The organism is Corynebacterium glaucum, from assembly GCF_002287505.1.
Classification (GTDB): domain Bacteria; phylum Actinomycetota; class Actinomycetes; order Mycobacteriales; family Mycobacteriaceae; genus Corynebacterium; species Corynebacterium glaucum.
The window spans coordinates 1,243,825-1,299,453 of sequence record NZ_CP019688.1; the positions used below are offsets into that span (position 1 = coordinate 1,243,825).

The 55,629-nt window shown below is 63.2% G+C and carries 55 protein-coding genes, 1 tRNA gene and 2 pseudogenes (2 of these 58 cut by a window edge); 27 read left to right on the forward strand and 31 right to left on the reverse strand.

Annotation, left to right across the window (positions count from 1 at the left end; genetic code table 11):
* The 15 genes from CGLAU_RS06055 to CGLAU_RS06125 form a co-directional block, all read left to right on the forward strand.
* Positions 1-77 carry the final stretch of a TlyA family RNA methyltransferase gene (locus CGLAU_RS06055; RefSeq protein ID WP_095659911.1) on the forward strand. It extends 748 nt beyond the left edge of the window, so 77 of the gene's 825 nt are visible here — the last part of the coding sequence; its start codon lies beyond the left edge, outside the window; its stop codon occupies positions 75-77.
* Positions 78-1,010, forward strand: a complete 933-nt coding sequence (locus CGLAU_RS06060; protein WP_232507226.1) for an NAD kinase — start codon at positions 78-80, stop codon at positions 1,008-1,010.
* Entirely contained in the window at positions 1,011-2,741 is a 1,731-nt protein-coding gene (recN, locus tag CGLAU_RS06065) for a DNA repair protein RecN (RefSeq protein WP_095659912.1), read from the forward strand. It begins immediately after the preceding gene.
* Positions 2,742-2,806: 65 nt separating this feature from the next.
* Complete coding sequence (gene steA, locus CGLAU_RS06070) at positions 2,807-4,000, forward strand: putative cytokinetic ring protein SteA (protein WP_095659913.1); 1,194 nt, start codon at positions 2,807-2,809, stop codon at positions 3,998-4,000.
* Positions 4,001-4,031: 31 nt separating this feature from the next.
* Positions 4,032-4,937: a copper transporter gene (locus CGLAU_RS06075; RefSeq protein WP_095659914.1), complete on the forward strand. Its 906-nt coding sequence runs from the start codon at positions 4,032-4,034 to the stop codon at positions 4,935-4,937.
* A 10-nt stretch (positions 4,938-4,947) separates the two neighbouring features.
* Positions 4,948-5,595 carry an NUDIX domain-containing protein gene (locus CGLAU_RS06080; RefSeq protein ID WP_095661077.1) on the forward strand — a complete coding sequence of 216 codons (648 nt, stop codon included), beginning with the start codon at positions 4,948-4,950 and terminating at the stop codon, positions 5,593-5,595.
* Between the two features lie 8 nt (positions 5,596-5,603).
* Positions 5,604-6,518: a site-specific tyrosine recombinase XerD gene (gene xerD, locus CGLAU_RS06085; protein ID WP_095659915.1), complete on the forward strand. Its 915-nt coding sequence runs from the start codon at positions 5,604-5,606 to the stop codon at positions 6,516-6,518.
* Between the two features lie 26 nt (positions 6,519-6,544).
* Positions 6,545-7,546, forward strand: coding sequence for a hypothetical protein (locus CGLAU_RS06090; RefSeq protein WP_198305047.1), 1,002 nt, complete (start codon positions 6,545-6,547; stop codon positions 7,544-7,546).
* Between the two features lie 144 nt (positions 7,547-7,690).
* On the forward strand, positions 7,691-8,584 hold the full coding sequence (locus tag CGLAU_RS06095) for a ParA family protein (protein WP_095661078.1): 894 nt from the start codon (positions 7,691-7,693) through the stop codon (positions 8,582-8,584).
* 1 nt (position 8,585) lies between these two features.
* Entirely contained in the window at positions 8,586-9,383 is a 798-nt protein-coding gene (locus CGLAU_RS06100; RefSeq protein ID WP_095659916.1) for a segregation and condensation protein A, read from the forward strand.
* A gap of 21 nt (positions 9,384-9,404) precedes the next feature.
* A complete protein-coding gene (gene scpB / locus CGLAU_RS06105) occupies positions 9,405-9,971 on the forward strand; it encodes an SMC-Scp complex subunit ScpB (protein ID WP_232507227.1) in 567 nt (188 codons plus the stop codon).
* A gap of 80 nt (positions 9,972-10,051) precedes the next feature.
* Positions 10,052-10,981 carry a pseudouridine synthase gene (locus CGLAU_RS06110; RefSeq protein ID WP_095659917.1) on the forward strand — a complete coding sequence of 310 codons (930 nt, stop codon included), beginning with the start codon at positions 10,052-10,054 and terminating at the stop codon, positions 10,979-10,981.
* Positions 10,982-11,689 (forward strand): (d)CMP kinase, encoded by a 708-nt coding sequence (gene cmk / locus CGLAU_RS06115; protein WP_095659918.1) that lies wholly within the window; start codon positions 10,982-10,984, stop codon positions 11,687-11,689.
* 53 nt (positions 11,690-11,742) lie between these two features.
* A complete protein-coding gene (gene der / locus CGLAU_RS06120; protein ID WP_232507252.1) occupies positions 11,743-13,230 on the forward strand; it encodes a ribosome biogenesis GTPase Der in 1,488 nt (495 codons plus the stop codon).
* A 15-nt stretch (positions 13,231-13,245) separates the two neighbouring features.
* Positions 13,246-13,920, forward strand: coding sequence for a CE1 family esterase (locus CGLAU_RS06125; RefSeq protein WP_095659920.1), 675 nt, complete (start codon positions 13,246-13,248; stop codon positions 13,918-13,920).
* Here CGLAU_RS06125 and CGLAU_RS06130 read toward each other — a convergent pair.
* Entirely contained in the window at positions 13,908-14,708 is an 801-nt protein-coding gene (locus tag CGLAU_RS06130; RefSeq protein ID WP_095659921.1) for a class I SAM-dependent methyltransferase, read from the reverse strand. The genes CGLAU_RS06125 and CGLAU_RS06130 overlap by 13 nt on opposite strands.
* 73 nt (positions 14,709-14,781) lie before the next feature.
* On the opposite strand from CGLAU_RS06130, the gene CGLAU_RS06135 reads away from it, so the two are divergent.
* From CGLAU_RS06135 to CGLAU_RS12265, 3 genes and pseudogenes are all read left to right on the forward strand, one after another.
* Positions 14,782-15,738, forward strand: a complete 957-nt coding sequence (locus CGLAU_RS06135; RefSeq protein WP_157731282.1) for a CE1 family esterase — start codon at positions 14,782-14,784, stop codon at positions 15,736-15,738.
* Between the two features lie 53 nt (positions 15,739-15,791).
* Positions 15,792-15,866: pseudogene (locus CGLAU_RS12615) on the forward strand (alcohol dehydrogenase catalytic domain-containing protein); the annotation flags it as partial.
* Positions 15,865-15,978 (forward strand): annotated as a pseudogene (locus CGLAU_RS12265) (glutathione-dependent formaldehyde dehydrogenase); the annotation flags it as partial. The pseudogenes CGLAU_RS12615 and CGLAU_RS12265, both read left to right, overlap by 2 nt.
* Positions 15,979-16,003: 25 nt before the next feature.
* Here CGLAU_RS12265 and CGLAU_RS06145 read toward each other — a convergent pair.
* From CGLAU_RS06145 to CGLAU_RS06155, 3 genes are all read right to left on the reverse strand, one after another.
* A tRNA-Pro gene (locus tag CGLAU_RS06145) sits at positions 16,004-16,080 on the reverse strand.
* Between the two features lie 83 nt (positions 16,081-16,163).
* The gene (locus CGLAU_RS06150; protein ID WP_095659924.1) at positions 16,164-16,523 is read right to left on the reverse strand and encodes a YchJ family protein; all 360 of its coding nucleotides are present in this window, start codon (positions 16,521-16,523) and stop codon (positions 16,164-16,166) included.
* Positions 16,523-17,761 carry a bifunctional alpha/beta hydrolase/OsmC family protein gene (locus CGLAU_RS06155; RefSeq protein WP_198304841.1) on the reverse strand — a complete coding sequence of 413 codons (1,239 nt, stop codon included), beginning with the start codon at positions 17,759-17,761 and terminating at the stop codon, positions 16,523-16,525. The genes CGLAU_RS06150 and CGLAU_RS06155 overlap by 1 nt, the downstream gene beginning before the upstream one ends.
* Positions 17,762-17,954: 193 nt before the next feature.
* On the opposite strand from CGLAU_RS06155, the gene secA2 reads away from it, so the two are divergent.
* The 5 genes from secA2 to CGLAU_RS06180 all read left to right on the forward strand — a co-directional run bounded on the left by secA2 (position 17,955) and on the right by CGLAU_RS06180 (position 22,890).
* Positions 17,955-20,246: an accessory Sec system translocase SecA2 gene (gene secA2, locus CGLAU_RS06160; RefSeq protein WP_095659925.1), complete on the forward strand. Its 2,292-nt coding sequence runs from the start codon at positions 17,955-17,957 to the stop codon at positions 20,244-20,246.
* A 98-nt stretch (positions 20,247-20,344) separates the two neighbouring features.
* Complete coding sequence (gene odhI / locus CGLAU_RS06165; RefSeq protein WP_095659926.1) at positions 20,345-20,776, forward strand: oxoglutarate dehydrogenase inhibitor Odhl; 432 nt, start codon at positions 20,345-20,347, stop codon at positions 20,774-20,776.
* 76 nt (positions 20,777-20,852) lie between these two features.
* Positions 20,853-21,599: a transcriptional regulator FtsR gene (gene ftsR / locus CGLAU_RS06170; RefSeq protein WP_415877154.1), complete on the forward strand. Its 747-nt coding sequence runs from the start codon at positions 20,853-20,855 to the stop codon at positions 21,597-21,599.
* A gap of 21 nt (positions 21,600-21,620) precedes the next feature.
* Positions 21,621-22,211, forward strand: a complete 591-nt coding sequence (locus CGLAU_RS06175) for a bifunctional nuclease family protein (RefSeq protein ID WP_095659927.1) — start codon at positions 21,621-21,623, stop codon at positions 22,209-22,211.
* A 103-nt stretch (positions 22,212-22,314) separates the two neighbouring features.
* Positions 22,315-22,890 (forward strand): MerR family transcriptional regulator, encoded by a 576-nt coding sequence (locus CGLAU_RS06180; RefSeq protein WP_095659928.1) that lies wholly within the window; start codon positions 22,315-22,317, stop codon positions 22,888-22,890.
* Between the two features lie 57 nt (positions 22,891-22,947).
* Here the strand turns inward: CGLAU_RS06180 and CGLAU_RS06185 are convergent, their stop codons facing one another.
* Genes CGLAU_RS06185 through gndA form a run of 6 tightly spaced genes read right to left on the reverse strand, consistent with a single transcriptional unit; the run spans position 22,948 to position 30,570 of the window.
* Complete coding sequence (locus tag CGLAU_RS06185) at positions 22,948-24,423, reverse strand: vWA domain-containing protein (RefSeq protein WP_095659929.1); 1,476 nt, start codon at positions 24,421-24,423, stop codon at positions 22,948-22,950.
* An 11-nt stretch (positions 24,424-24,434) separates the two neighbouring features.
* Positions 24,435-25,310 (reverse strand): 3-methyladenine DNA glycosylase, encoded by an 876-nt coding sequence (locus CGLAU_RS06190; RefSeq protein WP_095659930.1) that lies wholly within the window; start codon positions 25,308-25,310, stop codon positions 24,435-24,437.
* Positions 25,297-26,349 carry a hemolysin family protein gene (locus tag CGLAU_RS06195; protein WP_095659931.1) on the reverse strand — a complete coding sequence of 351 codons (1,053 nt, stop codon included), beginning with the start codon at positions 26,347-26,349 and terminating at the stop codon, positions 25,297-25,299. Before CGLAU_RS06195 ends, CGLAU_RS06190 begins: the two co-directional genes overlap by 14 nt.
* Positions 26,346-27,770 carry a hemolysin family protein gene (locus tag CGLAU_RS06200; protein WP_095659932.1) on the reverse strand — a complete coding sequence of 475 codons (1,425 nt, stop codon included), beginning with the start codon at positions 27,768-27,770 and terminating at the stop codon, positions 26,346-26,348. Before CGLAU_RS06200 ends, CGLAU_RS06195 begins: the two co-directional genes overlap by 4 nt.
* A gap of 12 nt (positions 27,771-27,782) precedes the next feature.
* On the reverse strand, positions 27,783-29,063 hold the full coding sequence (locus CGLAU_RS06205; RefSeq protein WP_095659933.1) for a DEAD/DEAH box helicase: 1,281 nt from the start codon (positions 29,061-29,063) through the stop codon (positions 27,783-27,785).
* A 10-nt stretch (positions 29,064-29,073) separates the two neighbouring features.
* Positions 29,074-30,570: an NADP-dependent phosphogluconate dehydrogenase gene (gndA, locus tag CGLAU_RS06210; protein WP_095659934.1), complete on the reverse strand. Its 1,497-nt coding sequence runs from the start codon at positions 30,568-30,570 to the stop codon at positions 29,074-29,076.
* A 52-nt stretch (positions 30,571-30,622) separates the two neighbouring features.
* On the opposite strand from gndA, the gene CGLAU_RS06215 reads away from it, so the two are divergent.
* Positions 30,623-31,057: a PaaI family thioesterase gene (locus CGLAU_RS06215; RefSeq protein ID WP_095659935.1), complete on the forward strand. Its 435-nt coding sequence runs from the start codon at positions 30,623-30,625 to the stop codon at positions 31,055-31,057.
* Between the two features lie 9 nt (positions 31,058-31,066).
* Here the strand turns inward: CGLAU_RS06215 and CGLAU_RS06220 are convergent, their stop codons facing one another.
* The 5 genes from CGLAU_RS06220 to CGLAU_RS06240 form a co-directional block, all read right to left on the reverse strand.
* Complete coding sequence (locus CGLAU_RS06220; RefSeq protein ID WP_095659936.1) at positions 31,067-32,140, reverse strand: magnesium and cobalt transport protein CorA; 1,074 nt, start codon at positions 32,138-32,140, stop codon at positions 31,067-31,069.
* Positions 32,141-32,267: 127 nt separating this feature from the next.
* Positions 32,268-33,143: a pyruvate formate-lyase-activating protein gene (gene pflA / locus CGLAU_RS06225; RefSeq protein ID WP_095659937.1), complete on the reverse strand. Its 876-nt coding sequence runs from the start codon at positions 33,141-33,143 to the stop codon at positions 32,268-32,270.
* A gap of 4 nt (positions 33,144-33,147) precedes the next feature.
* Positions 33,148-33,399, reverse strand: a complete 252-nt coding sequence (grcA2, locus tag CGLAU_RS06230; RefSeq protein WP_095659938.1) for an autonomous glycyl radical cofactor GrcA2 — start codon at positions 33,397-33,399, stop codon at positions 33,148-33,150.
* Between the two features lie 48 nt (positions 33,400-33,447).
* Positions 33,448-35,565 carry a pyruvate formate lyase family protein gene (locus tag CGLAU_RS06235; protein WP_095659939.1) on the reverse strand — a complete coding sequence of 706 codons (2,118 nt, stop codon included), beginning with the start codon at positions 35,563-35,565 and terminating at the stop codon, positions 33,448-33,450.
* Between the two features lie 213 nt (positions 35,566-35,778).
* Positions 35,779-37,131, reverse strand: a complete 1,353-nt coding sequence (locus tag CGLAU_RS06240) for an NAD(P)/FAD-dependent oxidoreductase (RefSeq protein ID WP_095659940.1) — start codon at positions 37,129-37,131, stop codon at positions 35,779-35,781.
* 131 nt (positions 37,132-37,262) lie between these two features.
* Here CGLAU_RS06240 and CGLAU_RS06245 point away from each other — a divergent pair, with 131 nt between their 5' ends.
* Positions 37,263-38,567 carry a class I SAM-dependent methyltransferase gene (locus tag CGLAU_RS06245; protein WP_232507060.1) on the forward strand — a complete coding sequence of 435 codons (1,305 nt, stop codon included), beginning with the start codon at positions 37,263-37,265 and terminating at the stop codon, positions 38,565-38,567.
* A gap of 193 nt (positions 38,568-38,760) precedes the next feature.
* On the opposite strand, the gene CGLAU_RS06250 is transcribed toward CGLAU_RS06245, so the two are convergent.
* Together CGLAU_RS06250 and CGLAU_RS06255 are read right to left on the reverse strand one after the other, a co-directional pair.
* Positions 38,761-39,471 (reverse strand): YceI family protein, encoded by a 711-nt coding sequence (locus CGLAU_RS06250; protein ID WP_095659942.1) that lies wholly within the window; start codon positions 39,469-39,471, stop codon positions 38,761-38,763.
* Between the two features lie 7 nt (positions 39,472-39,478).
* Positions 39,479-39,826: a hypothetical protein gene (locus tag CGLAU_RS06255; RefSeq protein ID WP_095659943.1), complete on the reverse strand. Its 348-nt coding sequence runs from the start codon at positions 39,824-39,826 to the stop codon at positions 39,479-39,481.
* Positions 39,827-39,948: 122 nt separating this feature from the next.
* Between CGLAU_RS06255 and CGLAU_RS06260 the strand changes: the two genes are divergently transcribed.
* Positions 39,949-40,341: an RNA polymerase-binding protein RbpA gene (locus CGLAU_RS06260; protein WP_095659944.1), complete on the forward strand. Its 393-nt coding sequence runs from the start codon at positions 39,949-39,951 to the stop codon at positions 40,339-40,341.
* 69 nt (positions 40,342-40,410) lie between these two features.
* On the opposite strand, the gene CGLAU_RS06265 is transcribed toward CGLAU_RS06260, so the two are convergent.
* The 6 genes from CGLAU_RS06265 to CGLAU_RS06290 are packed head-to-tail and all read right to left on the reverse strand — an operon-like array spanning position 40,411 to position 46,574.
* Positions 40,411-41,307 carry a polyprenol monophosphomannose synthase gene (locus CGLAU_RS06265; RefSeq protein ID WP_095659945.1) on the reverse strand — a complete coding sequence of 299 codons (897 nt, stop codon included), beginning with the start codon at positions 41,305-41,307 and terminating at the stop codon, positions 40,411-40,413.
* A 34-nt stretch (positions 41,308-41,341) separates the two neighbouring features.
* Positions 41,342-42,883, reverse strand: coding sequence for an apolipoprotein N-acyltransferase (gene lnt, locus CGLAU_RS06270; protein WP_095659946.1), 1,542 nt, complete (start codon positions 42,881-42,883; stop codon positions 41,342-41,344).
* Positions 42,884-42,886: 3 nt separating this feature from the next.
* On the reverse strand, positions 42,887-43,486 hold the full coding sequence (locus tag CGLAU_RS06275; protein WP_095659947.1) for an FxsA family protein: 600 nt from the start codon (positions 43,484-43,486) through the stop codon (positions 42,887-42,889).
* 10 nt (positions 43,487-43,496) lie between these two features.
* Positions 43,497-44,699, reverse strand: a complete 1,203-nt coding sequence (locus CGLAU_RS06280) for a lipase family protein (protein ID WP_095659948.1) — start codon at positions 44,697-44,699, stop codon at positions 43,497-43,499.
* A gap of 5 nt (positions 44,700-44,704) precedes the next feature.
* Positions 44,705-45,460, reverse strand: a complete 756-nt coding sequence (locus CGLAU_RS06285) for an SDR family NAD(P)-dependent oxidoreductase (RefSeq protein WP_232507061.1) — start codon at positions 45,458-45,460, stop codon at positions 44,705-44,707.
* Positions 45,453-46,574, reverse strand: coding sequence for a M24 family metallopeptidase (locus CGLAU_RS06290; protein ID WP_095659950.1), 1,122 nt, complete (start codon positions 46,572-46,574; stop codon positions 45,453-45,455). Before CGLAU_RS06290 ends, CGLAU_RS06285 begins: the two co-directional genes overlap by 8 nt.
* 31 nt (positions 46,575-46,605) lie before the next feature.
* Between CGLAU_RS06290 and CGLAU_RS06295 the strand changes: the two genes are divergently transcribed.
* Entirely contained in the window at positions 46,606-47,184 is a 579-nt protein-coding gene (locus CGLAU_RS06295; RefSeq protein ID WP_095659951.1) for a trypsin-like serine peptidase, read from the forward strand.
* A gap of 13 nt (positions 47,185-47,197) precedes the next feature.
* On the opposite strand, the gene CGLAU_RS06300 is transcribed toward CGLAU_RS06295, so the two are convergent.
* The 8 genes in view from CGLAU_RS06300 to dop are tightly spaced (at most 36 nt apart) and all read right to left on the reverse strand, a layout consistent with a single transcriptional unit that may run on beyond the window.
* Positions 47,198-49,963 carry a DEAD/DEAH box helicase gene (locus CGLAU_RS06300; RefSeq protein WP_095659952.1) on the reverse strand — a complete coding sequence of 922 codons (2,766 nt, stop codon included), beginning with the start codon at positions 49,961-49,963 and terminating at the stop codon, positions 47,198-47,200.
* A gap of 5 nt (positions 49,964-49,968) precedes the next feature.
* Entirely contained in the window at positions 49,969-51,081 is a 1,113-nt protein-coding gene (gene tatC / locus CGLAU_RS06305; RefSeq protein WP_198304846.1) for a twin-arginine translocase subunit TatC, read from the reverse strand.
* Between the two features lie 3 nt (positions 51,082-51,084).
* Positions 51,085-51,396, reverse strand: a complete 312-nt coding sequence (gene tatA / locus CGLAU_RS06310; protein WP_095659953.1) for a Sec-independent protein translocase subunit TatA — start codon at positions 51,394-51,396, stop codon at positions 51,085-51,087.
* A 36-nt stretch (positions 51,397-51,432) separates the two neighbouring features.
* Entirely contained in the window at positions 51,433-52,383 is a 951-nt protein-coding gene (locus CGLAU_RS06315) for a helix-turn-helix transcriptional regulator (protein ID WP_095659954.1), read from the reverse strand.
* Positions 52,380-53,303 carry a helix-turn-helix transcriptional regulator gene (locus tag CGLAU_RS06320; RefSeq protein WP_232507062.1) on the reverse strand — a complete coding sequence of 308 codons (924 nt, stop codon included), beginning with the start codon at positions 53,301-53,303 and terminating at the stop codon, positions 52,380-52,382. Before CGLAU_RS06320 ends, CGLAU_RS06315 begins: the two co-directional genes overlap by 4 nt.
* Entirely contained in the window at positions 53,296-54,717 is a 1,422-nt protein-coding gene (gene pafA / locus CGLAU_RS06325) for a Pup--protein ligase (RefSeq protein WP_095659956.1), read from the reverse strand. The genes CGLAU_RS06320 and pafA overlap by 8 nt, the downstream gene beginning before the upstream one ends.
* Positions 54,718-54,722: 5 nt before the next feature.
* Positions 54,723-54,914 carry a ubiquitin-like protein Pup gene (locus CGLAU_RS06330; protein ID WP_095659957.1) on the reverse strand — a complete coding sequence of 64 codons (192 nt, stop codon included), beginning with the start codon at positions 54,912-54,914 and terminating at the stop codon, positions 54,723-54,725.
* Positions 54,907-55,629: the final stretch of a depupylase/deamidase Dop gene (gene dop, locus CGLAU_RS06335; protein WP_095659958.1), read on the reverse strand. It continues 789 nt past the right edge of the window; only the last 723 of its 1,512 coding nucleotides appear in the window; its start codon lies off the right edge, out of view — the gene reads right to left on this strand; the stop codon is at positions 54,907-54,909. Before dop ends, CGLAU_RS06330 begins: the two co-directional genes overlap by 8 nt.

Genomic DNA, 55,629 nt, shown 5'->3' on the forward strand with positions numbered 1-55,629 from the left:
ATGCGGGTGTGACCGCGCTTTCGCCGGAAGCGGTGGCCGAGATGGTTGCTGCTGCAGTGAAGGAAGGACCGCAGTAGATGGCTGACGCGATGACGGACCGCGAAATCCTGCTCGTTCCGCATTTCTATCGTCCGGACAACATTGCAAGCGCCTCAAAGGCAGCGAGTTTGCTGGAAGATGCCGGCATCCGCGTGCGCTTGCTGGACCAAGGGGAGCCGGGCTCGGAGCAGCCGATTGACAAGGATCCGGTGCTGAACCAGCTTGAGCGCGTGGCACCAGATTCGCAGGCAGCGGCAGGGTGCGAGCTGGTGCTGGTGCTTGGCGGCGACGGGACGTTCCTGCGGGCGGCTGCGGTGGCCCGCGAGCAGGATCTGCCGGTGCTCGGTATCAACCTGGGGCATGTGGGCTTCCTTGCGGAGGGTGAAGCCGAAAGCTTGGAAACCGCGATTGCCCATGTCATCGACCGGACTTATTTTGTTGAGGACAGGATGACTATCGACGTCCAAGTGCTCGACGCCGAAGGCAAACCAATTGAAACCAGCTGGGCGCTGAACGAATGCAGCGTGGAAAACACTGACCGCACGAGGGTGCTCGATGCAATTCTGGAGGTCGACTTCCGGCCGGTGTCCTCGTTCGGGTGCGACGGTGTGCTGATTTCGACACCAACGGGTTCCACCGCGTATGCATTCTCCGCTGGGGGGCCGGTGATGTGGCCTGCGCTCGACGCGATTCTGGTGGTGCCAAACAACGCGCACGCGCTGTTTGCCAAGCCTATGGTTGTCTCGCCACGCTCGACCGTGGCGGTGGAGTCCGAACCGACTACCGGGCGCGCTGTTGCAGTAATGGACGGGTTCCGCCGCATTGAGATGCCGCCGGGGTCCCGAGTCGAGGTGATTCGTGGCCATCGCCCGGTGAAGTGGGTGCGCCTGGACAAGCGTCCGTTCACCGACCGGCTGGTGCGGAAGTTCCAGCTGCCGGTCTCGGGTTGGCGCGGACCTAGGTACAAGTAGATGCTCGCAGAAATTTCAATTCGCAACCTCGGAGTCATCCCGGCTGCGTCGGCGGAGCTTTCGCCGGGGCTGACTGTGCTTACCGGCGAAACCGGCGCCGGTAAAACCATGGTGGTGACCGGGCTACGGCTCCTCACCGGTGGGCGCGCGGACGCGTCGCGCGTGCGAACCGGTTCCGAGGAAGCAGTGGTGGAGGGCGCGTTTGCTCTTAACGGTCTTCCGGAGGGCGACCAGACCGCCGTTGAGGCGATTGCCAACGAGGCAGGTTCGACCGCGGATGAGAACGGCGAGTTCGTGGTGTCTCGTTCGGTCAAGGCAAGCGGTCGGTCGAAGGCGCATCTCGGCGGCCGCACGGTGCCCGCGGCTACGCTCAGTGAGTTCACCTCGCATCTGCTCACTATCCATGGGCAAAACGATCAGCTTCGACTGATGGCACCCGAAAAGCAGCTTGTCGCCCTCGATCGGGTCGATCCGGGGATCGCGCCGCTGCTTGCCGCATACCGCGAAACTTACAACGCATGGCGGGCCGCGGCGAAGGACCTCAAGGAGCGCACCGAGAAAAAGCTCGAGCTCGCGCAAGAAGTCGATCGTCTGCGCTTTGCCATCGACGAGATTGACGCGATCGCGCCGCAAGAATCGGAAGACGATGAGCTGGTTGAGGCGATTAACCGGCTCCAAGATGTCGACGCGCTGCGCGAAGCAGCTACCGAAGCCCTGGCAGCCATCGACGGGCCGGAGGCGGCTGGCGGATATGGCGGTGGGGAGGACGCCGCCGCCTCCACCCTGGTCGGTCAAGCCGCGAGCGCGCTCGACGGCGCCTCAGACACTGCGCTCAAGGAGCTCGGCACCCGGTTGCGCGAAGTGAGCAGTGTGCTTGCCGACGTCTCCGTAGAACTGGGCAGCTACATTGCGGACCTTCCAAGCGACCCCGGAGAGCTGGAGCGTCTCTTGCAGCGCCAGCAGGAGCTCAAAGGCCTGACCCGGAAGTACGCGCCAGATATTGCCGGTGTGCTCGCGTGGCGCGCGAAGGCGGCGAAACGGTTGGGGAAAATCGATACGTCTGAAGAGGCCGTCGATAAGCTGCAAAAGCTTGTAACCGAACTTGAGAGTGAGCTTGCGACGCGGGCTGGGAAACTGAGCGCGGCGCGTGAGGCGGCGGCAGCGCGGCTCGGGGAACAAGTGACGGCGGAGCTGCAGGGCCTGGCGATGCCGAAGGCGCGGCTGCACGTGCATGTTGAGCGAGCGCCGTACGGGCGCGACGGCGCAGACTCGGTGGAGTTTCGGCTTGCACCGAACGCGGCGCAGGATCCGAAGCCGTTGGCGACGAGTGCCTCGGGCGGTGAGTTGTCGCGTGTGATGCTGGCGTTGGAGGTGGTGCTGGCTGGTTCTTCGAGCGGCGCGACGCTGGTGTTCGACGAGGTTGACGCTGGTGTGGGCGGGCGCGCGGCGGTGGAGATCGGGCGCCGGCTTGCGCGGTTGGCCACAAACAACCAGGTCATCGTGGTGACACACCTGCCGCAGGTGGCGGCGTACGCCGATACGCATCTGCACGTGTCCAAGCACGTCGGCGACGAGGCCGTGACCTCCGGCGTAGGCAGCTTGAGTGAGGACGACCGGGTGGAGGAGCTGGCGCGGATGATGGCGGGCCTGGACGATTCGGACACTGGGCGCGCGCACGCGGCCGAGCTGCTCGCGCAGGCGCAGCGGGAAGTCGCCAAACTTCGGGCCTAAACACATCACAGGATTCTCCCGCGCGCCTCCCTGGTAGGCGCAGGTCAGTGTGCACAATACGGGGTATGACTGTCTCTACCTCTCGCACCGGATCCGCAGCACCGACGATCCAGGGCACCGTACGCGACTGCACCCCGCAGGGCAAGGGCTTGGGCCGGATGAGCGCCGACGACATCGTGATCGTGGATGCGCCGGACATGACCCGTCGCCTCGCGGAATCGCTTGTGGCAGCGCGCCCGTCTGCGGTGGTGAACCTCGCGCACTTTTCCACCGGCGCGATCCCGAACTACGGTCCCCACTTGCTGCTCGATGCCGGGATTCCGTTGTACGAGGCGGCGGGCGCGGAGGTGCGTTCGGCAATCCGGGACGGCAAGAAGGGCAGCGTCGACGCTGACGGCGAGATCATGGTGGGCAAGAAGCTTGTCGGCCACGCGTCGCCGGTCACGCGCGAGGCGGTCGACGCGACGTTCGACGACTCTCAACGCAGCCTCGTGGAGAACATGGAAGCCTACTTCGGTAACACCATCCAGTTCATCCACTCAGAAGCACCAATGCTTATCGACGGCATCGGCGCGCCCGAAGTCGGCGACGCCATGACGGGCCGCAAGGTGCTGATTGTTGCCCCGACGCCGGACACCCGCGAGCGGCTGCAGGGTCTGCGGAACTTTATTCGCGAGTTTTCACCGGTGATCGTCGGTGTGGGCCAGGCTGCGAACACGCTGGCGGACATGGGCTACGACCCGGACTTCATCGTGGCCGACCCGACCGAGGTTGCTGCTGAGAACCTGCGCAGCGACGCCAAGGTGATTTTGCCGGCCGAGACGGACGGCTACGCGCCTGGACTTGAGCGCATTCAGGATCTTGGTGTCGGCGCTATGACCTTCCCGGCCGCGACTGACTCTGCGCTGGATCTGGCGATTTTGCTCGCGGTGTTCCACGATGCAGAGACCATTGTGACGGTAAGCCAGCCGGTTGAGCTTGACCGCATTTTTGCGCAAGCCGAGACTTCGGAACCAGCCGCGCTACTCACGCGCCTGAAGGCCGGCCGCAAGCTGGTGGACTCCAGCGTGATTGAGAATCTGTACACATCGAATACCGGCGGTGGAGGCGTCGCCTGGGCGTGGGCGATCCTGGGCTTGCTCGTCGCGGCGGCCACCGTTGTCCTGATCGTTGGACTCGGTGGAGATGGGGAGTTCACCGAAAACCTGATCAACACTTGGAACGCGATCGCTGTGGCCGTTCAAGACTGGATTCAGTAACACGCACGCGACGTCAAGGAGGTAACGCATCATGTCGAATGGAACTCGCACTTCGGGACTCCTCGCAGCGGGCCTCGGTTGGGGAGCTGCGATCGGGGTCGCAATCGGCATGCTGCTCATCGCTCCAGCGATGAACGGCACCCTGGGTCCCGCTAAAGCGTCGGCGAGCAGCGCTGGCACCGGACCGGAAAGCGCTGGCGGCGATATCGGCGCGAATAGCACAGACAGTGCCGGCAGCGGTGACAGCGGAGACGCATTCCGTGCCGAGGGCCAAGCTGATGCGGCAAACGCGCTGCTCGCCGCAGAAGCAGAGACGATTCTCGCGGAAAAGTTGGTTGACGTTCCGGTAACGATTATCCGCACCGCGGGCGCGCACGACGAAGACATCGCGGCACTGCGAGGATTCGAGGAGACAGCGGGTGCCACAGACGCCGGCGAGGTAGTCCTCACAGACAAATTCTTCCAGCGCGACGCAGCGGACGAGTTGTCCAACATCATCGTGAACACGTTGCCCTCTGGAGCTCAGCTCTCCGTAGATAATCGCTCGCCTGGCACCCACGCTGGCGAGTCTCTGGCCGCCGCCCTCGCCGTGAACCCTGACACGGGCGAGGCTTACGCCACCGATGATGACCGGGCACTGGTGCTTGATGCCCTTTCCGAAGCTGGATTCATTGAGCGCTCCGACGGGATTGTCCCCGCCGGTGTCCTGCTGGTGGTTACCGGCGAGCTGGCGCCAAACGAGAGCGGCGCGAACTTCGCTCACCAGTTGCTCAACGATTTTGCGGATGCGCTTGGGTCGAAATCTCGCGTAGTGCTGGCCACACCTGGGGGCGAGCAAGACGCAAAGCATGCCCATCCGGTCGGCCACGTCGACACTGACGCGGGTCGCATTGGTGCGGTCTTAGCAGCCGGTGACCTGGTAGCCGGTCAGCAGTAGGGTAGTGGGCATGAGCCATAATTTCGAGGTCACGCAGTCAGAACTGCTTGTCGACGCTCCGGTGATTGCCCTCCGCCGAGACACGTTGGTCATGCCGGGCGGCGGCGCAGCAGATCGCGAGGTGGTCGAGCATTTCGGTGCCGTGGCTGTGGTTGCGTTGGACGCCGACAATCGCGTCGCGCTCGTGGAGCAGTACCGCCCCAGCGTGCGTCGCCGTCTCCGTGAACTGCCAGCAGGCATCCTTGATTTCCACGAAGAAGACGAGCTAACTGCAGCAAAGCGCGAACTCCAGGAGGAAGCCGGCCTTGCCGCTTCCGATTGGGGAGTGCTCATTGACGTAGTCACCTCTCCCGGATTCGCTGAGGAGGCCGTGCGAATCTACCTCGCACGCGGTCTCAACGAGGTCGAGAAGCCCGAAGCTGAAGATGAGGAGGCGGATATGGGCTTCTCCTGGCTCTCTCTGGAAGAGGCCCGGGCAGCAGTCATGCGTGGAGAGTTCTTGAACTCCATCGCCATCACCGGCATCCTCGCAGCCAGTGAAGTCCACTCCGGTCGCGCTGAGCTGCGCGACGTTGCCGAGCCGTTCGAGATCCGGCCGACATCCATGGCCACGCGTCGTGCCGCAGCGGGCATCCTGCCCGACATGAAGCGCATCTAAACCCCTCCATGCCGACCGTTTCGCCTGCGCAGCTCGCCCACAAGTGGCACGTGCACTTAGTGGTCGAACGTGGGCTTTCAGACCATACGATCAGCAACTATGACCGCGACCTCAACCGCTATGTGGCATGGCTGGAGGCCGCCGGCATCAATGATCTGACCACGGTGACCGCCAACCACCTCGAGTCCTATGTGGCGGATCTGCGCCGCGGCAGCGAGACTACAAAGCCGTTGGCCGCCTCGTCCGCCGCCCGGGCGCTGGTGGTAGCGCGTGGCTTGCACAAGTTCGGAGTTGCAGAGGGGCTTTTGCTTGCCGACGTCTCGGCTGACGTGTCTCCGCCAGCAGCCGGCGAAAAGCTTCCGGACACGCTTTCAATCGATGAGGTCGCCGCCCTGCTCGATGCCTGCCCGACAGACACCGCGACCGGGTTGCGCGATAAGGCGCTGTTGGAGACCCTATACGCAACCGGTGCGCGCGTGTCGGAGGTGCTCGCGCTCGCCCTCGACGACATCACCGCCAGTGACGGGGTAGTGGCAGTTACCGGCAAGGGGAATAAGCAGCGTCTAGTACCCATTGGTTCCCACGCGCAGGAGGCGCTGAACGCGTACTTGATCCGTGCCCGCCCGTCGCTCGCGACAGGCAAGTCTCACGCGCTCTTCCTTAACGCCCGCGGAACCGCTTTGTCGCGCCAGAGCGCGTGGACCGTCATCAAGCAAGCGGCACAGCGCGCTGGGTTGGACAAGGACATCTCGCCGCATACCCTGCGGCACTCGTTTGCGACTCACTTGCTGGAGGGCGGTGCCGATGTGCGAACCGTCCAGGAACTCCTTGGGCACGCCTCGGTGACCACCACCCAGATCTACACGCACATCACTGCGGAAAGTCTGCGCGAGGTGTGGGCAGGGGCGCACCCGCGCGCGTGACCGCGGTCTGTAGAGTTGGCTTAATTATGAGATATACAACCGTTGTATCGGCCTGCGCGGCAGCCGCCATAGGCGTGCTGAGTCTCGTACCGGCACCGGCGGCGGCACAGATGCCCAATGGGCTCGACCCGGCCGTCGTCCAGCAAATGCTTCCTGCTGAAATCACTGTGCCTGCCGGGCAAACGACCACCGTCGATGTGGGCGTGCCGGTGAGCGCGAGCTACGAAGCGGATGGGTGGGCGGTGTCATCAAGCGGGACGGTAATCACTGTCACCGCCCCAGATACGCCGGGCGCGACAGCACCAGTCACCGCGAGTGCCGCAGGCTACTCCGCGACCGTGACGCTAGTCGCGGTGGGAGATGTGCCGTCGCCGGCTCCCGCCGCGCCCGAACCCGCGAAAACTGCGGAACCCGCGGAATCTGCGGAAGGGCCGGAAGAGTCGGCGGGAACTGCCGTTGAGGGTGCAGCGACGCAACCCAGGTCGGCTGCGTCCCCAGTGGACACCTCACAAGCGAAGCGTTTCTCATTCGATGCCGAGATTCACGGGAACCAGATCGTGGTGAAGGTGCCGCTTTCCCGGGCCGGCGATCTGCTCCCGTATGCCAACACAGATCAAAGCAACGCGAAAGTTCGGTACCTCGACATCAACGGGCAGGTTATCGAAGGGGTGAGCCGAGATATTGACGTTGCTGGGCGCACCCTGACGTTGACATACCCAGAAGGTGAAACACCGGACAACCCGTTCATTATCGAAGTGGTGCGCGACGATGCGCGCGCTGAATTCATCGCTGTCCTCACGGCGACCAACGCGCCCGTCGCGCAAGCAATGGCCGGCGAATCCGGCCCATACTCCGCGGCCGCTTCTGAAGGTCAAGGGAATAACCCTGACTCATTCACCGGCTGGCCCGTCGTCTTGATCTCTGCGGGATGCGTTGCAGCCATTATTGGCATGCTCTTGATTAGGCGGGGCCGGAAAAAGCGTCGCTTAGAATTTCCTGCGGAAACACGCCGGCGGCGCACCCAGTAGGTTCGCCCCTGCCGAAATGCCACCGTTGTAAGATGAGGAACGTCAAGGACGTCGGCATGATTCTGCGTCGGCGCGAATGAACCGCGAGAAGACAACGCGAAAAACACCGTGAAACACCGTGAGAAAGGACTGGCGATGGCGGACATGGCTAGCTCGACTGACACGACTGGTGGCGACGCGCTGTTCGATGCGGAGGAGGAGAAGACGTTCCTCACCGGGCGCCCGCAGCGGAAGTTCGCCACGCCGAAGCCGCTTGACCGCCACGGTCCGGCGACGATCATCTCTATGGTGAACCAAAAGGGCGGGGTCGGAAAGACCACCTCCACGATCAACCTTGGTGCCTCGCTGGTTGAGCAGGGTAGGAAAGTGCTCCTCGTCGATCTTGACCCCCAGGGCGCGTTGTCCGCTGGCCTGGGCACCGCACACGACGACGATCAGCTCACCGTCTACGACCTGCTCTTCGACAACACTGCGAGCGTGCACGCAGCGATTCGGCATTCCAAGGTCTCGGGCCTCGACCTCGTGCCCGCCAACATCGACCTCTCTGCCGCGGAGATTCAGCTGGTCAACGAGGTCGGCCGCGAGCAGACGCTGGCCCGCGCCCTGCGGCCGGTGCGCAACGAATACGACTTCATCTTCATCGACTGCGGCCCATCACTGGGGTTGCTCACGGTCAACGCGCTCGCCGCGTCGCACGGCGTGATCATCCCGATGGAAGGCGAGTATTACTCGCTGCGTGGCCTTGCGCTTCTCACCGATACCGTGGAGAAGGTTCGGGACCGCATCAATTTCGACCTCGACATCGTGGGCATTTTGGTGACCATGTTTGACCGGCGTACAACCCACGCACGCGAGGTGATGGAGCGGGTCGTTGAGGTCTTCGGTGACCGCGTCTTTGACACGGTCATCACCCGTACTGTCCGGTTCCCGGAAACGTCGGTGGCGGGCGAGCCGATTACGACGTGGGCACCGAACTCCCAGGGGGCCGAGCAGTACCGAAATCTCGCGCTCGAGGTGATGGAGAGGACCGAGCGCTAACGTGGTGCAGCCGGAAATCACCGGCTTCACGCTGGTGCTCAACAATTTTGAGGGACCCTTCGACCTTCTCCTGAACCTCATCAACTCGAAGAAGCTGGATGTCACTGAGGTGGCGCTGGCCGAGGTCACCGACGAGTTCATCGCCTACACCCGGGCGCTTGGAGAGACCGCGGAGCTCGATGAGGTGACTGAGTTTCTGCTCATCGCCGCAACGCTGTTGGACTTGAAAGCAGCTCGCCTTCTACCGCGCGGTGAGTCCGACGAGATCGAAGATCTGGAGCTGTTGGAATCGCGGGATCTCCTTTTTGCGCGCTTGCTTCAGTACCGGGCCTACCAGCAGGTAGCCGACGAGTTCGCGCAGTGGCAGCTGGATGCGAAGCGTCGTTACCCGCGGGCGGTGGCGATGGAGGAGCGATTCGCCGATCTGCTGCCGCCAGTGGAACTGGGGCACACTCCTGCGAGCTTCGCGCAACTGGCCGCCAGTGTGTTTCGGCCGAAGCCGCCGGAGGAAGTTCGTGTGGATCACCTGCACGAAGTACAAGTGTCTGTCCCCGAGCAGGCCGGCCGCATCCTGGACACCCTGCGGCATCGGGGGCCGGAGGAGTGGATGTCGTTTGTCGCATTGACCCGTGACTGCACCCGCTCGATGGAAGTGGTCGGGCGTTTCCTTGCGCTGCTGGAGTTGTACAAAGCTCGTGCTGTTGACACGCGGCAGGAAGAAGCACTGGGTCCGTTGGATATTGCGTGGACCGGTGTTGAGGTCGACCCGGCCGTGGTTGCTGCGGGGAACTGGGAATAGCGTGCGAAGAGGAGATGTCGGATGAGTTTGCCGGACCATTCGCTGCCGATGGTGTCGCAGCTGCGATCGCGGATCGAGTCAATCCTGCTCGTGGTTGAAACGCCGGTGATGGTGGCAGAGTTGGCGGAGGTGCTGGGCGCGTCGCCAAGTGACGTCGATAAGCAATTGCTCGAATGGGCGAATGAGCTTGATGCGCGAGGAAGCGGCATCGAGCTGCGCGAGACTGCGGAGGGGTGGCGGCTGTACACGCGGCCGGAGAACGCGGAGGCAGTGGAGTCGTTCGTACTTGATGGGGCGCAAACAAAGCTTTCGCGAGCGGCGATGGAGACTTTGGCGGTGATTGCGTACCGCCAGCCGGTGACGCGCGCGCAGGTGGCTGGGGTGCGTGGTGTAAACGTCGACGGCGTGATGCGGACGCTGACGCTGCGAGGTCTGATCGCGGAGGTCGACCCGGATGAGGCGACTGGTGCGCACCGCTACGTCACCACCGAGCTGTTCTTAGAGTTGCTGGGCATTGATTCGCTAGATCGGCTGCCAGATTTGGCGCCGCTGCTGCCTGAGGTCGACGCAATTGAGGATGCCTGGTAACCGCATTCAAGCTGCTAGACTGGCCGCGTCCCAAGACGATTGAATAACTACAGACAACCTCAAGCAAAGGATGCACTCCGATGACTCCACCCGCTCGCCGAGACGGCACACCGGACAGAGAAAAGGACGACAAGTTCTACATCTCCAACGCGAAGCCAGCGAGAAAGCAGCACGTACGGCCCGAAAAGCGCCGCGATAACCCCGACTACGAAGAGCCCCACCCGTTGGCGGACAACTGGTGGGATGCGGATGAGAACAATCGCTCGAAGGGCGGTGCTGAAGGCGTGCGCTTGCAGAAGGTGCTCGCGCAGGCGGGCGTAGCTTCGCGCCGCCACGCCGAGGTCATGATCGACCAGGGCCGCGTGACGGTCAACGGGGAAAAGGTCACCCAGCAGGGCGTGCGCGTCAACCCGAACGTGGATGTCATCCGTGTCGACGGCGCGCGCATCAACGTGAACGAAGAGCTGGAGTACTTCGCGTTCAACAAACCGCGCGGCATGCAGACCACGATGAGCGACGAGTTTGACCGCGCGTCGGTGGGCGACGTGCTCTCCGAGCGCACAGCCTCTGGCCAGCGGCTCTTCCACGTCGGCCGCCTCGACGCCGACACCGAGGGCCTACTCATCCTCACCAACGACGGCGAGTTGGCCAACCGCCTCACGCACCCAAAGTACGAGGTGCCCAAGACCTACCTGGCCACGGTGCTCGGGGAAGCCAAGCCAGAGCTGGTCAAGCAGCTCAAGCAGGGCATTGAGCTTGACGACGGGGTGGCCAAGGCGGACTTCGCGCAGATTGTCGATGTGCACAACGGTCAGTCATTGGTGCGCGTCGAGCTTCACGAGGGACGCAAGCACATCGTCCGACGGATGCTCAAGGCCGCCGGTTTCCCTGTGCAGCGCCTCGTGCGCACCAAGGTGCACACGGTCCAGCTCGGAGACATGAAACCTGGCTCAATGCGGGCGCTGAACTCGGCGGAGCTCGCCTCACTGTACAAGGCGGTGGAGATGTAAATGGCTACCTACAACCACTTAGCAAATATGCCCGACGGCGGGTTGATCCTTGCTGTGGACGGTCCCAGTGGCACCGGAAAATCCACGACCTGCCGCGCGCTGGCGAAGCAGCTTGACGCAAAATACATCGACACCGGTGCGATGTATCGCGTGGCCACCCTCGCGGTCTTGCGTGCTGGGGTGGATCCGCGAGACACTCCGGCCGTGATCGAGACGACGGCGGAGTTGCCCCTGACAGTGTCGGACGACCCTGATTCCACGGAAGTGCTGCTCGGCGGCGAGGATGTCTCCGGTGAGATCCGCGGCGCGGAAGTCACCCGCAACGTCTCTGCGGTGTCAGCTATCCCCGAGGTGCGCGAAAACCTCGTTGCGCTACAGCGCAAACTCACGATGGATGCGCACCGCGCGATCGTGGAAGGTCGCGACATCGGCACGGTCGTGCTTGTCGACGCCCCCGCGAAGGCGTTCATGACTGCGTCCGCCAACGTACGTGCGCAGCGCCGCTACGAACAAGACATCGCAGCCGGCCGCGATGCCGATTTCGACACCGTGCTTGCAGATGTGCAGCGCCGCGACGAGCTGGATTCGTCGCGCGCGACCAGCCCACTGCGGCCCGCAGATGATGCCGAGATCATTGACACCTCCGACATGACGCGAGACGAGGTTCTGGCCTCCCTGATTCAGGTGATCGAAAGGAGCGCGAAGTGAGCAACAAGTTTGATCCGAACGAAGCGGAAGAGACGCAGTTCTTCCAGCCGGGTATCGACGCTTCTGGGCTCGATGACGTCGAGTACTACCTCGACGAAGACGATTTCGACGACGCGGACTTCGCAGAGGCCGACTACGGCGATAAGGAGTACACCGACGAGGACTGGGAGGCGCTCGAGCGCGAGTACGGCATCCTGCGCCCCGATGTGGTTGAGGAAGCGCTGCCGACCGTGGCGATTGTCGGCCGCCCGAACGTGGGCAAGTCGTCGCTAGTGAACCGCTTCCTTGGCCGCCGCGAGGCTGTGGTGGAGGACCACCCGGGTGTCACGCGCGACCGTGTGAGCTACCTGGCTGACTGGGGCGGACGACGCTTCTGGGTGCAAGACACCGGCGGTTGGGATCCGGACGCCAAGGGCATCCATGCCGCAATCGCTCGGCAGTCCGAGGTGGCAATGGAAACCGCCGACGTAATCGTCATGGTGGTGGATTCGCACACCGGCATCACAGAGACGGACGCGGTGATGGCGCGCAACCTCCAACGCTCCGAAGTCCCCGTGATCCTGGTGGCCAACAAGTTCGAATCCGAGTCCCAGTGGGGCGATGTCGCGGAGTTCTACTCCCTGGGCCTGGATGACCCGTGGCCGGTCTCCGCGCTGCACGGCCGCGGTGGCGCCGACGTGCTTGATGAGATCCTGCGTCTCTTCCCGGAGGTTCCCCGCGCAGCGAACTCCATCACCGAGGGACCGCGCCGCGTCGCACTCGTCGGGCGGCCGAACGTCGGCAAGTCCAGTCTGCTGAACAAGCTGAGCAAGAAGGACCGCTCGGTGGTGGACAACGTCGCCGGCACGACCGTCGACCCGGTCGACGAACTCATCGAACTGGACGAGAAGATCTGGAAGTTCATCGACACCGCAGGCCTGCGCAAGAAAGTCAAGAACGCGCAAGGCCACGAGTATTACGCCTCGCTGCGCACCCGCGGCACGATCGAGGCTGCCGAGGTTTGCGTGGTGGTCATCGACGCCTCCCAGGAGATCTCGGAGCAGGACCAGCGTGTCATCTCGATGGTGCTCGACGCTGGTAAGGCCATGGTTATCTGCTTCAACAAGTGGGATCTCATGGACGAAGATCGCCGCTACGACTTCGACCGCGAATTCGAGCAAAACATCGGCCACCTGAACTGGGTGACCAAGCTCAACATTTCCGCTGACACCGGCCGTGGCTTGCACCGACTTGAACCGGCAATGGACCAAGCATTGGAGAGCTGGGACAAGCGCATCTCGACTGGCCAGCTGAACAACTGGCTGCGCGAGGCGATCGCCGCGAACCCGCCGCCGATGAAGAACAACCGTCTGCCGAAGGTGCTCTTCGCTACGATGGCCACCACGCGCCCGCCGACCATCATCTTGTTCACCACCGGGTTCCTCGACGCCGGCTACCGCCGCTACCTGGAGCGCAAGTTCCGTGAGCAGTTCGGCTACCACGGCAGCCCGATACGCATCGCGGTTCGCGTGCGCGAGCGAAACCCGAAGAAGCGGAAGTAGAGGAAAACCACCCGCATGGACCCGAGCTGCCACGTCAGTATCCCGGAAGGCCTCAATGGCCCCGCACCACTCCTGCTCGCGTTGCACGGCAAAGGCGACAACGGCAACGACTTCCTCGAAGGCACCGGGCTCGGCCGAGCTCGAGCCATCGTCGCCGCCCCCACAGGCAGCGGCTTGGCATGGGCGCCGGCACCGTACGCTCGCACCAGCTTCGAGGAGGACAAGGAGCGTATCGACGGCATCTTGGACGACCTCATCACCACCCACGACGTGGATACCACGCGGATCTATGCCGTGGGATTCTCAAACGGTGGCGGATTGGCAGTGGAGCTGTCGCTGCACTCAGATCGCTTCGCCGGTGTGGCCACCGTGTCCGCGGCGGTGCGGGCTAGCGCCGAGCAGATCGCGCAGGCTCCAAACCCGGTGGACTACCTGAACATTCACGGCACTTACGACGACGTGGTGCCGTACGAGGGCGAGCAGCGCTCGCCATACAGCGGTGTGGAGGACGACGTGATTCAGTCGGCTTCGGATGTGGTCGCTGGCTTTGAGCGCCGCAACGGCGACGCTGCGCGCACCGAGCACCGCCGCGTGGAGAAGATGGGGCACGAGTGGCCGACGGGTGCCTGGGCGCGCAACATCGACGTGACCGAAGAGATCTTCGACTTCTTCGGGCTTCAGCGTTCGTAGACGAACGCGTCGGTGCGATACGGCAAGGGGAGAAGCTGGCCCGATTCGAAACCGAGCCGCTCGAACAGGTACCACCGCAGATTGGCAGTGACTTTCGCGCGGGTGGCCTCGCTCGCGCGCAGCCAGTAGGAGCGGGTGCGTGCGAGCGCGAACAGGTCATCAGTGGTCGCGGGCTGGATCCACTTCATACGCAACTCGTCGGCGAGCCGCCAGGGCGAGGCGACTTCGGGGTAGAACCCTTCGCGGTGCACGTCGCCGGAGTGGCTGATGCGCGACAGGCGCAGCACCCACGGATGCGTCACATCTAATGTGTTCCAGCACAGCAGGAGTTTTCCGCCCGGGGCGAGAACGCGGTCTGCTTCACGGCTCGCTTTTGCTACGTCGACCCAGTGCCACGTTTGGGCGCAGGTGTAGGCGTCAAACGAGGCGTCGATAAGCGGAAGCTCTTCGGCTGTGCCAAGCATGACCTGTGCCTGGGGGACCTGCTGGCTGCAGACGCGTGCCATGTCTGCCGAAGGATCGAGCGCAACCACCTGGCGGCCCGGAGCAACGAGGGTTGCGGTGAGCTTGCCGGTGCCCGCACCAACGTCGAGGACGCGCTGTGCGCTGCTGATCATCGCGGCGACCTGGGAGGGGTAGGAGGGGCGCACGTCGTTGTACTCCCGGCATCCGCTGGCAAACGCCCCCGCAGAGAACGCGCGGGCGGCATCGTCGCGAAACCCCGGCGCGTCCTTCGCACTCGGCTTGAAATTGCGCGGGGCTGGACGGTCAGCGGGTTGGTCGGACATGGTAGGCCAATCTACCGCTGAGCCGAGAACGCGATGCGTTACGCTAGCCAGTCGTGTTGGTAGGCAGGATCGCATGAGTCGGTTTAGACCCGCAGCCGCGGCTGCCATGGTGTCGTCGTTGCTAGCGTTCTGTGTCAGCGCGTGCGACGAGCCGGGGTCGGACACGGGCACGTTGACAACGTTGCCCACAGAGCCCGCGGTGGGGGAGGTGGAAGCCGGAGAGGACGCACCCACCCTGCTCAAGCCGTGGGCGCCCCCGATGATGCACAGTCGCACCGTGGAGGTCGAGGGAACTAACCGCAATTACGTCTTGTCTCTGCCGGCGGGTGCGCGTCAGCGCGAAGGGTTGCCGGTGATCTTCGCGTTCCACGGCTTGGGCGAAGAAGCGGTGACGATGCAGCGCCACACCAACCTCGACGTGGCAGACGCCATAGTCGTTTACATGCAGGGCGTGGAGAAGGCGTGGTCGCCGGCTCCCTACGCGAAGACCACTGCGGACCAGGATCTCGCGTATGTCGACGCGGTACGTACTCAGCTCATCGGGGAATTCGACATCGACCAGTCGAGGGTATTTGCTGCCGGATTCTCCAACGGCGGTGGTTTTGCGGCGTTCCTCGGTTGCCGTCGACCCCAGGACTTTACCGCGGTGGCGACCGTGGCCGCGGCGCAGTACGAGAAGGTCTTTGAAGGCTGTTCTTCGATTCCGATGAAGCAAATCGACTTCCACGGTACCGACGATGAAGTCATCCAATACAACGGCGGATTCCGCCACGGCAGTTCCTATGACTCGATTGAAGAGAGCACAGACGGCGCCGCCGCTCGCAACCGGTGCGCGGCTGAGCCGGAAGAAACCAAGGTTTTAGACACCGTGGTGGAAGAGCGCTGGGTGGACTGCGATGCCGGGCTCGAGCACTACCGCATCGAAGGCGGGCACCATGTCTGGCCTGGTGGTGAGACCGATCGCTCCGGCATTCCGAAGGACTTTGCAACGCACCGGCTGCTTAAGTTCTTCGGCATCGGGCTGCGATAGCGGCGCGGCCACTGCAGTCGGGACTACACTCGGGCGCACCCTTGAGAATGAAAGGACACGAGCCGATGGGCATCGTCGAAGAGGTTGGCAGCGCTGTCACCAACCTCAAACCCGGCGACCGCGTCGTTGGGCGTACTCGACCTGAAAACCCACACCGCGCCGCTCGACGTAGCCCCCGCCATGTACGAGAAGTTCCAGAAGAAGCAGGACGGCTGCATCAAGGTCGTCCTCAAGCCGTAGTAGAGGGCCGAAACTCTCCAAAAAATGGTCGGACTGACAGGATTTGAACCTGCGACCCCCACACCCCCAGTGTGGTGCGCTACCAAACTGCGCCACAGCCCGATCGTTCCCGCTGAAGCGGCAACTTGCACAGATTACACCACTGTCACCAGGGCACTGAAATCCGCTGGACAGTGCTTCACAGACTAACGGAGGGTTCCGTCGACGTAGACCCACCGCCCAGCGCGCCGCTCGAAACGAGAGCGCTCGCGCTGCACGCCTCCAGGGTGGTGGGCCTCGAACTCCACCACACCTTCAGGATCAAAGGGGCCGCCGCCCTGCTTATCGACGATCACGAGACGCGTGAATGGTTCCCCACTCTCGTCGAGGTCCAGCGCCAACGGGCGCGTCTCCTCCGCCCACGTTTGCAAGAGGTAATTGGCGTCACCCACAACGAATGCGCTGTACCGTGAGCGCATGAGCGTTTCCGCGGTAGGTGTCGGCTTGCCCTGGTGGTAGGGCTGGCAGCACTGTTCGAACGGCATTCCCGATCCGCAGGGGCACATCAGCGTCGCTTCGCTGCGCTCATGTGCGCCGTGCCGGAGGCCTTGTTCGCTGCGCGGCGCTCTGCCACTGTGGCGGTGCGCACGGTGGTGTCAATGTCGCCCTTGGCCACGTAGCCGTCGACTGTCGAGGCAGCGCCGGCAGCACGCAGTTGCTCGGCTTCCGCATCCGTCAGATCCCCGTACAAGGTGATCTCGCGGGTGAAAGTGCCATCTCCGCGGTGGGAGACTTCCACGCGGACGTCGTCAAGCTTCATGCCCTTGGCTGCCTCCCTGACGGCCTGCGAGCAGCTGACGGCGAGGGCCGACATGTAGAGACCTGTCGAGGTGACACCCTGACCCTTGCCGCCGGCGTTTTTGGCGCGGTCGGTGGTGATGGCCCGGTCGGAGGTGCGCACGACATCGCCGTACTTCGTGCCGCGGGCGGTGTATGAAATCGCGTTGGTGTCGCCGGTGGCCTCGGGCGCAAACTCCGGCTCGATGTACTGCTGGGCCCAGGAAGCGATGATGTCGGCGGCGCGCTGCGCGCTACCGGAGCGGGTGAGCAAGTGATCCGCTTTATCCAAGGCCATGAGCGACTTGGGGTAGCGGGTGAGCTGGAAGATGGTCTGTGCGTTGTCGATGCCCACGGTGACATCGATAGGCGAGTGGAGCAGCAGCAGCGGCTTGCGCAGTTTCGGCAAATACGTCTCCGGGTTGGTGTCGGCTAAGTCCTCGAGGAACTCGCGCGAGATGACGAGCTCGCGCCCGCCGAGCACAACCGGCACGGACCCGTTGGCATCTGCCTCGCCGATCTTGTCCGCGTAGTGCAGCACCGAGTGCGCCGGGTCAAAGGGCGCTCCGACGGTGGCCACCGCCTTGATCATTTTCTTCAGCTCCGGCCGCGTCGCTGCCTGCAGTGTCGCGGCACCGCCGAGGGAGTGGCCCATGATGAGCTGCGGGGCGGTGAAGTTCTCCTGCATCCAGAGCGCGGCTGCGACGATGTCGTCGACATTCTGCGTGAAGCTGGTCTCGGCGAACTCGCCCTCAGACTGGCCGAGGCCGGGGAAGTCGAAGCGCAGGGTGGCGATGCCGTGCTCCGTGAGCCGTTTGGAGATGCGGGATGCGCCCGGAGTGTGACGGGAGCCGGCGAAGCAGTGCGCGAAGATTGCATAGGCTTGCGCGGGCGCGTCGGGCCGGTCGATGGTTCCGGCCATCATTTTGCCGGTGGACGAGGGCACCTGGACGTTCAAAGACAGCAACTACAAGCCTCCTAGACATTGCATACGCGGCATACGCGGCATACGCGTTGCGCGGAACGCCACCAACACTAGAGCACATTGCGGTTTCGGTGCCGGTCGCACCTACGATAGGAGAAGTTTGCTAGCAATCCACGCGACAGGGCACTGAGGGCACTGAGGGCATTGAGGGCATTGAGGAAGGACGGCAGCACACATGGGCGCATTCGACTGGTTCTGGAAGGCCATGGGCTCTTCAGCCGAGCGCAACAACAAGAAGTCCAAAGGCATCGTGGCGGCAGCAGAGGAGCTCATCCCAGAGCTTGCAAAGCTTGACGACGCTGCGTTGGCGGCCGAAGTCCGCGGCACCGTCGCCGCAGGTGCGATCGGGGATAAGCCGCGATTTCTGGCGGGGCTTTCCGTCGCCTCGCAGCGAACTCTTGGGATGACGCCGTTTACCGTGCAGAACCAAGCAGTGCTGCGATTGCTCGAAGGTGATGTGATCCAGATGGCCACCGGCGAGGGGAAGACGCTGGTCGGTGCGATGGCGGCTACGGGTTACGCCTTGACTGGCAAGCGCGTGCACCTGATCACCGTGAACAACTACCTCGCCGCCCGCGACGCGGAGTGGATGCGCCCGCTCGTGGAATTCTTTGGACTCACTGTCGCTGCGGTGACTGAATCATCTTCGCGGGAGGAGCGCGTCGCGGGCTACCGCTGCGACGTGATCTACGCGCCGGTGACGGAGATCGGCTTCGACCACCTGCGCGACAATCAAATCACCCACCGCGACCAAACGGTTCAGGTTCCCGCGGACGTCGCGCTGGTCGACGAGTCGGACAGTGTGCTTGTCGACGAAGCCCTGGTGCCGCTCGTTCTCGCCGGTTCCGAGGGTTCACAGCAGGCGACCGGGCAGATCACTGCGGCGGTTGCGCAGCTGGAGGAGGGCGAGGACTACGCCATCGACGCCGAGGGACGCAACGTCTTCCTCACCGACGGCGGCGCCTCCAAGATCGAGCGCCTCCTCGGCATCGATTCTCTGTACTCGGACGAGCACATCGGCACCACGCTCGTGCGCGTCAACCTCGCGCTGCACGCCAAGGCGCTACTGGTGCGCGACGTGCACTACATCGTCTCCGAGGGCAAGGTCGCGCTTGTCGACGCCTCGCGCGGCCGCGTCGCCGAACTCCAGCGCTGGCCTGACGGTCTGCAGGCAGCCGTGGAGGCGAAAGAAGGCCTCGATGTCTCCGAAGGCGGGCGGATCCTGGATTCCATAACCCTGCAGGCGCTCATGCGCCGCTACCCAATTGTGTGCGGCATGACCGGCACCGCGGTCGAAGCGACTGACCAGCTGCGTTCGTTCTACGGTTTGCACGTGTCCGTCATTGACCGGGCGAACGAGCTGGCGCGTTTCGACGAAGCGGATCGGATCTACGCGACTATGGAGGAGAAGAACGCCGCCATCGTCGACGAGATCGCGCATATCAACGCCACCGGCCAGCCGGTGCTCGTCGGTACGCACGACGTCGCAGAATCCGAGGCGCTCGCAGACGCGCTGCAGGCGCGCGGCATTGAGGTCAACGTGCTCAACGCGAAGAACGACGCGGAAGAGGCCCGGATTATCGCCGAGGCGGGCGACACCGGGCGCGTGACGGTTTCCACCCAGATGGCCGGACGCGGCACCGACATCCGTCTCGGCGGGGCCGACGAACGCGACCACGACGAAGTTGCCCAGCTCGGCGGCCTCGCAGTGATTGGCACTGCCCGCCACCGCACCGCACGCTTGGACAACCAGCTGCGCGGACGCGCTGGCCGGCAGGGCGACCCCGGGTTGAGCCTGTTCTTCGTGTCGCTGGAGGATGACATCGTCAAGGTCGGCGGTGCCGATGAACAGGTCACCGCGCAGCCGGATGCCACTGGCCGGATAGATTCGAACCGCATTCAGCAGTTCATTGAACACTGCCAGCGTGTTACCGAAGGTCAGCTACTGGAGATCCATTCCCAGACCTGGAAGTACAACAAGCTGCTCGCGGATCACCGCGATATCCTCGACGAGCGCCGCACGGCGCTGCTTGATACCGACGCTGCATGGCGCGAGCTTGCAAGCCGCCACCCGCAGCGGGCGGCGGAACTGGAGCACCTCCCTGATGGCGTCAAGGTGCAGGCGGCCCGGGAGATCATGCTGTTCCACCTCGACGACGAGTGGTCCGAGCACCTCGCCATGATGGACGACGTCCGCGAATCTATCCACCTGCGTGCGATCGCCCGGGAGACGCCGATCGACGAGTACCACCGCATTGCCGTACGGGAGTTCAAGGATCTTGCAAATCGGGCCGTGGACAAGGCAGCTGAGACGTTCGAGACCGTCGAAATCGACGAGGGCGGCGCACACCTTGCCGACGCGGGGTGGAAGCGCCCCAGCTCGACGTGGACCTACATGGTCTCGGACAATCCGTTGGCAGGTTCGGGCAATTCGGTGCTCTCCGGCATCGGCAATCTGTTCCGCTGATGGCCAACCCCGCACTTGGGTGGCAAAACCCACCGCAGCAGTCACGAGCCGGTAATATAGCGAGCGATTAAGTTTTGTTGAGCTACTTGGAGGGTCTCATGAGCGAAAACACGGGCACACCACAGAACCAGGTGGAAACCACCTCGGTCTTCCGCGCTGATCTGTTGAAGGAGATGGAATCTGGCGCGGCAGCTTCCCCGGATTCGACCTCCGGCGCAGAGAACCTCCCCGAGGGCGCGGCGCTGCTCGTCGTTAAGCGTGGCCCGAACGCAGGTGCTCGCTTCCTCCTAGACCAAGACTCCACCACCGCCGGTCGCCATCCAGAAGCAGATATCTTCCTCGACGATGTGACCGTGTCACGCCGCCACGCCGAGTTCCGCCGAAAGGATGACTCTTACGAGGTGGTTGACGTGGGCTCGTTGAACGGCACCTATGTGAACCGCGAGCCGCGTAACTCCGAGCTGCTCTCCGACGGTGACGAGATCCAGATCGGCAAGTTCCGTCTCGTTTTCATCTCCAACGGTAAGTAACTTCTAATGCGCGCCCTGGCCATTGGGCTTTGGGCGGTGCAAAGAAACAGGCCCTAACCTTCAACCTCGACGAAAGATTGAGCAGATACCCGTGAGCGCTATCCGTAAGACCTCGCCGCAGGCCGTCAAACGGCCGTCCGCGAAAACGATGTCCATCGGAGTAGTACTTGAACAGTTGCGCGGCGAGTTTCCGGACGTGACGGTGTCCAAGATCCGGTTTCTGGAGTCAGAGGGGCTGATTACCCCGCAGCGCACGGCATCCGGGTATCGCCGCTTCACAGACGAGGACGTGGAGCGCCTGCGCTACATCCTGGTCACGCAGCGAGATAACTACCTTCCGCTCAAAGTTATCCGCGAGCAGCTCGAGGCGATGGATGCGGGCAAAGTCACTGCGGTGCTGAGTTCGGCAGACTCAGAGCCGATGATCTCGCCGGATTCGTTTCGAGTCGACGCGAACGCATACCTGACGGATGCCGACCTGGCGACCCAGACGGGCGCGGAGGAAAACACGGTTGCTGAGCTGATAAAGGCCGGATTGCTCGTCCCGGATTCTGCCGGGTTGTTCTGCGCAGATGACGTGCGCATTGTGTCGACAGCTATGCAATTGCGCGAGTTCGGCTTCGACGTGCGTCACCTCAAAACACTGCGCACCGCGGCCTCGCGCCAAGCAGACCTGATTGCGCAAGTCGCGGAGCCAGTGGCTAAGTCTGGGAAAACCGCTGCACGCCAGCAGGCGGATGAACTCGCTCAGCAGGTGTCCGCGCTTGTAGTTTCGCTGCACGCCTCGCTGGTCAAGCGAGAGCTGCGCGACCAGCGTCCGTAAGCTGCGCGAAGGGCACGCGAAATGACTCCTATCCATCTTCTCGGAGTGTTTCCAATCGGACCGGAAAACTTCATGTGCGCGCTGTTCGAGTGGGAGGAAAGCAGCCGGTATCTGCCTGTCTGGTTGCCGCCAATCGAAGGAGCACTGCTCGCGGCGCGCCTTGAAGACTGGGCACCGCGCAGGCCTGGTGTGCACGATGTGCTAGCCGACGTGATCGACCAGACCTCGGCCGAGGTGAACGCAATCGAGTTGTCTAGCTACCACGAAGGTGTCTTTGTTGCGACACTGACATTGGACAACGGCGCCGAGATTGACATGCGCACCTCGGACGCACTGCTGCTGGGACTCGTTATGGATGTCCAGATCGAAGCGGATGAGACGGTGCTGCAGCACGCCTCGATACACATCAACGGACGTGACGCTGCAGAGTACTTCGGCATTGAGATCGAGGACAACTCAGATGTCGACGAAATCCCGCCCGAAACACTCGATACGGACGGGCTCGACGCCGCAGCGTTTGAGGCGTTCATGCGAGAGTTAGGTGTAGATGCGGCAGACTTTCCCGACATGGGGGAGGACGATCCTGATACCGGGCCCAAACCCTCAAGTTGAGGTTGAGACTTTCGGCGTGTTGCTGAGGTAAGGCTTGACCGAACCTCTAAGCTGGCTTTTAATATGCATTAGGCCTACAGGCAAACACCATGGGAGTAATTACGTGACTACGAACACTACCGACACCCCTGTCGAGGATTACGTGGCACCGGTACAGGAGTCGCTGTTCGACATCGGCCCGTCCGACGAGGTCGGCTACCGTGTGCCAATCGCGTGCCAAGTCGCCGGCATCACCTACCGCCAGCTCGACTACTGGGCTCGCACCAACCTGGTGCGCCCGTCGATCCGCGGTGCAAAGGGCTCCGGCTCCCAGCGCCTGTACTCCTTCAAGGACATCCTGGTTCTGAAGATCGTCAAGGGTCTCTTGGACACCGGCATTTCGCTCCAGAACATCCGCTTGGCAGTTGACAAGCTGCGGGACCGCGGTGTCAATGACATCGCTGAGATCACGCTGGTTTCCGATGGTGTCACGGTGTACGAGTGTCGTAGCAACGAGGAGATCATCGACCTCCTCAACGGCGGCCAGGGTGTCTTCGGCATTGCTGTTCCGCAGATCATGAAGGAACTCACCGGGACCATCTCTGCGTTCCCGTCCGAGCGCGTTATTGAGGACGCTGAGCCGGAAAACGTTGTCGGGATCGACGAGCTGGCTGCCCGCCGTCGCCGCAAGACGTCGTAAAGCAAACTACTTTTACTCCCACCGCTCCCGCACTGCTTCGTGCGGGAGCTTTTTGTCCTAAGAGCGGGTGCCGGTCGCTGCGACGATCGCCGCTTCGAGTTCGGCTGCTGAACCCACCTGCTGACGCGATGCGGCGACTGCTTCGAGAGCCTTGTCGTGCGGCGCGCTGCCGACATGCACGACCGCGATCGAGGTGCCGCTGTCGGCACCGGCTTGAATCGCCTTGGTGAAGACGGCGTCGTCCTCGCCGTCTGCAGTACCGGTGGTGATTACTACGATCCGCACCGGGCTTGGGAACGAGCCCACCGCCGCAGTCACGGCCTCGCGGGTTTGCGGAACGCCGCCAGTAGTCAGGGGGGCAACCGCATTCTTCACCGCGGACGGGCTCGAGGTCATGGCCACGTTGTCGCGGTACCCATTCGTCACACCGACGCTGAGCGGGGAGGAGTAGTTCCACAGTGCAACGTTGTGTCCAGCGGCTGTGACCTCATCGGCGGCGCGCTCCACACCACGCTTCGCAGACTCGAGATAGGGCTCCATGGCGCCGGAGGTATCTAGCAGGAACACCGTGTTGCCCACTTGCCCGTCGGCGGCGACGGCGGCATCGTTGGCGTTGGTGGGGGAGTTGCCGTCGGCGGTCAGCGCCGCTCCTCCGGTGGGCATTGCCGCGGCCCAGACCATCTCGGCGATGACCGGTTGCTTCGGGGTTTCCGCATCGAAACTCTGCGCACCGAAGCGGGCGAAGTCCTGGCCGGCACGGGCTTGGTTCTCATCCACTGTGGCCCCGGAATTCAGTGGGATGGCGGTGTAGATCACCGAAGCATCGAGTGGGTAGAACCCAGCGTGGGGCAGGGAGTTTGCTTTCGAGGTGGCCACCCACATCCCCGGCGTCAAGGTAATCCCGTCGACGCTGTCGATTTGTTGATCGGTGAGCACGTTAACCGCCGTGCTATCGCTGTCCGCGAGCAGCGACGCGACCACCGCGGAGGATGCTGGCATCTGGGTAGGGAAGACCACCTTCTGCAACGGGACATTGGGACCGGGGTTATCTTGGCCGCTCAACCCCACTACGTCCGCGAAGACCTGCTCAGGGTCTGCAACAGCCGCGGTGCGGCCAGAACGGGCAAGTTCCTGGTGCGCAATCGGAGTATTCGGCGCGATGTAGACCGCGGCGTCGCTCAGCGTCTCCACCAGCTGCGGGCGGATGCAGTAGTCGCGTACCACGGGGTTGCTTGCCGCGTAAGCGTCGACAAGCTCTTTGCCCACAACCGCGTTCGAGGACGCGACCGGCAGCGTAATTTCGCCAGAGACGCACGAATCGTTGGTGCCGCTTCCATCGCCCTGGGCTGCGGTTGATTCAGAAGCCCCGCGTTGCCACACAACAAACCAAATCAGGCCGGCGACCAGCGCTAACGCAACAACCAGCGCGGCGATAGCGCGGCCAGAAAGCCTGTAGTTGTTTTGCCCGCTCGAATGCCTACCCATCTTCGCCTTACCGCCTCCGATTGTGCTCGCGTTGCGCGAGCCGTCCATCCGACCGCAGTCTAGTCGCTCAACAGCTGATCCAGCAGGGCGACAAGCTGGGAACGCAGGGGAATTGCCTCCTCCGAGAGTTGCCGCTGCCGGGTGACATATTCAGCTTTACCCTCGTTTGTCTCAACCGCAACCACGTCGAAACCTAGGCTGCGGCAATCGTAGGGCGAAGCCTCCATATCGAGTTGTCGCGCCCGCGCAGCAAGCTCAAAAGCATCAAGCAAGAGCTCCCCGGGCACCACCGGCCCAAGCTTTGCCGCCCACTTGTACAAGTCCATCGTCACATGCACGCAGCCGGGCTGGTCCTGCGCAATCTGATCTTCGCGCTCAAGCACGGTGAGGTTGAGCGGGCGCGCGGCAGGAGCGAAGAAGCGGTAAGCGTCGAAATGGCTGCACTTAAGCTGGTGCGACTCCACCACAGCGTCGGTGCCGGCGGCGCCGAGGCGGAGTGGCAGATCGTGGCGCGGACGCTCCGTGCGATACACCATTGCCCACTCATGCATGCCAAAGCAGTCAAAGTGGGCGGGCCGGTCCTGCGTGGCCCGAAGCAGCTCGCGGATGCGCACCATCTCGGCGCGCCGTTTTGCGAGGAAAGACTCGGGGTTGAACCGCACAGTGCCATCCTCCAGCGTTTCGTAGTGGGGATAGCGCGCGTGCGGTGTGGCGGAGGCGTCGACAAGCAAAGCCCCAAGCCCCGGGTGCCAGGTACGTAACTGGCTTGCCCTGAAGGGGTAGTAGTCAAAGAGGAAATCCCACACGGGGTGCGCGATCCCGCGGGTGCGCCGCTCGAGGTGCGGCTCAGTGAAGGCTCGTGCCCGGAGCTCGTGCTTATCGACGGCCTCTTTATACGCCGTCGGTGTATACACCCTCTCGCTATTCCTCTTCATGTGTCCAGTCCGACACGGTGCCCACGTACTCCTCGATGATGTCTTCGAGCGCGGCCACCCCGACCAGCTCGCCGTTGTCGCGCACCTGCGCCATGTGCGCAGAACGGCGGTGCATGGCGGTCAGAGCGTCGTCGAGGGACTGTGCGCCGTCGACAATGCTCAGTGCACGAATGCGGGAGACCGGCATGACCGGGTCCTCTTCCTCGGACTCCATGAGGTCGAGGCAGTCCTTCACGTGGATGTAGCCGACAAGGACGCCGGGCGCGCGCTCCACGGGGAAGCGTGAGTAGCCGGTCTCGCGCACCGCCTGCTCAATCTCGGAAAGGCGGGTGCCGCGTGGACGGTAGGGAAGGGTCACTAGGTCCCCGAGCGGGATCATGATCTCGCTGAGGCTGCGCGACTCCGTGCGCAGCGCGTTGGCGAGGCGGCGAGTTTCCTCTGCGTCTAGCAGACCTTCTTCGCTCGATTCCTTGATCATGGTGGCCAGCTGCTCCTGGTCCACAGTGGATTCGAGCTCGTCGCGCTGTTCGATGCCGAAGGCGCGCAGCGTGCGGCGGGCGACCCAGTTTAGGCCTTCGATGATCGGTCGGGTGGCCCGCATCCAGACGGTGAACGCCGGAGTGAGCAGCATCGCGGTGGTTTCGGGGCCCGCGATGGCGATGTTCTTGGGCACCATTTCACCCAGCAGAATGTGCAGGTAGGAAATGATGATGAGCGCGATGACGAAGGAGATCGGGTGAAGCAGCTCCCCAGGCAACCCCAGCGCCTCGAAGGGGACTTCGATGTAGTGGGCGATAGCGGGTTCTGCGACCTTTCCCAGGATGAGCGAGGCCACGGTGATGCCAAACTGAGCACCGGCCAGGTAGATCGACAGGTGCTCGATTGCGTGGATAACACCTTTGGCTTCGCTCTTGCCCTGAGCAAGCAGCGACTCGAGGCGGTCGCGACGCGAGGACACTAGCGCGAACTCGGTGGCGACGAAAAAGGCGTTGACGGCGAGCAACACCGCGATGAGCAGAATGGCGGCAAAGATGTTCATCGAGCACCTCCGTTCGAGGCTTGTCGAGACTCCTGCGCCTGCTTCGCCTGTTCAGCTTGCTCCGGGGTGATGGGACTCAAGATTGTGCGGTCCACACGACGCTCATCCATCACCGTCACCCGAGCGAGCCAGTGCCCCTCGGCACCGGACTCCAGTTCCTCCTGGAAGCTGGTCACTGCGTTCCGTGGCAGTACGATGCGGTCACCGACCCGCGGAACCCGTCCGAGCGTGGCCATGATCAGCCCGCCTAAAGTCTCGTATGGCCCATCCGGGGCGGTATACCCAGTCCTTTCTTCCAGCTCGTCGAGGCGGACAAGGCCGGCGACCTCCCAGGAAGTGCCGAATCGTTGGAAATCGCGCATCGACTCCCTGTCGTCGTACTCGTCGTAAACCTCGCCGAGAATCTCCTCAACGACGTCTTCGATAGTGACCAAGCCCTGCGTGCCGCCGTATTCGTCTGCGATCAGCACCACCTGGGAGCCGGCGGAGCGCACGCGGTTGAGCACCGCGTCGCCGTCGAGCGTGCCCGGCACGAACGGCACCGGGCGGGCGAGGGGGGCGAGCTTGGTGGTGGCGCGCTCCTCCCTTGGAACGGAGAAGGCGTCCTTGATGTGCACGAAGCCAATCGTGTCGTCGAGGTCGCCGCGTCGCACCGGGAAGCGGGAATGGCCCGACTCGCGAGCCAGCGAGATGAGATCCGCAACCGTGTCTTCGGCATCCAGCGAGTCAATGGTGGAGCGCGGAGTCATCACCTCTTCTGCCGTGGTTTCACCGAAGCGCAGCGAGCGATCGATCACCGCCGCGGTTTCCGCATCCAGACCGCCAGCTTCCGCGGAGTTTCGCACCATGGCGCCGAGTTCCTGTCCGGAGCGTGCCGAGGCAAGCTCGTCGGCCGGCTCGATGCCCATGCGCCGCACAATCCAGTTCGCGGATCGGTTCAGCGACTTGATGAACCAGGCGAACACCGTATTGAACGCGTTGACCGGCGGCACCACGAAGCGCGCGGTGGCCAACGGCTCCGTAATCGCAATGTTCTTCGGTACCAGCTCGCCGAACACCATGGAGAGGAACGTCGCAACGATAAGCGCGATTATCAGTGCGACAGCCCTGGACGCCGATGCGTCGAGCCCCGCCAATTCCAGCAAAGGCGTGAAGTACTGGCCCAACACCGGCTCGGCCAAAAAGCCCGCTGCCAGGGTGGTCACGGTGATGCCGAGTTGCGCGCCCGAGAGCACAAAGGAGAGGTTCGCGTGATCGCGTGCAACTGCGCGAGCGGCAGCATCGCCTTTGTCGCGGACATGCGCCTCGATGGTGGAGCGTTCAAGTCCCGTCATCGCGAACTCAATAGCCACGAACAGGCCTGTCGAGGCGGTGAGCAGGATGAACCCGAGGAGCGAAAGGATGGAGATGAATATGTCCATGTGCGTGGTGCGTTAGTGCCTTTGCTTGCCGCCTCCGCCTCGCCGGCGGCGCGAGCGCGGTTGCTGCCCTCCGGACGCCCTAGCGGACGAGGATTTCGCCGGTTGCTGACCCGGGGGCGGCAGCGGTGCTCCCTCGGGTTTACGTGCGCCAGTAATGTTAACCAATTCTTCCGACATCGGGGTAACACGCACAGTTGGTGCGTCCACTCCGGCCTTCTTGAGTAACTGGTCGACTTCCTTGCGCTGCTCATCCATCACCAGGGTCACAACCGTGCCGGAGGTGCCAGCGCGTGCGGTGCGCCCCGCCCGGTGCAGGTACGCCTTGTGCTCGGCGGGCGGATCCACGTGAACAACAAGCGACACGTCGTTGATGTCGATCCCGCGCGCGGCAATATCGGTTGCCACTAGCACGGGAGTGGTGCCGTCGGAAAAGCCTTCGATCGCACGAGTGCGCGCGCCCTGACCTTTATCCCCGTGCAGACCCATCGCGTTCACGCCGACACGGCGCAGCTTCTTCACTTGGCGATCCACACCGTGCTTGGTGCGCATGAACATGATGGTCTTGCCGTTTCGCGCGCCGATCTGCAGCACGATCTCGTTGCGGGTGTCGCGGTCGCCGACCAGCAGCTGGTAGTGCTCCATCGTGTCCACCGCCGCCTCGACAGGGGCAGTCGAGTGGGTCACCGGATCGTGCATGTAGCGAGCAATGAGCTTTTCGACGTCACCGTCAAGCGTCGCAGAGAACAGCAGCCGTTGACCGTCTGGCGGCGTCCGGTCGAGCAGCTTGCGTACCTGCGGCAAAAAACCCATATCAGCCATCTGGTCTGCTTCGTCGATGGCGGTAACGCGCACGTCGTCAAGCGAAAGCTTGCCCTGACTGATGAGGTCCTCGGCGCGACCTGGGGTTGCTACGAGTAGGTCAACCGGAGCGGCGAGCGCGCGGATGTGGTGGTTGATGTTCACTCCGCCGACCACGTCGAGGACGCGCAGCCCGAGCGCGGCCGCGGGATCTTCGAGCCGCTCGCGGATCTGCGCTGCAAGCTCGCGCGTGGGGGCGAGCACCAGACCGCGCGGGCGACCAGGCTTGGACGGTGCTCCTGCCAACCGGGCGAGCATCGGAAGACCAAAGGTGAACGTCTTGCCGGAGCCGGTGGGTCCGCGTCCGAGAACATCGCGGCCAGCCAGCGCATCGGGAATCGCGGCCTCTTGGATAGGGAAGGGCTCCTCGATGCCCTGCTTGTTCAGGACGCGGACGATCTCGTGGGGCAGCCCTAGGTCGGCGAAAGAAGTCATTCGTGCGATCTTAGTAGCTCAGCTCCTCACGATCGCCCGACCAGGCGGTGTGGAACGTGCCCTCCATGTCGACGCGGCGGTAGGTGTGCGCGCCGAAGAAATCGCGCTGCCCCTGGATCAGGGCAGCTGGCAGGCGCTTGGCGCGCAGCGAGTCGTAGTAGGAGAGGGAAGAAGCGAACACCGGCACCGGCAGTCCTAGCTGCGTTGCGGTGACCACGACGCGGCGCCACGAATCCACCAGTCCCTTTTCCAGTTCCGCCTTGAAGTACGGGTCCAGCAGCAGCGACGGTAGCTCCGGATCGCGTTCGTAGGCCTCGGTGATGCGGTTGAGGAACTTCGCGCGGATAATGCAGCCGCCACGCCAGATGCGGGCAAGGTCACCCGGCTGCACGCCCCAACCATATTCTTGCGAACCCGCATTGATCTCGTCGAAGCCCTGCGCGTACGCCACCAGTTTGGAGGCGTAAAGCGCGCGGCGGACATCCTCAACAAACGCGTCCCGCTCAATCCCCAGAGCCTCAAGTGTGGTGGTGTCGCCCGCCGGCAAACCGATGTTTTGCGCAGCTTCGCGCTGCGCAAGTGCCGAGGACAACGCGCGGGCGAAGACCGCCTCGCCGATGCCGGTGACCGGCACGCCAAGGTCAAGCGCCTCCTTCACCGTCCAGCGACCCGTGCCTTTCTGTCCAGCAGCATCCACAATCACGTCGATGAACGGCTGTCCTGTGCGCGCGTCCTTCTGGCGTAGGACCTCCGCAGTGATCTCGATGAGGTAGGAATCGAGGTCGCCTTCGTTCCACTCACTGAAGATGTCCGCGAGCTCGGCCGGCTCGATGCCCGCCGCGTAGCGCAGCAGGTGGTACGCCTCGCCGATGACCTGCATGTCGGCGTACTCGATGCCGTTGTGCACCATCTTCACAAAGTGGCCGGCGCCGTCTGGACCGATGTGGGTCACGCAAGGTTCACCGTCGACCTTTGCCGAAATATCCTCCAGGAGGGGACCCAAAGTCTCCCAAGATTCCGCAGGGCCACCAGGCATAATCGACGGCCCGTTCAGCGCGCCTTCCTCGCCGCCGGAAATGCCGGCGCCGACAAAGTGGCGTCCGCGAGCAGCCACGTCGCGCTCGCGGCGAATGGTGTCGGTGAACAGGGCGTTGCCGCCGTCGATAATGATGTCCCCTTCATCCATCGCCGCCGCGAGCTGATCGATGACCGCATCTGTGGCGGGGCCCGCCTGAACCATGATGATGGCCTTGCGGGGGCGTTCCAGCGATGCCACGAAATCTTCGATGGTTTCCGATGGAATGAACGCGCCTTCGTGGCCGTGCTGCTCCATGACCGCCCGGGTCTTTTCGGGTGAGCGGTTGTAAATGGCCACGGTGTGGCCCTTTGACACGAAGTTGCGCGCGAGGTTCGAGCCCATCACCGCCATACCGACGACACCGATCTGGGCGAGGCTGTCTGCGTGCTCGGGGGAGGGGGTTTCGGGAGAGTTCGCGGGTTGAGTCATGACCAAAACTCTACGCCGGACGTGCGCGTCAGGAGCATCGTAGAGTGAGTTCATGACACTGCGTGACCTGAATCAACCGGTGGGACCCGAGCCGCTCAACGATGCAGAACTTGCCGCTTTGAATGCGGAAAATACCGGATTTGCGCAGCACATCGGCATGGTGATCACGTACTGCTCCAGCGAGAGACTGGAGTGCTACGTGGATGTTGAGCCACACCACCTGCAGGCCGCAGGCATTGTCAACGGTGGTGTCTACGCCTCCATTGGTGAGACGCTGGGCTCTGCCGCTGCGATTGTGACCAGCGGAAAGCTGGTGGTGGGGATGAGCAACAACACCGACCTGCTCAGCAGTGTGACACAGGGGCGGATCGAGGCGGTGGCCACTCCGGTGCACGTTGGGCGCAGCACCCACCTGTGGCGCATTGAAATGCGCAACGGGGACAAGCTGGTCGCCGTGACAAACCTCAAGCTTATGATCCTGAGCTAGCTTTGCGTTTTAGAGCCAGTGGTTACGGCGGAACCACCAGAACATCGCCGCCATGACCCCGAACATGATGATCAGGACGACCGTGTACCCGTACTTCCATCCGAGCTCCGGCATGTACTCGAAGTTCATGCCGTAGATGCCGGCGATCATGGTCGGCGCGGCCGCCATGCCGACCACGGCCGAGATGGTGCGCATGTCCGCGTTCTGCTGCATGCTCACTTTGGCAACAGAAGCGTCGAGCAGGGACGACAGTCGCTCGTCGAATCCGGAGATGCGGTCAGATGCGATCGTGGCGTTGTCCTGCACGTCTCGGAAATAGGACCGCAGAGGCTTGCGCAGGAGATCCTTGTGGTTGATCATCCCTGAGCGCAGTGCTGGGCTGAGCGGGTCAATCGCGTGGCGCATCTCCAAGATCTCGCGCTTGTAGTTGTAGATCTTGTCGATGTTGATCTGGCGTTTCGGGGTGAAGACCTCGTTCTCTAGCTCATCGACGTCCTGGCTCAGGTATTCCGCGACGCGGAGGTAAGCGTCTACCAGGTGGTTGGCAACGACCCAGGACACAGCGACGGGCCCGACCTGCGCGACCTCTTCCTCCTCTTCCAGAGATGCGGTGAGATCAGGCATGGGGGCGTTGTGGCGAATCGTGATCGCGAACTTCGGCCCGGTCACGACCTGTACCTCGCCCGTGGAAATGATCTCGCGGGCGTCAGCGACTTCTTCGTCGTCGCGGTAGTGGACGGAGCGCACCACCATGAAAAGCTGTTCGTCGTAGCGCTCGATCTTGGGGCGCTGGTGTGCATCCACGATGTCATCAACGATCAGGTCATGGATGTCAAAGAGCTCCGCGAGGCGCTCCATCTGTTCGATGTTTGGAGCCTTGAGCGACAGCCATACAAACGCATTCTCGTGCTGGTTCACCAATTCGATGGCTTCCGCGACGCGGAAGTTTTGGGGCAACCCGGTGCCATCGACGAAGACGCGGCAAAAATCGATCGAGCGTTCAATCGGCACCGGGATGGGCTTGCGGGCCGGGGGCTGAGATTTCTTCGGCCGTGGGCGGGTGAGTGGGATGCGTGGTGGCATGGGCGTTCAGCCCCCTTTCACTCGTGCGAGGGGCGTGTGTGGCCCTTACGGCGCGGGCCCCTGTGCGGCTTTAGATTGCGCACCCGGGGCGCGCTCGACGTAGGTGATACTACGCGGTGGGTGACGGTTAGAAAACCGTCAGGCCACGCGAGCGAAAGACTGAACGCACATGCTCGACAGACTCCGCGGATGGGGGAGTCACGTCCTTCAGCTCGTAGTCAAGGCCGATCTTCTCCCATTTGTCCGCGCCCATGTTGTGGAACGGCAGTACCTCGACACGTTCCACGGTGCCCTTCCACCGCGCAACAATGTCGGCAACTTGCTGCACGTTGTCCTCTGCATCGGTCAAACCGGGAACGAGGACGAATCGGACCCACGCCTTCTTGCCCTTGGCGTGGAGCCGGTCGCCGAAGTCGATCGTCGGCTGCAACTGGCGGGCGGTGACGTGTTCGTATGTATCTGGGTCGCCCGACTTCACGTCGAGCAGGAAGAGGTCGATGTTGTCCAGATCCTCATCCGTCAAGCGCGAACCGAGGAACCCCGAGGTATCAACGGTGGTGTGCACGCCGGCGTCGTGAACCGCCTTCAACAGCCGACGCGTAAACGCGATCTGGAACAGCGGCTCACCTCCGGAAAGCGTGAGACCGCCACCAGAAGCGTTGAACACGGGCTTGTAGCGCAGGATCCGCTTCACCACGTCGTCGATGTGTTCGAGCGTGCCTTCCTTCATTTCCATGGTGTCCGGGTTGTGGCAGAACTTGCACCGCAGCGGGCAACCAGAAAGAAAGAGGGTCATGCGGGTGCCTGGGCCGTCGACAGCAGTGACCAGCTCCCAGGAGTGGATGAGACCAATGTCGCCAGTCCGCCGAGCGTCGAGAAGCTCTGGACGGGTGATCTCGAGATCATCGGTAGAAAGTCCGCCTAAACCGGCGGCGACGCCGCGCACGCGTTCACCCTGTTCAGGCTGAAGCGTGACGACGCCGCTCGTTCCGTCGTTCGCCATAGGCTTAGGCACCCTGGTGGAAGGTACGGGAAATGACGTCGCGCTGCTGCTCCTTCGTCAGCTTGACAAAGTTCACGGCGTAGCCGGACACGCGCACGGTCAGGTTCGGGTAGTTTTCCGGGTGCTCCATAGCGTCTTCGAGCGTGGACTCATCCAGCACGTTGATGTTGGCGTGGTAGAGGCCGGACTCCATGTTGTTGGCCGCGCGGGATGCGCGCATGCTCTCGAGACGCTGGTCAAAGGTAGGGGTGGACATGTTGGGTGTACTCCTTCTTGAGTGGGTAGGTGGATGGGAAAACTTGGGTTAGGCCGGCTGAATGGTGGTGTCGGCGTTCTCCATGATGAAGCCCGCGTCGAGGACACCGACCAGGTTAGCTACCTGCTCGTCCTTGTTGCGGCCAAGGCCAGCCGGGGTGATGGTGTTGGTCAGCGAAATGCCGTCGAGCGCGTCGTTGTAGTCGAGCTTGCCCACGGACAGCATGGAGGCGACCATGCCGTGGTTGTCGGCGCCGTTCTCCGGGTTCGCACCAGGTGCGAACGGGGTGCCGGCCTTGTGACCAGAGGGGAACGAGCCGGTGGCCTTGCCGTAGACCACGTTGGACGTAATCGTCAGCACCGACTGCGTCGGGATCGCGTCGCGGTACATCGGGATGGACTTAATCTTCTGCATCACCGTGTGCACCACGGTTGCAGCGATGTCGTCCGCGCGGTCGTCGTCGTTGCCGTAGAACGGGAACTCACCCTCAGTGACGTAGTCGACAACCAGGCCGGTCTCGTCGCGCACCGGGAACACCTTGGCGTACTTGATGGCGCTGAGCGAGTCGGCCACGATCGAAAGACCCGCAATGCCGCAGCCCATGGTGCGGATGATGTCGGAGTCGTGCAGCGCCATCTCGATGGACTCGTAGGCGTAGCGGTCGTGGCAGTAGTGGATGATGTTCAACGCTTCAACGTAGGTGCCAACGACCCAGTCGAGCATCTCCTCATACTTCTGCCAGACCTCGTCGAAGTCCAGTGGGCCGTCGCCCTCGATCGGGGTGTGGTTGCCGTCGGTAATCTGCTTGCCACTGACTTCGTCGCGGCCACCGTTAATGGCGTACAGCAGCGCCTTCGCGGCGTTCACGCGAGCGCCGAAGAACTGCATCTGCTTGCCCACCTTCATCGGCGAGACACAGCAGGCGATCGCAGCGTCGTCGCCCCACATGTCGCGAATCTGCTTGTCAGACTCGTACTGCAGCGACGAGGTTTCAATCGAGATCGCGGCGCAGAACTCCTTGTAGCCCTCCGGAAGGGACGGATCCCAGAAGATGGTGATGTTCGGTTCCGGAGCCGGACCCAGGTTGCGCAGTGTTTGCAGCAAACGGAACGCGGTCTTGGTCACCTGGTGGCGTCCGTCTTCGGAGAAGCCAGCATCGGACCAGGTTGCCCAGTATGGGTCGCCGGAGAAGATCTGGTCGTAGTCTTCGGTGCGCAGGAAGCGCACTATGCGCAGCTTGATCACCAGGGCATCGATGATCTCCTGAGCCTCAACCTCAGTGAGCGTGCCGTTCGCAAGGTCGCGCTCGAAGTACGCGTCCAGGAAAGGGGAGAGGCGGCCGATGGACATTGCCGCGCCGTCCTGGCTCTTGACCGAGGCGAGGTAGCCGAAGTAGGTCCACTGGACGGCTTCCTTGGCGTTGGTCGCAGGCCCCGAGATGTCGAAGCCGTAGTCTGCGGCCATCTTCTTGAGCTTCTTTAGCGCCTTGATTTGCTCGGAGTGCTCCTCGCGGTAGCGCGCCCAGTGCTCGGAGAAGCCGTTCTGCATGGAAGCATCCTTGGCACGGAGCTTGTCCTCGATGAGCTTGTCGACGCCGTAGAGCGCCACCCGTCGGTAGTCGCCAATGATGCGGCCGCGGCCGTATGCATCCGGCAAGCCGGTCACGATGTGCGAGGAACGCGCGGCACGGATGCGCGGGGTGTAAATGTCGAAGACCGCGTCGTTGTGGGTCTTGCGGTACTGGGTGAAGATCTTCTTCACATCCGGGTTGACCTCTTTGCCGGCCTCGTTGATAGCCTGCTCGACCATGCGCCAGCCACCGTTCGGCATCATGGCGCGCTTGGTCGGGGTGTCCGTCTGCAGGCCGACGATGACATCGTCGTCCTCGGAGATGTAGCCGGGCTCGAACGCGTCAATGTCAGCCGGGGTCTCGGTGTCTACGTCGTATACACGTCGCTCGCGCTCGACGGCCAGGTAGTTCTTGTCCAGGTGGTCCCAGAGGCGCAGCGTTTTTTCAGTTGCGCCTTCGAGGAACGAAGCGTCCCCGTCGTAGGGGGTGTAGTTGCGTTGGATGAAATCGCGAACGTCAATCTCTTCCATCCACGGACCAGGTGTGAAGCCTTCCCACGCCTGGTTCTGAGTTTGCGGCTCTGTAGCGATAGTCACAGTTGCACGGTCCTTCACGTTGTTGATCTTGTGTGCTCCGGCGGCTGCGCTTACCCATACGTATTTTCATTTTTTAAAGCGCTCGCCGCTTATGAATCAGTGTAGGTGAGTGACATTCTCTTTGGTGCTACTTAACAAGTGACTTTAGGCACACAAGAAACCGCCCGGTGTCAGGCTCTGGGCCGGTCACCGGGCGGTCGGTGGGGAAAGGAGCTATTGCTTATCGACGCTTGCGTTGCCCCGCGCTAGGCGCTGCTCCAACTGGCCATTGGTGGTGACCAGGTTGTAGCGCCGCGGGTTAACAGCGTTCAGCAGCCAGGTGAACGAGGCCACAACGCGGTTGCGCAGGCCCTGGAGGAACTGCACGTGCACGAAGAGCCACATCAGCCAGCCAATGAAACCGGTGAACTCAACCTTGCCCATCTTCACCACTGCATTGAAGCGGGAGATGATGGCCATCGAGCCCTTGTCGAAGTAGGAGAACGGCTCGCGATCCTGGGGAGCAACGTCGTGTTCGACCTGCTCCTTGATGATGCGCGCTGCGTACTCGCCGGACTGGATGGCAACCTGAGCCACACCCGGCAGCTTGTCCAGCTGCATCATGTCGCCGACAACGAAAACGTTGCGCAGCTCGCCCACGGTGCAGTCCGGGTTCACCGGTACCTTGCCGTTACGCGGTACCTCAACGCCAGCCTGCTCCCCGATGATGCGGCCGAGCGGGGAGGCCTCTACACCCGCGGACCAGATCTTGGTCTCGGCCTCGACAGTCGTCTCTTCCTCGGTCTTCGTGTTCTTGTAGGTGACGGACTTCTCGTCGACGTTGGTGACCATCGAGTTGAGCACGATGGTCACGCCCTCGCGTTCGAGCTGGCGCTGAGCCTTTTTGCCCAGGCGTTTGCCGAACGGCGGCAGAACCTGCGCCATGCCGTCGATGAGGACGATCTTCGCGGAATCGGGGCTGAACGAGTACTCACCCTTCTTAAACGAGCGGTGGGCAAGCTCCGCGATCTGACCAGCCATCTCGACACCGGTCGGGCCGGCACCGACGATGACGAAGGTGAGCAGCCGCTCGCGCTCTTCTGCGGAGTCAGTGAGCTCGGCACGCTCGAAGGCGTCCATGATGCGGGCACGGATCTCAAACGCGTCATCGAGCGTCTTCAAACCCGGCGCGAACTCGGCGAAGTGGTCGTTGCCAAAGTAGGACTGCCCGGCACCAGCGGCGATGATCAGAGAGTCGTACTCGTAGCGGTACTCATTATCCTCATCCACAGCGACGACGACCTGTGCCGAAGAGTCGATGTCCTGCACATCGCCGCGCACCACTCGGAGATTCTTCTGACCGCGAGTGAGCTGGCGAAGCGACACACCGATCTCGCCGGAGGAAAGCAGGCCGGTGGCCACCTGGTAGAGCAAAGGCGGGAACAGGTGGTGGTCGGTGCGGTTGATCAACGTGATGTCCACGTCTGCGTCCGCGAGCTCGCGAGCAGCGTAGAGGCCGCCGAAGCCGGCACCGACAATCACAACGTGGTGGCGGTTACCAGCAGGGCGAAATGGCTTGTCTGCCATGGTTTTGGATCTCCTTGGAAACAACGAATCAAAATACCCTCGTCGATAGTACGCCCCTGAGTGGGATTCGCCACAGGCGCCCTCGACGTGGCTAAACGGTGTCACCGTGCGTGGGCGCTAGCATGAGCCGCGTGACAGGCAGAGCGCGACCGGGAGATCATCTAGCTACCATCGACCCCGATCGATGGCCTGGGATTGCCACTCTTCCGGACGTTGCGACGACCACAATGCGCGCGCGGCGGGCCGAGTCGACGTTCGCGCGGGCGGTCAGCGCCGCGGGCCTCACCTTCGACGGGAACAATGCCGATCTCATCGTCGACTATGCGGAGCTCTTCTCCCGCATTGCGGTTAACGGTTGGGTCGGGCTTGCGGAAGGCTACCTGGCAGGAGAGTGGCGCACCGCCTCCTCGCATAAGCTTGTCGACGTCTTGGCAGCGCTCATTACCGCCAACTACCGCCCTAAAACCATCCGTCTCAAACCGTCGAGTGGGGCCAGTAGCGGGGAGCCTCCAGCGTCGCTCGTCGCGCACTACTCGGGTGACGGCATGAGTCCGTTCCAGGGGCATTTCGCCACCGGTGTCCCGACCACTGAGCGCGTCATAGTGAAATCGTGGGCGCGCGGGGCAGGCAAGCGGAGTGAACCCGCGCGCCACTACGTGGACATCACTGAGTTCGGCGCCCCGCTGAATACGATGCGGCAGGACCTTGCTGACGCCCAGACAAGAAGTGCGGAAATGCTCCTGGAGGCGGCTCATACGCAGTCAGGCACGCATCTGCTTGTGTCTCCTGTACCGGGTGGAGCGCTACCACTCGCCGCAATACGGCTCGGTGCCACCGTTGATTGCGTGGTGTCCGAGACAGGCGACGCACGGACGCTAAAGGAGTTACTCGTATTTGCCGGCGCAGCCGACGCGGTGCGAGTCATGAGCCCGGATGAACTCAACTCGACCGTTGGCGCATTCGATGCGATCATCTCGGCCGAGTATCTGGAGACGTTGTCGCCCCGGAGCAAGGCCAGCTACTTGGCCGGTATCGACGCTGTGCTCGCACCCGGTGGGCGAGTGGCCATGCAAACCATTGTCCGCACCGAAACAATGACCCCGGCGGCGAACGCCGCCCTTGAAAGCCTGCGCGCGTACATCTGGCCCGGCTTAAGCTTCGCCACGCCGGAGGAGTTGGCGAGGCTCGTCGACCGCCATACTGGTTTGCGTGTGATCTCCGAGACGCGCGCGCCCGAGCACCTCGTGGCGTCGCTGTCGCTGCAGCGCACGACCTTCGACGGCAGAGCTCGTGATGCCGCCGCCGACGGCTTCGACCCCGTGTACCGCAGGCTGTGGACCTGGCAGTTCGCGCTGCGCGAAGCGCTGGCACGCCTTGGCATGCTCAACCTCACGCAGCTGACATTGGTCCCGCGGAGTCGAAGGGGCCGTCGATAAGCAATTGCTGGCTAGGCGAGAGAGGTTTGCGGACGCGACGCGCGCTCGAGCACGGCGGCGATGGACTCGGAGGCAGGCCACCCTCCGAGTTAGTTGACATAATGTACATTATCGGACAAATATCCGTATTGAACCATGTGCCGGCATGGCCCGCAGTAAGGCTGTAATTACGTCAAGTGACGTTAATAGAGATTTATTTACCCATGTTGATGCGGATGTTGATCTCGCCTTCCTCGGCGATGGTCGCCGCGACGAAATCCGGCGTTTCCACCCCGTAGTCCAGGCGGTTGACGTGGATGTCGCCGGCTACGAGCAACCGATCGCCGGAACGAGCCACATCAAACGTCTCGGTGATCTCGTTCGTCTCGTCCATGATCGTGAGATCTCCGGTGAGCTCAACCTGTGCGACTGAGCCATCCGCAGGCACGCCCGAGAGATCCGCCGGCTCGGACACCTGGAACGTTGCGTTCGGATATTGGTCCGTAAGAAAGATCTTGCGACGCACGTTGTTATCGCGCACATCGCTATCTGAGGTGATCGTCGTCATGTCCACCTCGATTTCGCCTGCGGTAAGCGTTCCGCCCTCGATAGTCACCGTGCCGCTGACGCCCTTCGTCGATCCCGATGTCGTGCGTCGCTCGCCGGGCAGCACTTCGTCGAAGGTAAATCCAGCCGATGAGTGATTCGTTCCCGGTCGGTTGGTTACCGTCCACTCGCCGTCGATGTCTGTGCTCGCGGGCTTCACGGATTGGGCGTCAATCCCTTCGGTCTTCACGCCGCCGCCTCCAAACAGGTTGAGCATCAATGGCACCATTGCGACGAGCACGGCGACCACGATGAAGATTGAACCGGCGACCACAAGTGCCGTGGTTTTCCGTGACCGTGCATTCGGCTTCGCTGCCATGAACCATCTACCTCAGTTTCTCGATCTGGAGTGCCATTTCGACTAATTCGTCACACAAGTGACGAATTTCAGCGGCATCCGCGTCCTCTTCCGCTGCCGTGCGGATATCTTCTGCAGCGCACCGGAGTTCATACAACTCATCACGCAGTGCCGCAACGCGCTCGGGCCGCAAGATTACGGATCCCTCCGCGACACTGGTACCCGCAATGTTGTGGCGCTGCTCGTAGGCGCGCTGCTTGCAGGAAGGCCCACAGAACTTTCGGCGCCGACCTCTCCCCTGCTGTTCAGCAAGTTCTTTGCCGCACCACTGGCACACTGGAGCGGGCCGACCAGAAGTATTCGCGTAACCCGCCATGCCCGAGAAGTCTAATACACCGTTTCAGAAAAGCCCCATCTCAGGGAACAAAGCCTGACCGAGCATCGTTATACTGTATCGACCGCACTTTTCGTGTACCGAGGGAAGGAAGAGCAGACAGCATGGCTGATCGGGTTTTGCGCGGAAGCCGCATGGGCGCAGTGAGCTACGAGACGGACCGCGACCACGACCTCGCACCGCGCCAGATGGCGAAGTACCGGACTCCCAACGGCGAGGTGTTCGAGGTACCTTTCGCAGACGACGCGGAGATTCCCGAAGAGTGGATGTGCAAGAACGGTCAGGTTGGCACCCTCATGGAGGGTGAAGGCGTTGAGGCAAAACCAGCCAAGCCGCCGCGGACCCACTGGGACATGTTGCGCGAGCGTCGCACCATCGAGGAACTCGACGTTCTTCTCGAAGAGCGCCTCGAGCAGCTTCGCAAGCGCCGCCGCAACGCTGCGCGCATTGCCAAGGAGCAGCAAGAACAGCAGGCTGCAGAGGGTTCGAACGCCTAGTAGGCACCCTGAGCACCTGGAAAAGCCAGCGCCCGATAAAGGCGCTGGCTTTTTGTATGCGGCGTTCTGCTAGCGCCTATTGCCGAATAGTCGGGAGTTCTGCATCTCGTGCTTCGCCAGCTTCGAGAACTCGGAAACCATGTTCACCACAGCCTCCGGCACCTCGCTGATCCGCTGTCCTAGCTTTGGCAGGCCGGAGTAGTCGTACTCGTACCGAGCGAGACCGCTCATTTGCTTCGCCATCTCGGCAATCTTGCTGGCCTTGTCTGCGACGCCCCACTTGGTGACCTCCGTGAGTGAGGCAGCGGCGAAGCTCGCGTCCAGCTTGGACTTGCCCAGCTTGCGATCCTCAAAAGTGACGGGAACTTCACGCACATCGAAGCCCGCATTGATCGCCCGGTACGCCAGTTCGGCCTGGAAGATGTAGCCCTTGGATGACAGCGCGTCGAGGTCAATCCCTTCAAGCACCTCGCGGCGCATCGCGCGGTACCCGGCGGTCATATCCAGCACATCCTCACCCAGCGACAAAGCAATGTAGCGGTTGCCGAACTTGGACAGCAGGAGGCGGCGCTGCGGCCAGTTCTTCACTTCCCCACCCTCGACGTAGCGGGAGCCGATGACCAGGTCGGCGCCGGCCGCGATTTCGTCGAGAAGCAACTCGAGCTCCTCTGGCGCGTGCGAGCCATCCGCATCCATCTGGCAGATGACTTCGTACTCGCGCTCCAGACCCCAGCGGAAGCCAGCGCGGTACGCGGCCAGGAGACCCTCTTTTCCTCCGCGGTGCAGCACGTGCACTTCCGGGTGGGCGTTCGCAAGCTCGTCCGCCTTCTCACCCGTGCCGTCCGGGGAGTTGTCGTCCACAACGAGCACGTCAACTTCGGGGGTGGCATCCAGAACACGGCCGACGATCAGGGGCAGGTTCTCGACCTCGTTGTACGTCGGAATGATTACCAGGGTCGTCGACACGGTGTGGACTCCTTATTGTTCTTCGACTTAGCCTTCAAGCAGCATACCCGCGACGGGAAGCAATGATCGCCCCAACCATGGTTGCAATGCCGAGCGCGACAAGCACCCATTCAAGGGGCGCGCCGATTTTGACTGCGGGTGTGATGCGATCCCGCAGTGGCAGGTCCTCGACCAGACGCGCTGGTTGGAAGATTTCCGAGTGTTGGGACACCGTGCCGTCTGGGTGCACGATGGCGGAGACACCGGAGGTCGCCGCGACGATAACGGCGCGATCCAGTTCAATCGCGCGCATTCGGCTCATCGCCAACTGTTGGTAGGTCATGTCCGTGAACCCGAAGGTGGCGTTGTTGGTCGGGGTTGCCAGCAGTTGCGCACCGTTTCGCACGGCCAGGCGGTAGGCGGGGTCCTCCGCAACTTCGTAGCAAGTGGCAACGCCCACCATGACATTGCCCATGCGCACCACTCCCGGACCATCGCCAGGTTTGAAATCGCCGGCAAGGTCAACGAGATCCGAGAAGTTGCGGAAGAAATCGCGCATCGGCATGTATTCTCCGAACGGCTGCAAGAAGCGCTTGTGGTGGTAGTCCCCTGGCCCGGTCTCCGGGTCGAAAACGACCATAGTGTTGCGGGCGCCGACCTCATCGCGGGTCAGGGTGCCGACGAGCAGCGGTGCGTTGATAGCGCTCACTGCTTCGTCGATAAGCGCTGCGGCGTCGGAATCCATGAAGGGGTTGACATCCGAGGCGTTCTCCGGCCAGATCACGAGATCTAGCGGGGTCCCCGCTGCGCGAGCTTCCTCGCCAAGCTGGATGGTCTGGTTGACGTGGTTTGCCAGCACGGCGCGGCGTTGCGCGTTAAAGTCCAGGCCCATTCGCGGGACATTGCCCTGCACCGCTGCGGCGCGAACTTCGCCCGTGGTGTGCGAATCAAGGTTCACACCGGCTCCTGCAGCGAGGCCGAGAAGCAGAGGGAGCGCAACGCACGCCGCGGCGGTGAGGCGCTGCGCTCCGCGAGTGACGACAAGCGCTACCACGCCCACCCCGACAAGTACCGCCGCCAAGGTAACCAACACTGGCCCACCCCAGGCCGCAAGGTTGGCCAGTGGGCCGTCGATCTGGCCCCACGCCAACCGCACCCACGAAAATCCGCCGAACGGGAACGACGAACGGAGGAACTCAACTGCGACGTACACCAACGAGAACGCAACGAATCCGTAGCGCCACCTGGCCACCAGCACGCCGAAGACACCGGTGATGATCCCGTAGAGCGCCAGCGTGATCGAGAGCGCGACATAGGGCATCGCCCCGACAAACTCACCGATCCACGGCAGCAGGAACAGGTAACAGAACACGGTGTGCGTGAACCCGAGCAGCGCGCCGAAGCGGCCGGTGGGACGCTCCTGGGCCTCGCCCGCCATACCAAGCGCACGGGTCGCCGAGCGCGGCCACGGCATGAGCACGAAATAGAACAGCGCGATGCCGAGCAGCGCTGCCCACCAATAGCCGATCGGCTCGTACGAGAGGTATACCAGCCAGCCGGAAATGGCGGCGAGCCCGAAGCGTAGAAACGCGGTCATGCTCTAACCCTCGCGGTGCCCGTCGCCGCGCTCATCGCGGTGTCCATTACGTGGGTCGTCGTTTGGCTTCGGACGCTCGTTGCTGTCCATGCGGTACCAGCGCTCGAGCTCGTCCGCATCGATCACCTCGTGGTCGGGCTGCGATTCGCGCTGTGCGGCACCGGACGGCTCGCTGGCGGTGTTGCTGGGCTGGGTGAACGTCCCGTAGCTCGTGCGCCGCTGCGACATTGGCGAGGATTCGTAGAGACGCACGCTGAAGTTCTCCATCGATTGCTGGACGCTGGCGTTCAAACTGCGTCGCATCAGCGCACGAGTGGGTGGGAAGATCATGAGCAGACCAATTGCCGTGCTGACGAAACCGGGCAGCACACACAACACCCACCCCACCAGCAGGATCGCCGAGTCCCCCGCAAGCTTGCCGACGGATGATCGCCCACGCGCCGCAGAGGCAAACGTGGAGCGCAGCGAAAGGTTCGCAGCCAAGATCCCGAACACCATCAGGGCGAATAGCGCGAGAAAGGCCCACCCGACACCGATGAGTTTGGCGACACCGATGAACGCTAGGACTTCAACGGCAAAGTACGCGAAGAGAAGCAGCGGCATGCGGCTCAGACTACCCGGCGAGGTGACGCACAAGCCATTTCGCATCACCCGCGAGGTGCGTGAAGTACGGCCCAAAATGGCTCAACCCGGTGCGGCCCAGCACCCGCGGGAAGTTCCTGGCCTGCAGCGGCACATTCCAGGCGCGAGCCAAATCCTGCACGGTGGAAAACGGCACAAGGTCGTCGTGCTTTGACGCCCACAGCCGGATCGGAATTCGCAGCGGAGCGCGCAGCCCCAGCGTTGCAGCGTCGAGGTAGGCGGAGGTGGCCGGCAGGTCGTCGAGAAGCTCGGCCATCGGCACCCCGCTGGTCGTCCAATCGCTAGTCGACGCCCAGGGGCGGTGCAGCACCGCTCCGACAGCGCACATGCTCGCCTCGGCGAGCACCGCTTCCACGCCCTTAGCGCTCAGGTGCGGCGCAAGCTCAGCCGCAATGCGAGAATCCGCAGCCATCATTCCGGCGACCGCATACAGGATCACCACGGAAGCTAACGCGCCGTAGACGTGCTTGAGCATGGCCGTCAGATCGGCCGGTGGGGCACCAACCACCGCCGCAAGCGGCTGCAGTTCGGGGGCGTACTCCGGCTCCTCCAGCCACGCACCGACCGCACCGCCGCCCTGGGAGAATCCCCACAGGCCGAGGTTGTCCGTGCCAATCCCCAACTCACGGGCCGCAAGCACCGCGTCCGCAAGCGCACGCGCTGAGGAGACATGGTCGCAATACATCTGCACGTTGCCCTCCGGATCGCGCGGGTGATCGCTCACGACCACGTTGGCACCCGAGGCCAACAGCAGATTGATTGCCGGTTGCTCGTAGGCGGCGATGAGATCTACCGGGCGGCTGCGCACCGCAACCCCCACGGTGCAGGTGTAGGAGGGATCGCAGCGCGGCGCTACTCCTTGGGTGGATGGGGCGAACGCCACCGTCGGCCGCGGCCCGGCCCCTTTCCACGGCGTGCGCGACCGCAACACGACACCGGTCGCGGTAAGGATGCGGCTGCGCCGATCGGATGTGGCGTAAGAAATCCGCCACGCGTCTGCAGGGTTTACCAGCGTCCTCAACCCGACCGGCTCCACCCGAGTCGCGTCCAGCAGCGTGCCCGGTCGCAGGCCAGTAAGCCACGTCGCCACCTCGAACTCGGGATCGGTTACGGGACGCTCATGCACAAGCCCCAGCACGAATCCGGCGCATGTCCGCGCCACTGGTCCAAACATCGCACCTACCGCGGCATGTGCCGCCAGATCGGACGCGGCACAAGCCGCATCACCATCGCCAGCACTGCTAACGGGCGTGGGATCCACACGGTTACACTTCGACCGCGCGCCGTGGCTCGCCCGGCAGCCTCCACTACCGAGTCAGCGACCTGGTCAGGGGTCACCGACATCACCGCCGGCTTCATGCCCGCGGTCATCGAACCAATGACAAACCCGGGTCGAGCCGTAATCAAATGTAGCGCGCTGCCGTGCAAGCGATCCGCCAACCCCTGGCAGAACGCGTCGAGGCCAGCCTTCGTCGATCCATAAACATAGTTTGCGCGCCGAGCCCGCCACCCAGCGATCGAGGAAAACGCAAAGATCTCGCCGCGCTCCATGGCGTCGGCAAGCACTGTGAGCATCGAGACCTGCGCGAGGTAGTCCACCTCGGCGATGCGCACCGCCTCACCCTCGTTCTGCTCCGCACGGGCCTGGTCGCCCAAAATCCCGAACGCCACGATCGCAGTGGTCAGGTACTCTACGGACTCTACGAGCGCACGGTGTGAGGCGAGGTCGGTCGCCTCAAACTCCACCACCCGCACGGATCGGGCTCCAGCATCGATCAATCGCTTTTCGACGGCACCTTGAACCGCCACATTCCGCAGCGCGGCGACCACATCCCGGCCAGCGCACAGGCGTGTGGCCACTTCCCCGCCGATGTCGCTTGTCGCACCGAGCAGCAGGATGGTGCCGTCGCTCATTTCGCGCCGAGCCCTACCCATGCGCAACCTCCCTCGGCTGGTGGTTCAGCGGGACCGCTGCAGCGGCGCCAAGCTGGACGATGTCTTCGATGCGCATACCCCACCTGCCAGGGACGTAGATGCCCGGCTCGATCGAGAAGACCATGCCTTCTTCGAGCACTACGTCGCTGCCGTCGATGATGAATGGTGCCTCGTGCACCGCAAGCCCAATGCCGTGACCGAGACGGTGGGTGAAAAACCTGCCGTAACCACCCTGCGTGATGATGTCGCGAGCAACCGCATCGAGTTCACCGGCGGTCATCCCCGGCCGGGCTGCCTCCACCGCGGCCTGCTGGGCGCGGTGCAGCACCTCGTACGCGGTGAGGAACTCTGGATCTACCTCGCCATCTGCCCCATCTGACCCATCTACGCCACGCACCACGTACGTGCGGGTGCAGTCGGAGTGATAGCCCGAGTCCAAGGTGCCGCCGATATCCACCACCACCGGATCTCCAGACTCCAGCACCCGATCCGAAAAGTCGTGGTGCGGGTTCGCCCCGTTGGGCCCGGAGCCCACAATGACGAAGTCAGCGCGAACATGCTGAGCTTCGATGAGTTCGCGGAGCTGGTCTGCTACTGCGATCTCAGTCGCGCCGGGCACGAGCAGCTCTGGCACGCGGGCGTGCACCGCGTCGATTGCCTCGCCCGCACGCGTCAATTCGGCGACCTCACCGGCGTCCTTCACCAAGAAGCAGGAACGCACTCCGGGAGAAAGCGCACGAGTTGGCACCCGCGCCTGGAGTTCGAAAACGTGGTCCGCAGTCAGCGACGCACCGAGCTCGACGACACCGTCGCCCACCCACGACTTCACCAAGGCGTACGGGTTGTCCCCATCGCGCCACCCAACGACTTCAACCCCATCCAGCGCGGCCTCATGGCACAGCGTCGCCACGTCCGTCATCGGTGCCACCACCCGGAATCCGCCCGGTCCCGCCACAAACGCAGTCAGCCGCTCGTGCGAGTGCATCGCCGAGCCGGTCAGGTACTCGAACTCCGCGCCGGTGCCCAACACCACTCCGCCAATCCCTGCGGCTGCAACTGCTTCGGCAAGCGCTCGGCGGCGTGTCTCATATACGCCATTGTCGAAATACGGCATGGATTCATCGTAGGTGGATAGACTGCTCTCCGTGCTCCTCTCCCCCGCTCACATCGCCAAGCTCGCCGGCTCCGGCGGATACTGCACTGGCACATTGATCGGGTCCCAATCGGTGCTCACCTGCGCGCACTACTTCAGGTCCAGGGAAGACACCCTCTCGTCCGTTACCTGTTTTGTCGCAGGTCAGCGCCGCCGAATTGCGCAGCTCGACCGCCTTCCCGGCACCGACATCGCCGTCGTGAAGCTCAGCAAACCTATTCGCGGCATCGACGAGTTCCCCACCTTCGGGCCGCCTCCGGGCCCGCTCGCCCCGACCGTCACCCTCGGTTTCGGCGGAGCCGCAGCGCAGCCCGCGGGCCGCGTAGGCCGCTACATCACCTCACTGCCGATCGCCGCGTCGCGCTCGCTCGCCACCATCGTGCGACCGGCAGGGATCATCCTTAACTCTCCGCGGGCAGTCAAGGGTGACTCAGGGGGCCCAGTGCTTGTCGACGGCCACGTCGTCGCCGTCCAATCACTCATCCTGGAACTCTTCGGCGTGAACCTCGGGATGGCAACGGTGTCGTTGGTGGATGCTGAGGCGGTGCAACGGATCGTCGATAAGCATTGAGCTCTGGCGAACTCTAGTTGCCGATGGCGACGACACCGCGGCGAATCGCGTCGATGGCGCGGTTGGCGTTGCGGCGGATCTCGTCCGAGTAGCCCGTGTTGTGCACCTGCTCGAGCAAGTCGATGACCTGACGGCACCAGCGCACAAAGTCGCCAGCGGTGAGTTCGGCGCCCGACTCCGCTGCGGCTGCGAGAGCATAGCCCAGCGGCGCGCCGGCCGTCCACTGGTGGATGGAGAGCGCGAATCCGGCGTCCGGCATGCGGGTGATCGGCAGTTGGTGGCGCTGCTCGTCGGAGACCAGCTCGTTGTAGATGCGCATGGTCTCATTCATGGCGTCCGCCATCGCCTCAGTCGCGACTTCCGGGGAGCCGCCTGTGGCCTTGCGGTTCTCAAACACCACCATGGAGGCAACCCCGGCAAGCTCGGCGGGGTCGAGAGCATCCCAGATACCCCGCTTGAGACATTGCGCGACGAGCAGGTCGGAGACGTTGTGGATGCGTGCAAGGCGTTCGCCCTCTTCGGTCACCTGCGGCTCGCCGTCGATGACCTCGACGTAGTCCATCTCGGTGAGCAGGCCGATGATGCGTTCGAACGTGCGACCCAACGTGTCGGTCGACGCGTCGACGCGGCGCGAGAGCTTTGCCAGCTTGCGCTCCTCGCGCACCAGCTCCTCGCCGACGCGGGCGAGCATCTCGCGGTCCGTGGCTGGCCAGTGGTGCACGGGGTGGTTGCGGATCGCCTCACGCAGCGCGAGCACCTGCTTGTTCGGGCGAGTGCGGGCCTGCGTGCGCATTTTCTTCGGGGCTTTGAAGTTGCCTCGGCGCAGCATGTCGACCACCTTGCGGGTGTGGCGGCGCGGCTGGTCTTGCATGTGTCGCGGTACCTTGATGCGGCCGACCGGGATTGGCGGGTTCTTGAACGCGTCGGCGCTGATGCGGCCCGACCAGCCCCGCTCCGTGGTCACCCACGGGCGCGGGTCCTCGGGTTTGCCCGCCGGTTGGACGACGGCGGCGAGCTCCGGATACTTCTTGCCCGGAATGGCGATGACTTCGCCGACCTGCAGGCGCGCAAGAATCTTTCGAGTCTCTACCTGGCGGTCCTCCACCGATTCACGGCGGGATTCCTTTTCCGCCTCGGTGAGATCTCGGCGGAGTTCGAGGTACTCCACCAGCTCGTCGGCGGGGTTCTCGCCCGGGCTTGAAGGCGGTGCGAAGGAAGCGATGTCACGCTCGAGCTGCGTGCGAAGCTTTGCCACCTTTGATTCAAGACGTTCGATGTCGCGCACCTCGCCGACCACCGAGCGGTCGGTTTGGAACTGCGCGAAGGACTGCTCAATGAGGCGGATTGAATCGTCGAAGCCATTCATGCCCAGCATGTTGATGGCCATGTTGTATCCCGGCGTGAACGGTGAAATCAGCGGGTACGTGCGGGTGGAGGCAAGACCCGCAACCTCTCGCGGATCCATTGCTGGCGCCCACTGCACTACGGCGTTGCCTATTGTGTCGATCCCGCGCCTGCCCGCGCGCCCGGTGAGCTGGGTGTACTGCCCGGGTGTGAGGTCAACGTGGGCTTCGCCGTTGAACTTGATCAGCTTCTCCAGCACCACGGTGCGTGCCGGCATGTTGATGCCCAGCGCCAACGTTTCGGTGGCGAAGACCACCTTCACCAGGCCGCGGACAAACAGCTCCTCCACGATGTGCTTGAATGCTGGCAACATGCCGGCGTGGTGGGCGGCAAAACCCCGGGTCCACGCGGTGCGCAGCTGACGGTAGTTGAGGACATCGAGATCCTCGGCGGGGATGTCTTCCACGCCGTCGTCGATAATGCTCTTGATCTCTTCTTGCTCATCGGGAGTGGTGAGCTCCTTGCGGGAGCGCAGGCACTGGAACAGCGCTCCGTCGCATCCAGCGCGCGAGAAAATGAAGATGATGGCGGGCAGCATATCGCGCGCTTGGAGCGTCTGAACCACCTCGGGGCGGCCAACTGGGCGGATCCGGTCCTGGCCGCGCTCGTGCCCGGAACGCCGCCCGGCGGCACGGGAGCGGAAACCCCTGCCTTCCTCGAAGTCGCGGCGCCCCTCGTCGGCACTGCCTGCCTCTATGCGCGCGATGGCGTGCTCGAGCTCGCGGTTGACGCGCCCGTCGGTGCCCGGCTCGAAGAGCGGGAACACTTTGCGTCCGACCATCATGTACTGGCTCAGCGGCACCGGGCGGTGGTCGGAGACAATCACGGCGGTGTCGCCGCGCACCGTGGCCAGCCACTCGCCGAACTCTTCCGAGTTGGACACCGTCGCGGAGAGCCCGATGATGTTCACCGAGTCGTCGAGGTTGAGGATGATCTCCTCCCACACCGCGCCGCGGTCGAGGTCCGCGAGGTAGTGGATTTCATCCATCACCACGTGGCTGAGCCGGTCGAGCTGGCGGGACTCGGCGTAGATCATGTTGCGCAAGACCTCGGTGGTCATCACGACGATCTCGGCGGAGCCATTGATGCTCACGTCGCCGGTGAGCAGCCCCACTGCGTCCTCGCCGTGCGCGGCAACGAGGTCGTGGTACTTCTGGTTGCTCAGCGCCTTAATCGGCGTGGTGTAGAAACACTTCGTGCCTCGCGACAGTGCGAGTGCGACTGCGAACTCCCCCACCACGGTCTTGCCGGAACCGGTCGGGGCGCACACCAGCACGCCTCGGTCCGCCTCCACGGCCTCGCAGGCTTCGATCTGAAACTGGTCGAGCTGGAAGCTTTTCGACGCCGCGTACTCTGCCAAGAAGGGAGTTGACATGCTCCCTAGAGTACGTCGTCGAACTGGCCGCCGTACCGGGAGGCCGTGCGCCACTCATCTGCCGGGCGCTTGGATGCGCTGACCGGCTGCGGCGCGGACACCGGCTCGACACCGATCTTCGACGACGGCCCAAGATCTGCTGCGGAGGACGCGCCGACGGGTGCCGCGGGCTCAATCGAACCGGATGCACCGATCGGACCAGAGGCGCTCACCGGTCCAGATGCTTCTTCGTCGTCCACGTCCATCCAGTCCGGGCGCTCGCGGTTCTTGCGCTTGTCGTTAAAGCGGCAGAACTGGAAGGCGATCTCGACCAGCAGGCACATAGACGCGCCAAGCACCACCATCGAGAACGGCTCCTGGCCCGGGGTCATAAACGCGGCGAAGACGAACAGCCCAACGCAGATGATCCGGCGCTTGCCCCGCACGTGCTCGTACTGCAGGAGGCCCGCGATGTTGAGCATGATGATGATCAACGGCAGCTCGAAGCTCACGCCGAACACGATGATCAGGCCGAGCAAGAAGTTGTAATAGCTCTGACCCGTCAGGGCGCTGACCTGCACCTCAGAGCCCATGGTCATGAGCACGTACAAGCCCTGATCGAGAATGAAGTAAGCCAGGATTGCGCCCGCAACAAAGAGGAACACCGCGAAGAACACGAAGGAGAACGTGTAGCGCTTCTCGTTCTTGTGCAGGCCCGGGGTGATGAAGTTCCAGATCTGCAGCAGCCACACTGGCGACGACAGGACAAGACCCGCGAGCGCGCCCACTTTGAGGCGCAGCATGAACATCTCGAACGGCCCGGTTGCAAGCAGGCGGCACTTCTCGTCACCGGTGAAGTCTGCACGCAGCTCTTGCGGCAGGTTGCAGTACGGACGGCGAATGATCTCGCCCAGAGGCATCATGCCCGGAGGGGAGTTCTGGTACCAGATAAAGCCGATGATGGTGCCGATGACCACCGCAATCAGCGAGATGACAACGCGTCGGCGCAGCTCCTGAAGGTGCTCGACGAGCGTCATCTCCCCTTGCGGGTTCTTCTTACGCTTACGCTGCTTCTTGACGCGGCCCGGCTTCCCAGGTGTGGCAGCGCGCGCTGTGGTGGGAGCGTCCTGGCGCGCCATGGATTATCGACGCGGCTGGCTTTCCGGGCGATCCCAGAAGGACTCAGGCTGAGCCTGGTTCTGCACGGTGCTGCGGGTCTCCTGGGAGTACGATGCCGGCGGCAGCTCAGACGGGCGAACCGGTTCCGGGCGCACGTCGTCCGCGCCCATTGCAGCGTCTTCCATATCTTCCTTGCGCATCTCCTTCACCTCAGACTTGAAGATGCGGGCGGAACGGCCCATCGATCGCGCGAGCTCAGGCAGCTTGTTCGCACCGAAAAGCAGCAGCACAATCGCAAGAATAATCAGAATTTCAGTAGGCCCGAGATTCGGCATTTGGCTTCCCTTCCTCAGCTTTGGATGCCGGTCGAATTATCCTAACACGCGCAAAGCGGAGCCTGCTCGGTGAAGGAGAGCATCTGCGAGCTCTTCCGGCTGTTCAAGCACAACCCGATCGGCTTGCCCCAAACAGAAGCGAATCAGCCAGTCTCCACTGCCGTATGGCAGCGTTGCCCGTACCCACTGCACGCTCGGATCCGCGAGCTCATCGGCGTCGAGATCCAGATCCCAGTAGTCGGCGAGCCACGTTGCATCGCGCCGGATGCGCAAGTGCGCCAGCTGGCTGCCGAAGCCTCCGAATGGGTCAGCCGGATCGAGCGTTGGCGCTTGCGGGTGCTGCGTGGCCAAGGGGGCGTCGATAAGCAATGCCTGCCTGATCCGATCGAACCGGAAGAATTTGAGGGTGCCGCTATCCCAGGCGCGCAGGTAGGTCTGGCCATCGTGATGGAACGTGTCCACCGGGTCGACCTCGAGGGTGCGCGTCTCGTCGGAAGTGAGCGAGTAGTAGGTCAGCTCGAGCTGCTCACGTTCGGTAACGGCTTGCTTGATCAGGCCGGCGGTGGACGCGTCGCCGGTGTGGCGGGCATCGTCGACCGCGCCGCCGGTGGTGACGGCGCGAATTTTCCGCGCCGCGGAATCGACCGTGGCGGTGTCGACGAGTCCGGGCATGGTTTCGAGGGACTCCAGGAGGAGCAGCAACGCGTTTGCTTCGGTGGGGGTGAGACGCAGCGGCTTGTCCAGGCCCTGATTATCGATGACGCGCACACTCGTCCAGTCGTGGTTGAGGTCGATCATCTGGCCGCCGTGCTTGCCCACTCCGGAAAGGTGCAGCATGTCCAGGTCGTCTCGAATCTGACCCGGCTCCAGGCCGAGGTCGCGCGCCATTTCCATGGTGGTCGAGTTTGGGTGCTTCTCCACGTAGGCCAGTAGGTTGAGCAGGCGCACCACGCGCTCGCGGCGCTGCTGCTTGGCGGGTGGGGTCATGCTTCCTCCTCCCCTGCCGCGCGTTTGAGCAGGGCGATGACATCTGCGCGCACGTCGGCCGGCTCGATGGCGCGCACGTCGGCGGCCAAACTCGCTACGGTGCGCACGAGCCAGTCCCGCTCCGCACCCTCGAGGCGGATCACGTTGCCGTCGCGGGTGCCGCGGGCAGCTAGTTCGTCTCCTGCGCCGTTGGCCACAGTGATCTGCGCATCCACCACAGCGCCGCGCAGTTGCTTCTCGACGATCTCCTGTAGATCCCCGGTCGGCGGATGGAAATCATCGGCCGCGATCTTGGCCACGTTTTCAATCCGGCTGACCCGGAAGACGCGTTCGGCAGCCCGGTCCACATCCCAGCCAACGAGGTACGCGCGGTTGTTCAACGGCACGATGCCCCATGGGTCGATCGTGCGCCGCTGCGCTTCCGCACCCGGGCCGCGTTGGTAGGTGAAGCTGAGCCTTGCGCGTTGGCGCACGCCAAGAAGCAGTCGACGAAGGGTTTCCGGATCTAGGCGGGTGATGTCGTTGGACACCGCCGCGATCGGAGGGCCGTCAAACGTGCGAGTTGCGCCGGAGGCGGCGAGTTTCGTCCACCCGGAGCGGGCTAACGCACCGAGGTTCGCGCCCTGGGCGAGGTCGACGGCGAGTCCGATAACCGACGCTTCCGCCTCTGTGAGCTCAACAGGCTCGAGCGTGTAGTGCTCTTTGTTCAGACGCACTTGGCCGTCGGTGAAGTGGATCGGCACCCACATCGCGCGAAGCTCATCGACGTCGCGCTTGATCACGACATGCAGGGCGTCGGGCGAGCGCCCTTCGTAGCCGTCGACGTTCGCGCCGATCCATTCCGCACTGCGGGGCGCATCGGAGCCCAGCAGTGCAAAGGTTAGGTTGACCTGGCGGCGAACGGCATCTGCATCAGCCACGATCGTTGTCTCCTGTGGTGTTGGCCTGCTCAGTGTGCTCCCAGATCGCCGCTATGAGCGCTTCCAGCTCCGCGCTCTCAGTTTCGAACGGATCCGGCAGTTTGAGGTGGTCCGAGATGGGCTTGTTCACGCGCATCCCGTCCCACGTCACGCTGAAATCGGCACCGGCCGCGCGAGCCTGTTCCAGGAAGTGGCCACGCAGCGCGGCGCGTGTGGTTTGCGGCGCCTGCTCGGCGGCCTCACGGATCGCCTCGTCCGTGGTCCAGCGTGCGGCCAAACCCTTGCGCTCCAGCAGGTAGAACAACCCGCGATTGTGGTCGATGTCGTGGTAGGTCAGGTCGATCTGCGCGAGCTTGGGGTGATCCCAGTCCGCGTCGAGCCTGTCTTTGACCTGACCGAGCAGCTTGCGCTTGATCACCCAATCGATCTCGGTGTCGACGCTGGAGAAGTCCTGCGAAGCGATTGCGTCGAGCACCCGCTCCCACAGTTCGACGATGCGCGCCATCTCCTCGTTCGGGGTGCCCTCGTCGGGACGGGATTCCAGCCACCGCTTGGCTGCGTCCAAGGTTGCGCGCTGCACCTCAAGGGCTGTGGTGGTCCCGCCGCTCTTGAGCGCCAACTCAGTCTGGCCGGTTGGGTCCACTGCAATATCCCGGATGGATGCAATCGGATCCTCAAGCTCGAAGTCCGGCAATCCGATCCCCGCTTCCAGCACCTCGAGCACAAGCAGCGTCGAGCCGATCTTTAGCGCGAACGTCGGCTCCGACATGTTCGAGTCCCCTACGATCACGTGCATGCGGCGGAACCGGTTGGAATCGGCGTGCGCCTCATCGCGGGTATTAATGATCGGGCGTGTCCGCGTCGTCGCCGAGGACACCGCTTCCCACACCTGATCGGCGCGCTGGGAGACCACGAACTGCCCGTCCCGGATCAGGCCCGCACCGCAGATCAGCTGCCGCGTCACCATGAACGGCAGCAGCTGCTTCGCAAACGGTTTGAGCACCAGCTCGCGGCTGATCAGGTAGTTCTCGTGGGCACCGTAGGAGTTGCCGCGGGAATCCACGTTGTTTTTGAACAGATAAACCGTGCCGCCGATGCGGTCGCCAGCCAGCGCCTCATTCGCCGCTTCGACCAGCTCGTTGTAGATCACCTCACCCGACTTGTCGTAGTTGAGCAGCTGGGTGACCGAGTCGCACTCAGCGGTCGCGAATTCCGGGTGCGCCCCGACATCCAAGTACAGCCGCGATGCATTGTCAGTGAACACGTTCGAGCTGCGGTACTTCGCGGCAATCGGCCGGAATAGGTAGCGCGAGATGTGGTCGGGTGACAGCACAGCCTCGCCGTCGCGGAACGCCGCGACGGCAAACTCCGTCTCCACGCCCATAATCCGGCGCGGGTACACGGGGGCCGCCATCTCGCTTACTGCCCGCCCTTTTGCACGAAGGAGCGGACGAACTCCTCAGCGTTGGAGTCCAGCAGCGCATCGATCTCATCGAGCAGGTCATCAGTGCCCGTTGCGTCGATCTGCGCTTGACCTGCGTTGAACGCGTCGTCTCCCAGGTTGTCCCCGTCGCCCGCGCCGCCGCCTTGGAACTGTTGCTGCTTAGCCATGCTGCAAGCCTAACGCGCGAAGCAGGTCGCGGGCGCTATCTGCCGCGTCAATCGCGGCTCCAACCTCCGCGCGCGTAAACGAGTCGATCGTGTCCATCCGGACCATCACCGGCAGCTCGTCCACACGGAACAGCACCGACTGCCAGTTCGCAGCAGCGATCTCCTCACCGAGCTTGTCCGCAACCTTGCCGCGGAAGTACGCCCGCGAGTCCTCCGGCGGGTTCTGCACCGCACGCAGAATTTCCTCCTCGGAGACCATCGTGCGCATCCGCCCCTTGCGCACCAGCGCGTGGTACAGCGACTTCGCCGGGTCAATATCCGCATACTGAATGTCGATCAGCTGCAGCTTCGGGTCCTGGATGTCCACTCCCCGATCCACATACCCCTTGATCAGCGCCCACTTCGCGGTCCAATCCAGCCGGTCGGCAGTCGAGAGCGGGTCGCGCTCAAGGTCATCAAGGATCACACCCCACAGCTCAAGCACTTGCTTATCGACGGCCCCTCCACCCGCGATTTCCGCACACCGCTCGCGATACACGCGCAGGATCTGGATGGCGGTGGCCAAGGTGCCGTCGATAAGCGAAAGCTTATGGGTGCACGAGGGGTCGTGCGAGACTGCCTTGATCTCCCGGACTGGGTCGGCGAGGGTGACGTCGGAGAAGTCGACGCCGGCTTCGATGGCGTCGATGACAAGCGAGGTCATGCCGAGTTTGAG

Excerpts from the sequence above, each read along its gene's own strand:
- CGLAU_RS06060 (WP_232507226.1), top strand. The coding sequence starts at position 78 with ATGGCTGACGCGATGACGGACCGCGAAATCCTGCTCGTTCCGCATTTC.
- recN (WP_095659912.1), top strand. The coding sequence starts at position 1,011 with ATGCTCGCAGAAATTTCAATTCGCAACCTCGGAGTCATCCCGGCTGCG.
- steA (WP_095659913.1), top strand. The coding sequence starts at position 2,807 with ATGACTGTCTCTACCTCTCGCACCGGATCCGCAGCACCGACGATCCAG.
- CGLAU_RS06075 (WP_095659914.1), top strand. The coding sequence starts at position 4,032 with ATGTCGAATGGAACTCGCACTTCGGGACTCCTCGCAGCGGGCCTCGGT.
- CGLAU_RS06080 (WP_095661077.1), top strand. The coding sequence starts at position 4,948 with ATGAGCCATAATTTCGAGGTCACGCAGTCAGAACTGCTTGTCGACGCT.
- xerD (WP_095659915.1), top strand. The coding sequence starts at position 5,604 with ATGCCGACCGTTTCGCCTGCGCAGCTCGCCCACAAGTGGCACGTGCAC.
- CGLAU_RS06090 (WP_198305047.1), top strand. The coding sequence starts at position 6,545 with ATGAGATATACAACCGTTGTATCGGCCTGCGCGGCAGCCGCCATAGGC.
- CGLAU_RS06095 (WP_095661078.1), top strand. The coding sequence starts at position 7,691 with ATGGCTAGCTCGACTGACACGACTGGTGGCGACGCGCTGTTCGATGCG.
- scpB (WP_232507227.1), top strand. The coding sequence starts at position 9,405 with ATGAGTTTGCCGGACCATTCGCTGCCGATGGTGTCGCAGCTGCGATCG.
- CGLAU_RS06110 (WP_095659917.1), top strand. The coding sequence starts at position 10,052 with ATGACTCCACCCGCTCGCCGAGACGGCACACCGGACAGAGAAAAGGAC.
- cmk (WP_095659918.1), top strand. The coding sequence starts at position 10,982 with ATGGCTACCTACAACCACTTAGCAAATATGCCCGACGGCGGGTTGATC.
- CGLAU_RS06125 (WP_095659920.1), top strand. The coding sequence starts at position 13,246 with ATGGACCCGAGCTGCCACGTCAGTATCCCGGAAGGCCTCAATGGCCCC.
- CGLAU_RS06130 (WP_095659921.1), bottom strand. The coding sequence starts at position 14,708 with ATGTCCGACCAACCCGCTGACCGTCCAGCCCCGCGCAATTTCAAGCCG.
- CGLAU_RS06135 (WP_157731282.1), top strand. The coding sequence starts at position 14,782 with ATGAGTCGGTTTAGACCCGCAGCCGCGGCTGCCATGGTGTCGTCGTTG.
- CGLAU_RS06150 (WP_095659924.1), bottom strand. The coding sequence starts at position 16,523 with ATGTGCCCCTGCGGATCGGGAATGCCGTTCGAACAGTGCTGCCAGCCC.
- secA2 (WP_095659925.1), top strand. The coding sequence starts at position 17,955 with ATGGGCGCATTCGACTGGTTCTGGAAGGCCATGGGCTCTTCAGCCGAG.
- odhI (WP_095659926.1), top strand. The coding sequence starts at position 20,345 with ATGAGCGAAAACACGGGCACACCACAGAACCAGGTGGAAACCACCTCG.
- CGLAU_RS06175 (WP_095659927.1), top strand. The coding sequence starts at position 21,621 with ATGACTCCTATCCATCTTCTCGGAGTGTTTCCAATCGGACCGGAAAAC.
- CGLAU_RS06185 (WP_095659929.1), bottom strand. The coding sequence starts at position 24,423 with ATGGACGGCTCGCGCAACGCGAGCACAATCGGAGGCGGTAAGGCGAAG.
- CGLAU_RS06190 (WP_095659930.1), bottom strand. The coding sequence starts at position 25,310 with ATGAAGAGGAATAGCGAGAGGGTGTATACACCGACGGCGTATAAAGAG.
- CGLAU_RS06195 (WP_095659931.1), bottom strand. The coding sequence starts at position 26,349 with ATGAACATCTTTGCCGCCATTCTGCTCATCGCGGTGTTGCTCGCCGTC.
- CGLAU_RS06200 (WP_095659932.1), bottom strand. The coding sequence starts at position 27,770 with ATGGACATATTCATCTCCATCCTTTCGCTCCTCGGGTTCATCCTGCTC.
- CGLAU_RS06205 (WP_095659933.1), bottom strand. The coding sequence starts at position 29,063 with ATGACTTCTTTCGCCGACCTAGGGCTGCCCCACGAGATCGTCCGCGTC.
- gndA (WP_095659934.1), bottom strand. The coding sequence starts at position 30,570 with ATGACTCAACCCGCGAACTCTCCCGAAACCCCCTCCCCCGAGCACGCA.
- CGLAU_RS06215 (WP_095659935.1), top strand. The coding sequence starts at position 30,623 with ATGACACTGCGTGACCTGAATCAACCGGTGGGACCCGAGCCGCTCAAC.
- CGLAU_RS06220 (WP_095659936.1), bottom strand. The coding sequence starts at position 32,140 with ATGCCACCACGCATCCCACTCACCCGCCCACGGCCGAAGAAATCTCAG.
- pflA (WP_095659937.1), bottom strand. The coding sequence starts at position 33,143 with ATGGCGAACGACGGAACGAGCGGCGTCGTCACGCTTCAGCCTGAACAG.
- grcA2 (WP_095659938.1), bottom strand. The coding sequence starts at position 33,399 with ATGTCCACCCCTACCTTTGACCAGCGTCTCGAGAGCATGCGCGCATCC.
- CGLAU_RS06240 (WP_095659940.1), bottom strand. The coding sequence starts at position 37,131 with ATGGCAGACAAGCCATTTCGCCCTGCTGGTAACCGCCACCACGTTGTG.
- CGLAU_RS06250 (WP_095659942.1), bottom strand. The coding sequence starts at position 39,471 with ATGGCAGCGAAGCCGAATGCACGGTCACGGAAAACCACGGCACTTGTG.
- CGLAU_RS06255 (WP_095659943.1), bottom strand. The coding sequence starts at position 39,826 with ATGGCGGGTTACGCGAATACTTCTGGTCGGCCCGCTCCAGTGTGCCAG.
- CGLAU_RS06260 (WP_095659944.1), top strand. The coding sequence starts at position 39,949 with ATGGCTGATCGGGTTTTGCGCGGAAGCCGCATGGGCGCAGTGAGCTAC.
- lnt (WP_095659946.1), bottom strand. The coding sequence starts at position 42,883 with ATGACCGCGTTTCTACGCTTCGGGCTCGCCGCCATTTCCGGCTGGCTG.
- CGLAU_RS06275 (WP_095659947.1), bottom strand. The coding sequence starts at position 43,486 with ATGCCGCTGCTTCTCTTCGCGTACTTTGCCGTTGAAGTCCTAGCGTTC.
- CGLAU_RS06280 (WP_095659948.1), bottom strand. The coding sequence starts at position 44,699 with ATGTTTGGACCAGTGGCGCGGACATGCGCCGGATTCGTGCTGGGGCTT.
- CGLAU_RS06285 (WP_232507061.1), bottom strand. The coding sequence starts at position 45,460 with ATGGGTAGGGCTCGGCGCGAAATGAGCGACGGCACCATCCTGCTGCTC.
- CGLAU_RS06290 (WP_095659950.1), bottom strand. The coding sequence starts at position 46,574 with ATGCCGTATTTCGACAATGGCGTATATGAGACACGCCGCCGAGCGCTT.
- CGLAU_RS06300 (WP_095659952.1), bottom strand. The coding sequence starts at position 49,963 with ATGTCAACTCCCTTCTTGGCAGAGTACGCGGCGTCGAAAAGCTTCCAG.
- tatC (WP_198304846.1), bottom strand. The coding sequence starts at position 51,081 with ATGGCGCGCCAGGACGCTCCCACCACAGCGCGCGCTGCCACACCTGGG.
- tatA (WP_095659953.1), bottom strand. The coding sequence starts at position 51,396 with ATGCCGAATCTCGGGCCTACTGAAATTCTGATTATTCTTGCGATTGTG.
- CGLAU_RS06315 (WP_095659954.1), bottom strand. The coding sequence starts at position 52,383 with ATGACCCCACCCGCCAAGCAGCAGCGCCGCGAGCGCGTGGTGCGCCTG.
- pafA (WP_095659956.1), bottom strand. The coding sequence starts at position 54,717 with ATGGCGGCCCCCGTGTACCCGCGCCGGATTATGGGCGTGGAGACGGAG.
- CGLAU_RS06330 (WP_095659957.1), bottom strand. The coding sequence starts at position 54,914 with ATGGCTAAGCAGCAACAGTTCCAAGGCGGCGGCGCGGGCGACGGGGAC.